This is a genomic window from Mesorhizobium mediterraneum (genome assembly GCF_002284565.1).
GTDB lineage: Bacteria > Pseudomonadota > Alphaproteobacteria > Rhizobiales > Rhizobiaceae > Mesorhizobium > Mesorhizobium mediterraneum.
In genome coordinates, this window is record NZ_NPKI01000020.1 from 1 (window position 1) to 54707 (window position 54707).

60 protein-coding genes, 1 tRNA gene and 1 pseudogene (1 of these 62 running past the window's edge) are annotated in these 54707 nt (G+C 60.5%); 30 read left to right on the forward strand and 32 right to left on the reverse strand.

Features of this window, described 5'->3' with window-relative positions; all coding sequences use genetic code 11:
* Positions 1-333 (reverse strand): VCBS domain-containing protein (locus tag CIT25_RS38470; RefSeq protein WP_425351747.1); only part of this gene is annotated, 333 nt, incomplete at its 3' end.
* A 96-nt stretch (positions 334-429) separates the two neighbouring features.
* Positions 430-2253, reverse strand: a pseudogene (locus tag CIT25_RS38710) (Ig-like domain-containing protein); the annotation flags it as partial.
* Positions 2254-2575: 322 nt separating this feature from the next.
* On the opposite strand from CIT25_RS38710, the gene CIT25_RS17910 reads away from it, so the two are divergent.
* Complete coding sequence (locus CIT25_RS17910) at positions 2576-3529, forward strand: transglutaminase-like cysteine peptidase (protein ID WP_095485884.1); 954 nt, start codon at positions 2576-2578, stop codon at positions 3527-3529.
* 176 nt (positions 3530-3705) lie between these two features.
* Here CIT25_RS17910 and CIT25_RS17915 read toward each other — a convergent pair whose 3' ends face one another.
* From CIT25_RS17915 to CIT25_RS17930, 4 genes are read right to left on the reverse strand one after another with little or no spacing between them, the layout of a single operon-like run.
* On the reverse strand, positions 3706-4344 hold the full coding sequence (locus CIT25_RS17915; protein ID WP_095485885.1) for a ribbon-helix-helix domain-containing protein: 639 nt from the start codon (positions 4342-4344) through the stop codon (positions 3706-3708).
* The gene (locus tag CIT25_RS17920; RefSeq protein WP_095485886.1) at positions 4334-5623 is read right to left on the reverse strand and encodes an HlyD family type I secretion periplasmic adaptor subunit; all 1290 of its coding nucleotides are present in this window, start codon (positions 5621-5623) and stop codon (positions 4334-4336) included. The genes CIT25_RS17915 and CIT25_RS17920 overlap by 11 nt, the downstream gene beginning before the upstream one ends.
* A 48-nt stretch (positions 5624-5671) precedes the next feature.
* A complete protein-coding gene (locus CIT25_RS17925; protein ID WP_095485887.1) occupies positions 5672-7801 on the reverse strand; it encodes a type I secretion system permease/ATPase in 2130 nt (709 codons plus the stop codon).
* A 40-nt stretch (positions 7802-7841) separates the two neighbouring features.
* Positions 7842-9290 carry a TolC family protein gene (locus CIT25_RS17930; RefSeq protein WP_095485888.1) on the reverse strand — a complete coding sequence of 483 codons (1449 nt, stop codon included), beginning with the start codon at positions 9288-9290 and terminating at the stop codon, positions 7842-7844.
* A 297-nt stretch (positions 9291-9587) separates the two neighbouring features.
* Here CIT25_RS17930 and CIT25_RS17935 point away from each other — a divergent pair, with 297 nt between their 5' ends.
* Positions 9588-10127 (forward strand): hypothetical protein, encoded by a 540-nt coding sequence (locus CIT25_RS17935; RefSeq protein WP_095485889.1) that lies wholly within the window; start codon positions 9588-9590, stop codon positions 10125-10127.
* A gap of 454 nt (positions 10128-10581) precedes the next feature.
* On the opposite strand, the gene CIT25_RS17940 is transcribed toward CIT25_RS17935, so the two are convergent.
* From CIT25_RS17940 to CIT25_RS17985, 10 genes are all read right to left on the reverse strand, one after another.
* Complete coding sequence (locus CIT25_RS17940) at positions 10582-11169, reverse strand: hypothetical protein (protein ID WP_095485890.1); 588 nt, start codon at positions 11167-11169, stop codon at positions 10582-10584.
* The gene (locus CIT25_RS17945; protein ID WP_095485891.1) at positions 11166-11756 is read right to left on the reverse strand and encodes a L,D-transpeptidase; all 591 of its coding nucleotides are present in this window, start codon (positions 11754-11756) and stop codon (positions 11166-11168) included. The genes CIT25_RS17940 and CIT25_RS17945 overlap by 4 nt, the downstream gene beginning before the upstream one ends.
* The gene (locus CIT25_RS17950) at positions 11740-12903 is read right to left on the reverse strand and encodes a CpaE/TadZ family protein (protein ID WP_095485892.1); all 1164 of its coding nucleotides are present in this window, start codon (positions 12901-12903) and stop codon (positions 11740-11742) included. The genes CIT25_RS17945 and CIT25_RS17950 overlap by 17 nt, the downstream gene beginning before the upstream one ends.
* Positions 12900-13535, reverse strand: a complete 636-nt coding sequence (locus tag CIT25_RS17955) for a TadE/TadG family type IV pilus assembly protein (protein ID WP_095485893.1) — start codon at positions 13533-13535, stop codon at positions 12900-12902. The genes CIT25_RS17950 and CIT25_RS17955 overlap by 4 nt, the downstream gene beginning before the upstream one ends.
* A gap of 2 nt (positions 13536-13537) precedes the next feature.
* On the reverse strand, positions 13538-14080 hold the full coding sequence (locus CIT25_RS17960; RefSeq protein WP_245329892.1) for a TadE/TadG family type IV pilus assembly protein: 543 nt from the start codon (positions 14078-14080) through the stop codon (positions 13538-13540).
* Positions 14081-14085: 5 nt separating this feature from the next.
* The gene (locus CIT25_RS17965) at positions 14086-15570 is read right to left on the reverse strand and encodes a pilus assembly protein TadG-related protein (RefSeq protein ID WP_095485895.1); all 1485 of its coding nucleotides are present in this window, start codon (positions 15568-15570) and stop codon (positions 14086-14088) included.
* A 64-nt stretch (positions 15571-15634) separates the two neighbouring features.
* Entirely contained in the window at positions 15635-15919 is a 285-nt protein-coding gene (locus CIT25_RS17970; RefSeq protein WP_095485896.1) for a hypothetical protein, read from the reverse strand.
* Positions 15906-17351: a type II and III secretion system protein family protein gene (locus CIT25_RS17975; protein WP_095485897.1), complete on the reverse strand. Its 1446-nt coding sequence runs from the start codon at positions 17349-17351 to the stop codon at positions 15906-15908. Before CIT25_RS17975 ends, CIT25_RS17970 begins: the two co-directional genes overlap by 14 nt.
* 42 nt (positions 17352-17393) lie before the next feature.
* Positions 17394-18434 carry a Flp pilus assembly protein CpaB gene (gene cpaB / locus CIT25_RS17980; protein WP_095485898.1) on the reverse strand — a complete coding sequence of 347 codons (1041 nt, stop codon included), beginning with the start codon at positions 18432-18434 and terminating at the stop codon, positions 17394-17396.
* A gap of 102 nt (positions 18435-18536) precedes the next feature.
* Positions 18537-18725, reverse strand: coding sequence for a Flp family type IVb pilin (locus tag CIT25_RS17985; RefSeq protein WP_095485899.1), 189 nt, complete (start codon positions 18723-18725; stop codon positions 18537-18539).
* A 529-nt stretch (positions 18726-19254) separates the two neighbouring features.
* Here CIT25_RS17985 and CIT25_RS17990 point away from each other — a divergent pair.
* The 6 genes from CIT25_RS17990 (at position 19255) to CIT25_RS18015 (ending at position 24979) form a co-directional block, all read left to right on the forward strand.
* On the forward strand, positions 19255-20643 hold the full coding sequence (locus tag CIT25_RS17990; protein WP_095485900.1) for a TadA family conjugal transfer-associated ATPase: 1389 nt from the start codon (positions 19255-19257) through the stop codon (positions 20641-20643).
* Positions 20643-21614, forward strand: a complete 972-nt coding sequence (locus CIT25_RS17995) for a type II secretion system F family protein (RefSeq protein ID WP_095485901.1) — start codon at positions 20643-20645, stop codon at positions 21612-21614. Before CIT25_RS17990 ends, CIT25_RS17995 begins: the two co-directional genes overlap by 1 nt.
* Before the next feature lie 18 nt (positions 21615-21632).
* Positions 21633-22583: a type II secretion system F family protein gene (locus CIT25_RS18000; RefSeq protein ID WP_095485902.1), complete on the forward strand. Its 951-nt coding sequence runs from the start codon at positions 21633-21635 to the stop codon at positions 22581-22583.
* 55 nt (positions 22584-22638) lie between these two features.
* Complete coding sequence (locus CIT25_RS18005) at positions 22639-23184, forward strand: tetratricopeptide repeat protein (protein WP_167391072.1); 546 nt, start codon at positions 22639-22641, stop codon at positions 23182-23184.
* A 9-nt stretch (positions 23185-23193) separates the two neighbouring features.
* On the forward strand, positions 23194-23718 hold the full coding sequence (locus CIT25_RS18010) for a prepilin peptidase (protein ID WP_095485904.1): 525 nt from the start codon (positions 23194-23196) through the stop codon (positions 23716-23718).
* A gap of 124 nt (positions 23719-23842) precedes the next feature.
* The gene (locus CIT25_RS18015; protein ID WP_095485905.1) at positions 23843-24979 is read left to right on the forward strand and encodes a hypothetical protein; all 1137 of its coding nucleotides are present in this window, start codon (positions 23843-23845) and stop codon (positions 24977-24979) included.
* On the opposite strand, the gene CIT25_RS37145 is transcribed toward CIT25_RS18015, so the two are convergent.
* A complete protein-coding gene (locus tag CIT25_RS37145) occupies positions 24913-25269 on the reverse strand; it encodes a hypothetical protein (RefSeq protein WP_206072957.1) in 357 nt (118 codons plus the stop codon). The genes CIT25_RS18015 and CIT25_RS37145 overlap by 67 nt on opposite strands.
* Before the next feature lie 128 nt (positions 25270-25397).
* Between CIT25_RS37145 and CIT25_RS18020 the strand changes: the two genes are divergently transcribed.
* Positions 25398-26219, forward strand: a complete 822-nt coding sequence (locus CIT25_RS18020; protein WP_095485906.1) for a sterol desaturase family protein — start codon at positions 25398-25400, stop codon at positions 26217-26219.
* A complete protein-coding gene (locus CIT25_RS18025) occupies positions 26203-26868 on the forward strand; it encodes a methyltransferase family protein (protein WP_095485907.1) in 666 nt (221 codons plus the stop codon). The genes CIT25_RS18020 and CIT25_RS18025 overlap by 17 nt, the downstream gene beginning before the upstream one ends.
* 499 nt (positions 26869-27367) lie before the next feature.
* Here the strand turns inward: CIT25_RS18025 and CIT25_RS18040 are convergent, their stop codons facing one another.
* The gene (locus tag CIT25_RS18040; protein WP_095485910.1) at positions 27368-27904 is read right to left on the reverse strand and encodes a DnaJ domain-containing protein; all 537 of its coding nucleotides are present in this window, start codon (positions 27902-27904) and stop codon (positions 27368-27370) included.
* A gap of 325 nt (positions 27905-28229) precedes the next feature.
* Here CIT25_RS18040 and CIT25_RS35860 point away from each other — a divergent pair, with 325 nt between their 5' ends.
* The 3 genes from CIT25_RS35860 to CIT25_RS18055 all read left to right on the forward strand — a co-directional run bounded on the left by CIT25_RS35860 (position 28230) and on the right by CIT25_RS18055 (position 29607).
* Entirely contained in the window at positions 28230-28544 is a 315-nt protein-coding gene (locus CIT25_RS35860; protein ID WP_101954511.1) for a hypothetical protein, read from the forward strand.
* 25 nt (positions 28545-28569) lie between these two features.
* Positions 28570-28800 carry a hypothetical protein gene (locus tag CIT25_RS36310; RefSeq protein ID WP_158302583.1) on the forward strand — a complete coding sequence of 77 codons (231 nt, stop codon included), beginning with the start codon at positions 28570-28572 and terminating at the stop codon, positions 28798-28800.
* 462 nt (positions 28801-29262) lie between these two features.
* Positions 29263-29607, forward strand: a complete 345-nt coding sequence (locus tag CIT25_RS18055) for an HNH endonuclease (protein WP_158302584.1) — start codon at positions 29263-29265, stop codon at positions 29605-29607.
* A 285-nt stretch (positions 29608-29892) separates the two neighbouring features.
* Here the strand turns inward: CIT25_RS18055 and CIT25_RS18060 are convergent, their stop codons facing one another.
* The 4 genes from CIT25_RS18060 to CIT25_RS18075 all read right to left on the reverse strand — a co-directional run bounded on the left by CIT25_RS18060 (position 29893) and on the right by CIT25_RS18075 (position 31967).
* The gene (locus CIT25_RS18060) at positions 29893-30321 is read right to left on the reverse strand and encodes a hypothetical protein (RefSeq protein ID WP_095485913.1); all 429 of its coding nucleotides are present in this window, start codon (positions 30319-30321) and stop codon (positions 29893-29895) included.
* A 43-nt stretch (positions 30322-30364) separates the two neighbouring features.
* Positions 30365-30628 (reverse strand): hypothetical protein, encoded by a 264-nt coding sequence (locus CIT25_RS18065; protein WP_095485914.1) that lies wholly within the window; start codon positions 30626-30628, stop codon positions 30365-30367.
* A gap of 329 nt (positions 30629-30957) precedes the next feature.
* Positions 30958-31674: a hypothetical protein gene (locus CIT25_RS18070; protein ID WP_095485915.1), complete on the reverse strand. Its 717-nt coding sequence runs from the start codon at positions 31672-31674 to the stop codon at positions 30958-30960.
* Positions 31675-31890: 216 nt separating this feature from the next.
* Positions 31891-31967, reverse strand: a tRNA-Arg gene (locus tag CIT25_RS18075).
* Positions 31968-32116: 149 nt separating this feature from the next.
* Between CIT25_RS18075 and CIT25_RS18080 the strand changes: the two genes are divergently transcribed.
* Entirely contained in the window at positions 32117-32416 is a 300-nt protein-coding gene (locus CIT25_RS18080; protein WP_095485916.1) for a DUF768 domain-containing protein, read from the forward strand.
* A 78-nt stretch (positions 32417-32494) separates the two neighbouring features.
* Positions 32495-32641 (forward strand): glycine zipper domain-containing protein, encoded by a 147-nt coding sequence (locus CIT25_RS36875; protein ID WP_164547102.1) that lies wholly within the window; start codon positions 32495-32497, stop codon positions 32639-32641.
* 101 nt (positions 32642-32742) lie between these two features.
* Here CIT25_RS36875 and CIT25_RS18085 read toward each other — a convergent pair whose 3' ends face one another.
* Entirely contained in the window at positions 32743-33906 is a 1164-nt protein-coding gene (locus tag CIT25_RS18085; RefSeq protein ID WP_095485917.1) for a M20 aminoacylase family protein, read from the reverse strand.
* Between the two features lie 230 nt (positions 33907-34136).
* Here CIT25_RS18085 and CIT25_RS18090 point away from each other — a divergent pair, with 230 nt between their 5' ends.
* Both CIT25_RS18090 and CIT25_RS18095 read left to right on the forward strand, forming a co-directional pair.
* Positions 34137-35309, forward strand: coding sequence for a D-alanyl-D-alanine carboxypeptidase family protein (locus CIT25_RS18090; protein ID WP_095485918.1), 1173 nt, complete (start codon positions 34137-34139; stop codon positions 35307-35309).
* A 4-nt stretch (positions 35310-35313) separates the two neighbouring features.
* Positions 35314-36429, forward strand: a complete 1116-nt coding sequence (locus tag CIT25_RS18095; RefSeq protein ID WP_095485919.1) for a CobW family GTP-binding protein — start codon at positions 35314-35316, stop codon at positions 36427-36429.
* Between the two features lie 14 nt (positions 36430-36443).
* On the opposite strand, the gene CIT25_RS18100 is transcribed toward CIT25_RS18095, so the two are convergent.
* From CIT25_RS18100 to CIT25_RS18120, 5 genes are all read right to left on the reverse strand, one after another.
* Positions 36444-36734 carry a sulfurtransferase TusA family protein gene (locus tag CIT25_RS18100; protein ID WP_095485920.1) on the reverse strand — a complete coding sequence of 97 codons (291 nt, stop codon included), beginning with the start codon at positions 36732-36734 and terminating at the stop codon, positions 36444-36446.
* An 11-nt stretch (positions 36735-36745) separates the two neighbouring features.
* Positions 36746-38074: a L,D-transpeptidase family protein gene (locus CIT25_RS18105; protein ID WP_095485921.1), complete on the reverse strand. Its 1329-nt coding sequence runs from the start codon at positions 38072-38074 to the stop codon at positions 36746-36748.
* A 198-nt stretch (positions 38075-38272) separates the two neighbouring features.
* The gene (locus tag CIT25_RS18110) at positions 38273-39223 is read right to left on the reverse strand and encodes an acetyl-CoA carboxylase carboxyltransferase subunit alpha (protein WP_095485922.1); all 951 of its coding nucleotides are present in this window, start codon (positions 39221-39223) and stop codon (positions 38273-38275) included.
* A 99-nt stretch (positions 39224-39322) separates the two neighbouring features.
* Entirely contained in the window at positions 39323-40240 is a 918-nt protein-coding gene (locus tag CIT25_RS18115) for a site-specific tyrosine recombinase XerD (protein WP_095485923.1), read from the reverse strand.
* 24 nt (positions 40241-40264) lie between these two features.
* Entirely contained in the window at positions 40265-40417 is a 153-nt protein-coding gene (locus tag CIT25_RS18120; RefSeq protein ID WP_095485924.1) for a histidine kinase, read from the reverse strand.
* Between the two features lie 147 nt (positions 40418-40564).
* Between CIT25_RS18120 and CIT25_RS18125 the strand changes: the two genes are divergently transcribed.
* The 4 genes from CIT25_RS18125 (at position 40565) to CIT25_RS18140 (ending at position 44123) form a co-directional block, all read left to right on the forward strand.
* Positions 40565-41170 carry a shikimate kinase gene (locus tag CIT25_RS18125; RefSeq protein ID WP_095485925.1) on the forward strand — a complete coding sequence of 202 codons (606 nt, stop codon included), beginning with the start codon at positions 40565-40567 and terminating at the stop codon, positions 41168-41170.
* The gene (gene aroB / locus CIT25_RS18130) at positions 41167-42348 is read left to right on the forward strand and encodes a 3-dehydroquinate synthase (RefSeq protein ID WP_095485926.1); all 1182 of its coding nucleotides are present in this window, start codon (positions 41167-41169) and stop codon (positions 42346-42348) included. The genes CIT25_RS18125 and aroB overlap by 4 nt, the downstream gene beginning before the upstream one ends.
* Positions 42345-43238, forward strand: coding sequence for an HlyC/CorC family transporter (locus CIT25_RS18135; RefSeq protein ID WP_095485927.1), 894 nt, complete (start codon positions 42345-42347; stop codon positions 43236-43238). The genes aroB and CIT25_RS18135 overlap by 4 nt, the downstream gene beginning before the upstream one ends.
* Positions 43239-43319: 81 nt before the next feature.
* The gene (locus CIT25_RS18140; protein ID WP_095486029.1) at positions 43320-44123 is read left to right on the forward strand and encodes an alpha/beta hydrolase; all 804 of its coding nucleotides are present in this window, start codon (positions 43320-43322) and stop codon (positions 44121-44123) included.
* 3 nt (positions 44124-44126) lie between these two features.
* On the opposite strand, the gene CIT25_RS18145 is transcribed toward CIT25_RS18140, so the two are convergent.
* Complete coding sequence (locus tag CIT25_RS18145) at positions 44127-44429, reverse strand: BolA family protein (RefSeq protein WP_095485928.1); 303 nt, start codon at positions 44427-44429, stop codon at positions 44127-44129.
* A 193-nt stretch (positions 44430-44622) separates the two neighbouring features.
* Between CIT25_RS18145 and CIT25_RS18150 the strand changes: the two genes are divergently transcribed.
* The 4 genes from CIT25_RS18150 to CIT25_RS18165 all read left to right on the forward strand — a co-directional run bounded on the left by CIT25_RS18150 (position 44623) and on the right by CIT25_RS18165 (position 49301).
* Positions 44623-45252: a J domain-containing protein gene (locus tag CIT25_RS18150; protein WP_095485929.1), complete on the forward strand. Its 630-nt coding sequence runs from the start codon at positions 44623-44625 to the stop codon at positions 45250-45252.
* A 123-nt stretch (positions 45253-45375) separates the two neighbouring features.
* Positions 45376-46362 (forward strand): cobaltochelatase subunit CobS, encoded by a 987-nt coding sequence (cobS, locus tag CIT25_RS18155; protein ID WP_095485930.1) that lies wholly within the window; start codon positions 45376-45378, stop codon positions 46360-46362.
* Positions 46363-46374: 12 nt separating this feature from the next.
* Positions 46375-48273, forward strand: coding sequence for a cobaltochelatase subunit CobT (gene cobT / locus CIT25_RS18160; RefSeq protein ID WP_095485931.1), 1899 nt, complete (start codon positions 46375-46377; stop codon positions 48271-48273).
* Entirely contained in the window at positions 48270-49301 is a 1032-nt protein-coding gene (locus CIT25_RS18165; protein ID WP_095485932.1) for an esterase-like activity of phytase family protein, read from the forward strand. Before cobT ends, CIT25_RS18165 begins: the two co-directional genes overlap by 4 nt.
* A 41-nt stretch (positions 49302-49342) precedes the next feature.
* Here the strand turns inward: CIT25_RS18165 and CIT25_RS18170 are convergent, their stop codons facing one another.
* The 3 genes from CIT25_RS18170 to rpmB form a co-directional block, all read right to left on the reverse strand.
* Positions 49343-50044: a spermidine synthase gene (locus tag CIT25_RS18170; RefSeq protein WP_095485933.1), complete on the reverse strand. Its 702-nt coding sequence runs from the start codon at positions 50042-50044 to the stop codon at positions 49343-49345.
* Positions 50045-50047: 3 nt separating this feature from the next.
* Positions 50048-50728 carry a queuosine precursor transporter gene (locus CIT25_RS18175; RefSeq protein WP_095485934.1) on the reverse strand — a complete coding sequence of 227 codons (681 nt, stop codon included), beginning with the start codon at positions 50726-50728 and terminating at the stop codon, positions 50048-50050.
* An 81-nt stretch (positions 50729-50809) separates the two neighbouring features.
* The gene (gene rpmB, locus CIT25_RS18180) at positions 50810-51106 is read right to left on the reverse strand and encodes a 50S ribosomal protein L28 (protein ID WP_006328411.1); all 297 of its coding nucleotides are present in this window, start codon (positions 51104-51106) and stop codon (positions 50810-50812) included.
* A 254-nt stretch (positions 51107-51360) separates the two neighbouring features.
* Between rpmB and CIT25_RS18185 the strand changes: the two genes are divergently transcribed.
* The 5 genes from CIT25_RS18185 to CIT25_RS37150 form a co-directional block, all read left to right on the forward strand.
* Complete coding sequence (locus CIT25_RS18185) at positions 51361-52149, forward strand: DUF3108 domain-containing protein (protein WP_095485935.1); 789 nt, start codon at positions 51361-51363, stop codon at positions 52147-52149.
* A 28-nt stretch (positions 52150-52177) separates the two neighbouring features.
* The gene (gene yddG / locus CIT25_RS18190) at positions 52178-53065 is read left to right on the forward strand and encodes an aromatic amino acid exporter YddG (protein ID WP_095485936.1); all 888 of its coding nucleotides are present in this window, start codon (positions 52178-52180) and stop codon (positions 53063-53065) included.
* Positions 53065-53745 (forward strand): lysoplasmalogenase family protein, encoded by a 681-nt coding sequence (locus CIT25_RS18195; protein ID WP_095485937.1) that lies wholly within the window; start codon positions 53065-53067, stop codon positions 53743-53745. The genes yddG and CIT25_RS18195 overlap by 1 nt, the downstream gene beginning before the upstream one ends.
* Positions 53746-53945: 200 nt before the next feature.
* Complete coding sequence (locus tag CIT25_RS18200; RefSeq protein WP_095485938.1) at positions 53946-54638, forward strand: HNH endonuclease; 693 nt, start codon at positions 53946-53948, stop codon at positions 54636-54638.
* A protein-coding gene (locus CIT25_RS37150) for a hypothetical protein (RefSeq protein WP_206072958.1) crosses the window boundary here: on the forward strand, positions 54635-54707 show its start. Its footprint extends 566 nt past the window's final position; 73 of the gene's 639 nt are visible here — the first part of the coding sequence; it begins with the start codon at positions 54635-54637; its stop codon lies off the right edge, out of view. Before CIT25_RS18200 ends, CIT25_RS37150 begins: the two co-directional genes overlap by 4 nt.

Sequence of the window (54707 nt, forward strand, 5' to 3'; positions counted from 1 at the left end):
GGTGTAGACGAAGGTGTCGGTGGCGCCGCCGGCCGGCACGGCGTTGGCAAAGCCGTCATAGCTGTAGCTGCCGTTGGCGTTCAGCGTCAGCGTGCCGTAGGTGCCGGCGATGCCGGCGCCGCCCAGCCCGCCGCTCACCGGGCTGGCGGTGTTGCTGCCGGCGGCCACGCCGACAACGCCGCCACCGGCGGCCGCACCGTCGGCGCCGAACACGTCGTCGGTGGCGTCGCTCAGCACGTTGCCGGTGGCGATGGCGCCCTCGGCGACGCTGTTGGTGTCGGCGTTCGCCGTCGGCACATCGTCGACGACGTCGATGGTGATGGTGCTGGTGATGGTGTTGCCGTTGGCGTCGGTCGCCTGGTAGGTGAAGCTCTCGACGTTGTCGACCGTGTTGGTGCCGTTGTCGGCATCGGCGCCGTCGACCGGTGNAATGGTGAGTGTATCGTTGGCGCTCTGCCCGTCCTGGTCGGTCAGCACCACTGCAAAGTTCTCGAACAGGCTGTTCTCACCGAGGGCGGTGGGATGCGCCTCATTGTCGAGGAGCGTGTAGGTGTAGCTCACCTGACCTGTCGCGGCATCGTAGGCAGTCACAGCCAGCGTGTTGCCCTCCGGCGTCGTGAACGAGCCCGCCGTGAACACGCCGTTGGTGATGAAGGCCTGACCACTGATCGTCAGCGAGGCAATGCCGTCGGGCGAAGAGATGGTGAAGGTGCCCGTACCGGTCTCGGCCGTGCTTGACGGGTTCGACCCAGGCCCGCCCGGCGTACCGACATTTAACGCCTCTTCATTCACCGTCACGTCGCCGCCACGGGCCTCGGGCGTCAGGTCGGTGATCACCGGCGGTGCATCGCCGATCGAGATTGTCAGTGTCGTGTGCGACAGGTCGCCGTCGCCATCCTTGATGGTGTAGGTGAACACGTCGTCGACGCCGCCGGGCGTGCCGGCATCGCGCGCATAGCTGTAGGTGCCGTCGGCGTTCAGCGTCAGCTTGCCGTAAGTCCCCTGGATCTGCACGCCAAGCGTGCCGCCGTCGTCCAGATCGGAATTCGTCGTGCCGCTCGTGACCCCGACCACCGTCGCACCATCGGCGCCCTGCGTGTCGGCCGCCCCATCAGTCAGGTTGACGTCAACGCCGTCTGTCCCGCCAGCAAGCACATTACCCGTCGCGGGGCCGAACTGACCCGCCGTGATGCTGTCCGTGTCGGCAATCGCCGTCGGCGCGTCGTCGACGATGTTGATGGCCAGGTTGCCTGGCGCTGCCGGATCGCCATCGGCGTCCGTCACCGCGACGGGGAGGTTTACGCTGGTGGTGTCGCCGGAGGTGTTGTCGATGAGCGTATAGGAATAGCTGATCGTGCCCAAGCCGGTCGCGGGATCATAGACATAGCTCGCTGTCAGCGAGCCGGTCGCGTCGGTGAAGGTCTGGGGCACGCCGGTCAGCACATGGCCGCCCAGCGAGACTTCCGACACGCCGTCCGGCGAGCTGAAGCCGATCGTGCCAGAGGTCGTCTCCGAGGCCGCAGGCTCATTCGAGCCATGTGACTCGCCGCTGCGTGCCGGCAGGCCAGCCTCATAGACCGTGGTCGAGGCTACAGGATCAATCGAAGGGGTAGAGTCTTTCTCCCTGACGCCAATCGTCAGTTCGCGCGGCTCCAAACGGCCAAACTGCAAGGCCGTCGGCGGCAGCAATGCCGATAGATCGAACCCATTGCCGATCCCACCGACTGGAACCGCGAAGTTTCCGCCGGCGCTGCCCGGCGTCCCGTTTCCCGGCCCCGCCGAGATCGAGCCGTCGGCACCGAAGGCAATGTCGACATGGCTTGCTTCAAGCGCCGCCAGCAAGGCGACGCGCGGCACCTCAATGTCGCCGAGAATAAAGGTCGGCACGTTCAGGGCACCGTCCTTGATGACGACCACCGAGCCGTCTGGTTGTTCGAGCAGAAGGTGGCGGCCGTCGACTCGGATATTGTCGATAGCGACGTTGGCCGGAAATCTCACGGTGTTGCTGGCGTCGGCCACATATTCATGCGGCGCCGCAGCCGCTGGTGCATTGGCCGCTGCCGGCGCTTCCGTTTGCACTGCTGCGCCGTTGCCCACATCCGCCGGCACCGGCTCGGCTGCTGCCGGTTGCTCGGTCGAGGCTGCTTGCGCGACCTGGATACCTGCCGCCGATGCTAGGCCGCTGTGTTCATTGGAAGCAGAATGTTCGTCCGAGGAACCTGAAACACTGTCCAATTCGATAATGGTTGCCATAGCTGAAACCCCTCCGGTATTTCTCTGGAAGAGACAGCGGTAACCTCGGCTTTGCAACAGTCTGGTAATCTATTCCATATATCCTAATATGCATTTGCCACTATTTTTTACGCATGGTAAATCATATTTATATAACCCTATATATGTTGCCGCAGCAGAGCAATTTGCTGGCAATCCTTACGACAATGACGCGGAAAAATAAGTATAAATGTATATAAAAGTTTATACAAAATAGACGTAGCCCTTTGCGATAAAGTTATCCACCTTCCTTTCCAATAATTTGAGACAAGATTGGTAGCGTCCACAGTCAAAGGTGGGCGTTATGAAAAAAGAAAAGGCTGGCCTGGCAACCGGGCTCAAAATGCTCCTGCTAGCGGTCGGCCTTGTCGGCCTGTCGCAGCCAGCACTCGCGAATGCCATTGTGGCGGATGTCGCTGCGGCCGGTGAGCAGCTGGAAAAGGTGCAGGCGCCGCCATGCCTCGGCGGCGTTTCGCTGGCGAGATTTCAGCCTTGGCGGCCTGCTGAAGCTTACCGCACAGATATGTTTCCCGGCAGCTACGGGCTAGCCGTTGCTGATTACGGGGAGGCTCATCCGACGTCGCGAGGCGATGCCGGCATAGATCCTGTGCAGACGGCGGCGATAATCCCCGGTGTGTTCGGATCGGTTGCCTTGTCGATGCGCAACTCTCCCGTCTCGGCGCGCTGGGCACCTGTCTACAGGGCCATCGCCGGCTGCTTCGCGAGCAGTGCGTGCGAGCGCAAGAGCGCTGCTTTTGCCGAGATCGTTAACGCGGTCAAAGACCGGGGGTTCAGCGACAAGCTGTCCTTCGTCAACAGCAGCATAAACCGCGCGATTGCCTACAAGAAAGACAGTGCAGTTTACAGCAGGCTCGACTATTGGGCGAAGCCTTCGGAAATCCTCGAGCGGCGGGCTGGCGACTGTGAGGATTTTGCCATCCTCAAGATGGCGGCTCTGCTGCGGGCCGGTATCCCGGCGCAGAGCATGTCGCTTGTTGTTCTCCAGGATCGCCGCAGAAAATTCTTTCATGCCGTGCTGTCGGTGAGTACGGACAGCGGCACATTCATCCTCGACAGTCTCAACAACACTGTTTTGAAAGACAGCGAACTCCCTGATTATCTGCCGCTGTATTCCTTCAGCACTGACCGGGCGTGGATCCATGGCGCAAAACCAGGGGGCGCGCAAATAGCCGACATCAAGGGCGCTTTCGCAACGGTTGCTCCTGGCGAAGGTTCGGAGCCGGATATGTCCCTGTGAAAATGACGCGAAGCATCGTCAGGATTGAGCTGCACTTGCCCGGAGCGGCAGCTCTAAAGCGCGTTGCATTTGAACGGATTCATACGACGCGCTTTAAGTTCTTGTTTTTATCCATATAGCAAAACTGCTGCGCACCCTCGGGTCAAGCCCGAGGGCAAGCTTTTGCGCGACATGCATTAGCCGTTGACGAACGCCATCAGCAGCTCCGGTTCGGGTACGGGCGCCCGCACTGCATTCAATTGACCCCGATACCGACGTTCGCCGGCGCCGATGACGAAGCCGCTGGCGATCGGAACTTCGCCATTGGCATCGAGTCGGGCAAAAATGTCGGCGACATTGAGATCCAGCGCCAGCTTGAGATCTTGTCGTGCATCGTTGTTCGGTCCGGTCGGCAACTGACGCTTGACCAGTTGCTGGAACGGAGCATTGAAAGTCAGGATCTTCTTCGATGACGCCAAGGCAAAAGCGGGCGAGGGGCAGGCAACCAATATGGCATTGATCGTTCTGATCGATGCAAGCTTTCGCAGGATCAGGTTTTCATCCGCCAGCCCGAGTATGCAGGCCACCCGTATCGCCGACGTCAGATTACCAGTCTTGGTTTGATTTTTGGCGATCTCGTCGATCAGCATGCCGATCGTGCATTTCCTGTTTTCAGCCATCTGCTTCAGCGACATCCAGAAAGCCTTTTCCAGACGAATGCCGCGGCGTATGCCGCCACGCGCGACAACCCGGAACTCCAGCCCGAAATCCTCTCTGGTGATCGGCAGAAGCAACCGATCATGGGTGCTGGGAGGAGAGTTGGCGCTAGCGCTCACTCATCGCCTCCTGACGCACCTTGTTGATCGGCTTCAAAAGGTAACTGAGGATCGTCTTGCGTCCTGTCTTGATGTCGACTGAACAGATCATGCCGGGGATGATCGAATAGGCCTTGCCGTCCCGTTCGAGGGTGGACTTGTCCGTCGCGACACGCACCTGGTAAAAGGGCTCACCCGTTTTCTCGTCGACCAGGCTGTCGGCGGTGATGTTGGAGACCTTGCCTTCGATGCCGCCGAAGATCGAGAAGTCGTAAGCGGTGACTTTTATCAGCGCCTCCTGGTCGGGACGAATGAAAGCGACATCGCGTGGCGAGACGCGCGCTTCGACCAGCAAGGTTTCGGAGGTGGGCACGATGCCTGCCACGACCGAGCCAGGCTGGACGAAGGCGCCAACCGTGTTTAGCTCCAGTGTATTGACGATGCCGTCCACCGGCGAACGGATATCGGTGCGCGCTACCTTGTCAGTGGCCCCACGAATGGTTTCGTCCACGACCGAAAGCTCGGCCAGCGCCTGCGTCAGTTCATCCAGTGCTTCCTGCTGCAGCTGGAGGCCGAGTTCATCAACCTGGAGTTGAGCTTCAGTGATCGTTGACCTGATCTTCTTGACTGTCTCGCCGGACAGGTTCAGCTGACCGTTGAGTTCAGTCTGCTCCCGTTCAACCCGGATTTGCTCTGTCCTGGCCATCAGCCCCTTTTTGACCATTGATCCAACCAGTTTTGCCTCTTGGTCACTAACGGCTAGGTTCCTTGTCAGGCGGTCGGAATTGGCGGCTGCTTCGTCCAGTTCCTTCTCGCGCTGGTCGAGGCGCGATTTGAGAACGGACAATTTATTGTCGAAGTTTTCGCGCCGGGCTGTGAGAAGCTTTTGTTCATTCTCGCAGATTTGCGGAGCGATCGACTGAATGTCAGTCGGGCACAGAAAAGGCCCTGTGAGATTGCCGCTTTGTTCGTATTTGAGCCTTGCGATCCGCACTTCAAGCGCGCGTGACTTGGCCTGCTGCTCGCCAAGGCTGGACGTATTCAGCGTGTTGTCGAGCCGAATGATCAGGTCGTTTTTCCTGACGACCTGCCCAATCTTGACGGCGATTTCCTGGACGACGCCGGCTTCGCTGGCCTGGATGATTTGGGTCTTGGACGCCGGGATGACCTTGCCGTCGCCGCGTGCGATTTCATCGACTTCGGCAAAAGACGCCCAAGCAACAAAAACGACGAAGAGCGCTCCGATAATGAATATGGATGCCGACGCGAAAAGCGGCGGACGGTCTTCTCTGGCAAGCATTTCCCCATGCCCCATTATATTGAACTCGTTCAATATAATCTATTTTGATCAGCCACTTTTCTGCAGTGCCTTTACGACTTGTTCCTTTGGTCCGTCTGCAACTATCCTGCCTTGTTCGACAACGATAAGCCGATCCGCCAGCTCAAGCATGCTGTAGCGGTGGGTTGACACGATCAGCGTCGTGTTTCCATCGAAGGCCACTTTGAGCTGTTTGATCAACTGTCTTTCCGAAGCGAGATCCATTGAGCCTGACGGCTCGTCCAGGAAGACGATTTTCGGCTTGGTCAGCAGCAGGCGCGCAATTGCCACCGTCTGTCGCTGCCCCCCCGAGAGATTGGTACCCCGCTCGCCGACATTCATGTCATAGCCGCGCGGGTGGCGAGAGACGAACTCGTCGACACCGGCGGCCTTTGCGGCGTCGATGATTTCCTCATCGGTCGCTTCGGGGCACGCCATCAGGAGATTTTCCTTGATGGTGCCTGAAAACAGATCGCCGGCCTGGGCGACGATTCCTACCGCAGCGCGAACCTCCGACGGGTGGTATTGGCGGATGTCGATGCCGTCGAGCAAAAGCTCTCCCGAGGTCGGAAGGAAAAGCCTGCCGATCAGGCGACCCATCGTTGTCTTGCCGGACCCTATACGGCCGATGATGCCGATCCGTTCTCCCGGTTTCACCGAAAAATTGAGGCCGGTCAGAACCTCGTTTTCCGATCCGGGATAGACGAACCCGACATTCCTGAACACCATCGCACCGTTGCGGATGGGGCGATTGACGAAGCCCACCGTGTCCGGCCGGTCTTCTGGTTGAGCCATGATCGAATTGATGATTCTCAACGAGAGCATGGCTTGCCGCAGTCTCGAAAGCGTGATGGCGATCTGGCCAAGCGGAGCAACCGCGCGGCTTGCCAGCATGACCGTGCCTATTATTGCTCCCGTAGAAATATGGCCTTCCGAGAAGGCATAGGCACCAGCTACGACCAGGGCGACGGTCACAAGCTGCTGTATGGCCTGGGTGATGTTGCCGGCGGCAGCCGAAAGCTGCTTGATCTTTTCCGACGTGTTGGCAGCGTTCTTGGAGTGCTCGCCCCATCTCCGCAGCAGATACGCTTCGGCCCGCAGCGATTTGATCGTCTCCAGCGTCGAAATGGATTCGACCAGCAAGGCCTGGCGCTGAGAAGCCTCGTTCATCGAGGCGGCGACTCGCTTGCCGATACGTCGCTGCGTGATCAGCCCGACGATGACCGACGCCACGAAGGCCAATGCCGGTATGACCACCAGCCAGCCGCCGATCGCATAGATGACCAGAAGAAAGACGAACACAAAAGCCGTATCGATGAAGACGCTGATGGTGTTGGAGGTGAAGAACTCCCTCACGAATTCGTATTGGGTCACGCGATTTGCATATTCACCGGTCGAGCCTGGGCGCGCTGACAGAGACGAGTTGAGGACTTTTTCGAACAGAAGATATGATATTCGCAGATCTGCTTTGCGTCCGGCATAGTCGATGAGAGACGCCCTGGCGGTCTTCAAAAGCAGATCGAACAAAATGACGGCGCCGATGCCGATTGCCAGAACCCACAGCGTTGAAGTTGCCTTGTTCGGCAGGATTCTGTCGTAGACGTTCATGGTGAAGATCGGCGAGGCGATCGCCAGCAGATTGATGAATATCGCCGACAGGACCACTTTCGAATAGGTGCGCCAGAAGGCGCCCATCGTTCCCGTCAGCCAGTGACGCCTTTCTATCTTCGCCGCGGAACCGACCTTCATTCCTTCGGTGGCATTGGCATAGGTTATCGAAAAGGAAACGCCGCCACTGATGACACTGGCGGCAAGCTCGGATTTGGCGATGATCGTGCGGCCATCTTCCTGCGGGGCGGTCGTATATGCGCCGTCTTGCATCTCCGCCAGCAGGGCAACAGGCAACTGGCTGACGCGAAAGAGAATGGCAGGAAGATCGACACGACCGCGCAGAAAATCCCGGTGGCTGAATTCCTGGACCTCTAGACCGATGCGTTCGGCAAGATGCCTGATGTCATCCACCTCTATTCGCGTCTCTGAAAGCGGAACCCCGGCGAACAGGACCGTTTCGGCGCTCGGCCTGCCGAGATATCCGGCAACAGCCGAAAAGCAGGCCTTGAATGCCTCTTTAGGGGAGAGGATGTTGGGTTGCTGATTCACGATCTGCCCGCAAGGACTCTCGATCGATCCTTAAACCGAGCTATTTCTTCCTGACCGGGGCGAGGATGTCGAAAGGCAGATCATTTTTCTGTTCCGACGGGGTGCGCGCATAGGTTTCGGTGTCAGCAGTCTCTGGCGTTGCAAACTCGCTCCTGGCATAAGCCGTCGCCTGTTTTGCCGGCTGAAGGTTCATCGTTTTCAGCAACTGCCCGGTCGCCGCCAGCAGCCGATACTCGGCGAACAGCGATGCGTAGGAGGCGGTATCCGCCAGCGTTGCTGTATTGAACCGCGTATTTTGCGCATCAAGCACGTCGAGCAGCGAGCGCTGTCCGACCTTGAATTGTTCGCGATAGGAGACGACGAGTTTTGCGCTCTCGGAAGCCTGCAGCCGCAGAGTTTTTGCGAGGTCGGCTTGCCGGAAGCGGCGATCCCACGAGGTGCGGACGGCTTCCTCGATCTCCCGCAAGACCTGATGCAATCCGAGTCGCTGTTCGCTGGTGCGGCGGATCTGTTCTTGTTCGTTGGCCTTGTCGATACCTCCGCGATAGAGGTTCCATCGCAGCACGAGCCGAGCTTGCAGGTCGCTGGCGTCGCCGTCATCGCCATCAACGTCATATCCGGCCCGGGCACGGCCTTCAGCGACGATGGCGGGCCCGAATTTAGCCCGGGCTGCGTCCACCAGTGAAGCAGCAGCGTCGATATCGCTGTTGGCCATGTGAACGCGCGGATTGTTCTCGCGCGCCAGTCCCAGCGCCTCATCAAGCGACCTTGGCAGCGCGCCGCCAACACTCCCTGGCCTTGAGGCGTTCGTCAGCGGCTTGCCGACGGTCTTGAAGAATCGTATTTTGGCCTGTTCCAGCTCTTCGGAAGCTTCCTGCAAGCGTGCCTTGGCTGCTAAAAGCCGCTCCTGGGCTTGTTGGCCGTCGGCATCGTTCAGCGCACCACCCGCGATGCCTTGCCGGATATCGCCGAGAATCCCCTGATGGAAGCCCAGGTTCTTTTTCGCCTCTGAAACGATCGAGGCCTGCAGCATGTATTCAAGATAATCCTGGACGACGGAGAGCCCGATGAATTCAGATCGCTCCAGTACCCTGAAAGAAGCCCCATCGACCCGCGACGCCTGATGGTTCAGTTCGGCCCGTCGTGCTCCACTGTCATAGAGCGTTTGCGATATCACGACACCCGCTTCCGCCGGATAGAGCGCGTCATCCTCTGTGGAGAGCGCTCGTCGGGACGAATTGTCGAGGCGACGGGCTCCCGCAGATGCCTCGAGATCGATGCTGGGAAGATAGAGCCCTTTCGCTTGACGCAGTTCGAATTCGATTGCTTCGCGGTTTTCGATCGCTTGGCCGATCTCCGGATTGGACTCGACGGCTACGGCCATCGCTTCCTTGAGCGTGAGGGCACTAGCGCTCCCGCAAGCCAGCATCGAAAATGTGAAGAGCAGGCCAAGGCGCTTGCCAATGGCCACTTTGATTGTCGTATTCATGGTCTACCCCACCCACGCTTCTTGCCTGGTGCTTTTTGTACGGCCAAGCCTTCTCACCGAAGCTTTGACAAGTTATCCGATAAATTCTTCGAATACGTGAGTGTTTATTGATTTAGCACCGGCTTTAAATAGGGTCTGGGCCATAAAGTTTCGGGGATGTAGCAAAAATGGCACATAAACGGGCGGCTCGCCACGGTTGTGGGCTGCGCCTGCGCCTGTGATCAATGCTGTTCGCCGCCTTCCTTAAGCTTCGCGCAATCTTTGCAGCCTATTCTGCTTATCGATTGGCGAGGGAACATGACGCGCAAGTCGCTACTGCTTTTTGCCTTTCCGGCTCTCATTCTTCTCATTCTGGCAGGGGAGCGGGCAGCGACGTTCCTGCTCGGAAGCTATCCGGCCAGCCCCGCCCTGTGGCGGATCTGGCTTGAACTGCGCCCTTTGGCGACGATGTTCTGGCAGCAGGTCGACCTTTATCTGGGCGGTTCAATGGTCCTTGATGCCGCCATCCTGACCGCCGCATCGATCCTCTGCTGGATGGCTTGCCGGACGCGAAAATCGGCCGCGTTCTTCTTCCTTGCCAACCACGCCGCTTTGCTTTTCGCCGGGTTGATGATGGCTTCCAGCAGCCATTCTGAAACAGCGAGCACGATCGCGGCATTCACCGCGCCGAGCGGCCATCCATTCTCGCTGATGCTCGACTTCACCTGGCAGAACAGCCTGGTGCTGCTTCTGGGCACTGCGGCCTGCGCCTACTGTCATGTTGCGTTTCTCAGCGAAGCGCGACAGCGTTCCCGGGCGGTCGCCGTACGGCTTATTGCTCTGCAGCGGGATTTCTAATGCATGTCGCGCAAAAGTGCGCAGCGGTTTGCGATAACGACATGCATGAGAACAAGAACTTAAAGCGCGTCGCATGAATCCATTCAAACGCGACGCGCTTTAGGACCCGGGACACGCCGTGGTTTTCACGAAATGGGCTTTCACGTAGCCGTCCAGACTCACTGACGGCAACGGATAGTAGGTGACCGGGCACCATTGCCGCTTTCGGTCCGCCCCGGCCGGCCGGCATGGGCCTGTGGCCACGATGATGCCGTTGTGATCGCTAGCGATTGCGCCCGTAGCCTTGGAGAGGTGGCTTGGCTGCGATCGGATATAGAGAACATCCCAAAAGTCGACATTGACTACATGGTAGCAGGTCGTAGCCGTCGCGCTCCCGATCGGCATTGCCAACAAGACGACGGCAGCTCTGCACGCAGCTGAACGCAAAAAACCCGTCTCTCGATGTCTGTCGCTTCTAGTTGATTTTCTTGTAGTGGACCTTGCCGTCAGGCTGCACTATGCGCTGGTAGGACGAGTTTGGGGGAGGGGGCGGCGCCGCGATCCTCTTTTTGGGCGGGCGCGGCGCTTCGACGATACTGGGTTCGGTCGCTTCTTCGAGATCGGTGGCTGCTTCCGCCATGGTGCTGGTCGTGATCACGGAAGGCTCCGCGATGCTCGACATGTTGTCGTCACTGTCCAGGGGCAGCTCCTGTTCAAGCCGGGCAATGCTGCCTTTGACTTCGTTGAAGCTGCCCTGCAGTTGACTGTCCAGTTTTTCAAACCGGCTTTGGAAGCCGTTGTTGACCGTATCGAGCCGGGCCGCGATCCGTTGCTCGAACGATCCGAGCTGTTCCAGCCGCCGTTCGACAAGGCGCAGATCGTTGATGCCGCGGTAGAAATAGACCGCGGCCGCTATGTTCACCGCCGTGATCAGCAAGGCGCCGACGGCGACAACGCCGAGCATCCTTGCATTGCTCGGTTTCCCAACTGCAGCTTGCTCTTCCGTGTGGGTTGCCGGCCCAATGTCGATTGCCGGCATATCCGGGTCGCTGATCATCGTCATTGGACCACCACCTTTGCGCCGACCGAGACGCGCTTGAAGAGATCGATCACATCGGTGTTGGTAAGACGGAAACATCCCGATGTTCCGTCGAAGCCGATGCCCTTGGGATCGTTGGTGCCGTGGATGCGGTAGAGCGTGTCGCGCCCGTCCCGCAGCAGATAGAGTGCCCTGGCGCCGAGTGGATTGTAGGGACCGGCGGGCACCATTTCCGGCAGCTCCGGCTGGCGGGCGCGCATTTCCCTGGGCGGGCGCCATTCCGGCCATTCCGTTTTCGCCCCGACCTTGACGATGCCGGTCCAGCCAAAGCCGTCTCGTCCGACGCTGATCTGGTAGCGCAGCGCGTGGCCCTGCCGGGTGACTAGATAAAGCGCCTTCTCGTCCTTGCGGATGATGATCGTGCCGGCCCGTTCCGCGGTTTGGAGAGCAACCGCCTTGCGCAGGCTGGGGCCCATTGCCGGCAGCGGCGGCCGGTCCGACAGCGCGGATCGGGCATGGGCGAATTCCCAGGCCGGCATCCCCAAGGCCAGGCCGATGATGCAGGCGCCGGCAAGCCTCGGGACGATGCGGTATCTACCGGGCTGGGTCATCGAGCCGCTCTTTGAACATCCGCTTCAGGTCCTTGTTGAAGCGCGCCCGCCCATCCACTTCGGAAGGCAGGATGGCCCGGTTCAGCGCGTCGGTCAGCAGCGCATTGTCCAGGCCGACCGACTTGATGTGCGGCGCCTTGAAGATCTTCTCGAGTTCGCTGCGCGAAAAGTGGTTGCCGAACCATTTGCGCTTATGCTTGTTGGCGACCAGCGTGATGCTCACCGAATTGCCGCGCAGCTCGCGGATCTTCGTGTAGAGCCGTTTGCCCTGCCGCAGCGAGGCGACGTTGAGCTCGAAGACGATGAAGATCTCGTCGCTCGTCGAAAGCACGGAATTCTGCCAGGGGGTTTCGATATTCGGCAGGTCGATGACGATGTCGTCGAACCGGTAGGCGACGAGGTCCAGCAGCCGGAACACGAAATCGCCGCCCTGCGGCTCAAACGGCAGTTGCGGCCTCTCGAAGGAATAGAGTGTCAGGCCGGACGGGCGCGAGAGCTTGATGACGTCCATCAATTCGACGTCGAGCCTTTCCGGCTGGCCGATGATGCCGGCCAGGTCGAACTGGTTGAACAGGTTGAGATAAGCGCCACAATTGGCGCTCTGGAAATCGAGGTCGACGAGGCAGGTCGAAGCCGCGCGTTCGGTGGATTTCGACGCCAGGAACTCTGCCGCCGACAGAGCGAGCGTCGTGGCGCCGGCGCCGCCGCTGGCGCTGATGAAAGTGATGATGCGGCTCTTGGTGCCCTGGTTGCCGGTGTCGTGGAAGGTGACCGCGTTCAGCAGCTCCTTAGCGTCGAGAGGCTTGTGCAGCCAGTCAGAAGCGTTCATGCGAACCAGGATGCGCGTCTTTTCTGAGGTCAATTCGTCGGAGATCGCGATCAGCGGCACGGCCGCCCACAAGGCGCGCGCCGCGACTATTCCAGGCTCGCCGAGCAACTCGCCATTGGCCAGGTCGAGGATGACGATGCCCGGGCGCGTCTCAGCGGGCGGGCCCTTGAGGAAGTCAGCCGTGTCTGAAATCCTGACATCGTAGATCGCCAGCGCGTCGAGCCGCGTCGCCACCTCGCGCTTGAACTGTGGATCCGACGAGAATAGGGCCACTTGCTTTCGTTTGGTCGGCAGAACCTTGGTGTTGATGGCATTCATGACGCGGTACTCTTCAGGTCTTCGCCCGTGACCGTGCTCAGCATGGAGGGCATGGTGATGTTCGCAAACCCCATCAGCCCTTGCAAAAAGAAGAACTGGAAGGTCCGGTTCTGAAGGCTGACGGTGATTGTCGGCACCGGTCCGCCGAACCGAGTCTGGTAGCCCAGGCCGGTGGCGGAATAGGCGATGACGACATTGTCGCGCCGCAGGCCAGGAAAGAAATGACACATACCCGGCCGCTGGTCTGTCGCCAACGCGGGACAGGCGTCGTCATTAGTGACTGCCGTATCGCCGCGGAAGATGCGACTGAAATTGGCAGCATTGAATGTGCCGCCATTGCTGCAAGCCCCTGTGCCGGCGGTATATGCGCAGACGAAGGGTCCATAAGCGGCGGCCACCACCGGCGCGCCCGGTGTCGTCGTCGGTGCGGCTGTAGCTAGCGCGGTGGCAACCGGATCGGAAATAGACGCCAGGCGCGCGCCTAACTGGACGGCCTTGGTGGCGGCGTTCCATTGATAGAAGGCATGGCCGAAATCGACGAAACCGAGAACAAGGGCAAACAGCAGCGTCGCCACGATGGTCATTTCTACCATCGCCGCGCCGTCTTCCGATTTCGCAAAACGCTTGATCATGATCAGAATCGGATCAACCGCTCCTCGTGAGAGCCGGTCAGCGTGATCGGACCGATTCCGATGAACGACAGCATGCCGACGCCGGTATATGGATAGTTGCCGGCCGCTCGGACGATGCAGACTTGTGCCGTGGTGGAGCGATATTGGGTGACGCCATTGACGACGGCGGGGCGACAGGAAGCGGGGGCGGCGATGGTCACCGTCGCATTGGATGTCACACCCGATTTCTCCCAGTCGCTGATGCGTGGAGTGCCTGACCCTGCCGCATTGCCGAACACCGCGATGTTTGCTGCGATATCGGCGCAGTCGATCGCAGTGAACCCAGGGTAGCTAGTATATAGTTGGCTGTTGCAGCGCGCGGCAAAGCGTGCCGCGTCCGACAGGCCGGCCTCCATCAGCAGCTTGTTGTGGATCAGATTGCCGAACTCGAACACGCCCGCCGACAGGATCAGCATCAGCGGCGTGATCAGCGTCATTTCGACGAGCACCGCACCACGGCTGTCGCGTCGAAATCTGTCGAGGTGGCGGCATAGCGTTCCGATCATCGCCATCACCGGTAAAGCTGGACTTCGTCGCGAAGGAAATTGTCGAGCGTGCCCTGGCCGCCGCGTCCGGTGATGTCGACAAGTTCAACCATCACCGACGCATCATCCGATGGTGACGCAACCGGTTCAGTGAGGAAGAAGCTGCCGAAGGCTTCGACCGGCAGATTGGTGCTGTGGCCGGACAGGCCGTTGCCCGCAGCTTCGAGTGCAGCGCAGTTCAGGATCGCGCCATAAAGCAACCGACGATCAACTGAGGTGACGGGCGGTTGGCAAGCTGCCGACGGGGTTCCAATCTCTCCACCTGTCGACGCGGTGCCCACCAACCCGGCCGATATCTCGTAACGGTAGACCTCATAGCGCGTCGGCTTGGTTGTATCCCATGACGATGGATAGGAGGCGGAACCGAAGTTGGTGCTCCAATAGCCGGAAAAATTCCAATCTCCGTCGCCCATCCTGCCGCCCTGATACGGCGTTGTCGCATCGCGCGGAAGGCCCATTGTTCCAGCTTCGGTGAACGAAAGCTGGTTCATGGCGGCGCATTGATTGACGCTACCTGTGGTCTGTATAGCCCCTTTTCGGACATTGGCGGCCGGACCGTATTCAGCACTATCGAAGTGGTTACCGTTGGCTCCAATTCCGAAACGAACGTTGAAGGCGTCCTGCACCGGGCCGGCGTTCTGACCGGTCTTGGTGGTAACGTTCGCGGAGTTGTAACAGCCAATCGGCCTGGATGTCGCGATCGTCTGGGCGAGGGCTTGAGCGCCGTTCCCCACATCAGCTGGGGGCTCGAGGAAGCCGAAATTACCTGGACCAGCAGCAGCCCCATTTCCAACTTTCCGCAGTTCGATCAACCGACGATGGACAGCCGGATTGGAAACAGCCTGCTCAAGTGTGTACCCGCCAGCCGCATTGGTCCCGTTCACCATCTCATAGGGGTTGCACATGAAGACCGGCGTAAAATCGCAGACGCCGGAGGTGAAGCCCGCCACGGCGACTGCCCCGACATTGAAACTGTTGCTGGCGCCGGATGACAGGAAGGAAGCCGGAAAGATCGCGGCAAATCCGACCGGGGTTACCGTGACTTCCACAAAACGGGCAAGCCTGGCGTCGTTCAGTTCGTCGGTGATCACATTGGCCGCCACGATCGGGAGATTGTCGGTGGCCGGCAACGAGCGAAGATAGCGACGCGTTACTCCGCCGGCAGCTAGCGTTTGAGGCGGGCCGGAGGTCGAGAAGGTGTATCGATTGCGTACCAGCGTAGCGATCGCCCTGTCAGCACGGGTGATAGCGCTCGACGTCCCATCCAGTTCAGCCGCGCCTGCTAGGGCAAACGCATCAGCTCCCTTCTGAAGATCATTGTGCAGGTTGTTGACCCGGCTCATGTCAATCGCCAGCAGGGAAAAACCGATGATTGCCGGCAGCATGATGCTGACCAGTATCAGCGCTATTCCTCTCTGATCGTGCCAGAACGCGCGAACAATCCGCAGCATGGCCTTACTCTTAGCTCCCCTGACGCCAGTCGCTTTGCCTGGCGCTGAACCCGCATCCTTTTGTTTAATCCGCGGTGTCGCCGACATTGACCGTTATGGCCGGTGGTGGCGGTGGTGGTGGTGGAAATTTGTAATTCTGGGCAACAGCGGCAGCGCGCGCGCCATCGCCTTCGATCGTCGTGTTCCTGGACGCCGGATTGAGCGGGTCGACCGTCTGCAACAGCGAATTGTATTTCTGCGTGTCGCCGGCAGCCAGTGTCACCGTTTCGTAATTGTTCAGGTAGTCGGCGGCGCAGCCCGTCAGCCCGCCGGCGCACAAAAACAGGATCAAGGCGCTATTTCTTGACATAAATCATCTTGTCCTTGGATTTCAGATCGAGCATGTGGCCATAGGGGCCGACCACGCCTTCGCCGAGTTCATATTTGCGAACCATGTCCTTGGTCACTTCGAGCTGACCGAGAATGAAGAGCTCCGGGTCGTTGGCGGGCCGTGTCTTGTCGAACGGCGTCGCCAGCTGCTCGCCAGGCTTTACCGGCCGCACGATACGCGGCGTCACGATGACGACCAGTTCGGTTTCTTCCTTCTGGTTGCTCGAATTCCGGAACAGCGTCCCGACGATCGGCACCTGGCCGAGCCACGGCACCTGCCTCTGGATCTTGGTGTTCTTGCTGGACAAAAGTCCGCCGACAGCGAAGCTCTGGCCGTCGCGCAGTTCGACAACGGTCGACAGCTTGCGGTTGGTGAAGATCGGGTCGCCGGCGGTGGTGAAACCGGTCAGGTCGCTGACTTCCGGCGCCAGCCTGATGTTGATCTTGTCGTCTTCGAGCACGACCGGCGTGAACAGCAGATTGACGCCGAACTGCTTGTACTCGATGCTGATCTCGCCATCACCGTCGTCGACGCGGATAGGCACTTCGCCGCCGGCATTGAAGCTGGCAACCTCACCGGAAAGAGTGGTGAGATTGGGTTCGGCAAGGGTGCGCACCACGCCCTTGGCCTCGAGAGCCTCGATGATCACGTCGACCTTGATGTTGCTGTCGATGACGCGAGTGATCAGCGCCGCGAACGGGGTGGTGTTCGAAAGAAGGCCGGTAAGCAGATTGCCCGGCCCCAGCACCACATTGTCCTCGTCGACGGCGGCTATACCCGTTCCTGTGCGGGTCGTGCCGCTGCCGTTGGTGCTCCTGATTGAGACGCCAAGATCGCGGCCGGCATTGCGCTTGGCCTCCAGCACGCGCACTTCGAGGTTTACTTGCTGGCTGTCGTCGACCGTCACCGCGTTTATGATCGCGTCGGGGCCATATTGCTGGGCGACCTGCATGATCGCCGCCAGCGTGGCGCCGTCCTTGACATGGCCGCCAAGCCTGATCTTGCCGTTGATCGAGCCGATATCGATGCGCGACCTGGGCGCCACCTGCCGGATCGCCTGCGCCATGTCGCTGACGTCGACGCCGACCTCGATCTGGATCACGCCAAGCGAGCGCTTGTCTTCTGAAAAGAGGTTGACTGTGGTGGTGCCGGCGCTCTTGCCGATGACATAGAGCGTCCGGTCGGTCATTGGCTGGGCGTCGGCGATCTTCTCGTCGCCGACGACGATGTCACCGAGAGTGGCGTTCACCTGGATCGTCACCGACTGCGACATGGGCAGGAAAACACGGTGGACGCTCGGGTTCGATACATCGATCCGGCGGTCGGCCGCCTGAGCAGCAAGGTCGATCGGAAGTAACATGACCGAGCAGGCCAGCGCGGCAGCCGCCAGTGGTCCCCGGAACATACGCATTCAGACTACCCCCTTGCCGATTCGTTCGGCAATACCCTAGCGTTATTTTTGTCGCGGCACGTCGTAAGATTCAAGCTTCACACCCCTGAAGACGCCGATCGTCGCACGCGCCGGCGGCTCTGGCTGCACATATTTGATCACTTCCTTAACCACTTCTTGCACCTGGGGTGCTGAGGCCACTGCAGGAACAGGTTTTGCGTTGCTCAACAGGTCGAGCCTGCTTCCCACCCGTTCCACGGCCTGGGTCAGCCCATTGATCTTGTCGTCCGCGCGCTTGCGCTCGGCTGCGGCCTCAGCCTCGGCTATTGCCTGCTTGGCGAGCTCGGCCTGCCTGGCGGCGACATCGTCCGGCGTATCACCGGTCAAATCTGAAAGCGTAATGCGTTCGGTCGTCTCGCCCTTGCTGGCGGCAGCCTGGCGAAGGGCTAGGGACAGCTGGCCGGCATCGGCAGCCAAGGTAAGCTTCTGGGCGTCTTTGGTGCTGACCTCGAGCGTTACCGCCTTCACGACCGTCGGGTTCTCGGTGCTTTCATCGGCGACCTGGTCGACGGCGAGCACCTTCATGCTCTGTAGAAGCACGTCGACGAAACTCTGGTCCGTCCCCTGGGTGGTGCGCACCTTGCGCGTCAGCAGCACATCGACCCGGTCGCCGGGGAAAACAAACCCGGCGACGCCAAGCACGTCGTTGACCCTGATAGAAACTGCTTTCATGCCTTCGCCGAGCACCGCCGAAAGTGTGGCGCGTTGGCCCGGGCCAGTGATCTTGGTGGCGAGAACAGGCTCGTTGACACCGATCGCCTGCAGCGCCTGCTTGGTGCCTTCGCCGTCCAGCATTTCTTTCGTTGTCTTGAAAGCTCCGGCCGGGACCGCGCCTGAGGGCCAGGCAACTTCGCGGAGTTTGTCAACGGTCAGCGTATCGCCGAACTTTAGAGCTACAGCCGCCACCACGACGGTATTGCGCTCGACTTCATTTGATTGCGCTAGGGCGCTGCGCTGGTTGGCGAGCCAGACATTGGCGAGCACAACAGCCAGCACGCCGAACACGCCGGCAAGAACGATCATGATGACGGTGTTTGCACGCATAACCCCAACCCGCTCAATTGACTGCGTGCCCCCCAAGGGTCGCCGGTCTCTGGCCAAAAAAGAGGTGGCCCAAGCCTTAGAGGCCTGGGCCAGCCTAGCGTGTCAGGGCGCAGGTGCAGCCTGAAGCGCTGTATTAAGCGTGGTCCACCTGCCGCTGACCCAGGTACCGACAAGAATGATGGTGGCGATCACTGCCACCGTGATGATGCCGAGCAGGATGGTATATTCGACCATGGCAGCGCCGTTTTCGTCGTCGCGGAACTGCCGGGTCATCGTCATGAGCTTCTTCATGCCAATTTCTCCCTTTGGAGGTTTGAACCCGACGAGACGAGCCAAGGATGAAATCCATACCCAAGCATCCCCCGTCATCTCGATCTAAGTCCCGACGAAAACCAGAGTCAAACGGGATTAAGGGTTCCTTAACTTTCCTATACATGATTTGGCAAGAATATTGCCGATCTCAGGCGGACCAAAACATTGATTCGGCTTATTTTTCAACCCATCTTAACCATTCGTTCATAATTTGGCCGTGGGTATGGCGGAAATGGGGCGGTATTAGCGATAGTGCATATTCCTTTATATCTAAGGCCTTAGGTGGGCTCCATGACGCCTTTGTGGCAAAAAAAGCACTTGGCATTGAAAGCGAGTCCTCGTGTTCCATTAGGACAGCGCCGCTGACCAAATAAACATCGCGTTTTCTGATCCTTGATCTTAACTATGTCTGAAGTATTAAATCGCATGGTGCGGGGCTGGCGCTTGTGCCATGCGTGGTTAATGTTTAGTTTCGTGGCGACGGATTCTACGGGGAGTATAACGCGATATGCTGGGGCGGTTCACCAAAGGGCCAAGCGAGTTGCGAGTCGAGCCAAAGCTCGAGCCGATGGCGGTTTTGCCCGCTGCCCCGGCCCTTTCTCCCGTAGCTGACTTTGAACCGCATGGTGACGATTTCCTGTCGCTCAAGGTCGAGCTCCACCGCCACCTCATTGACCGCTTCAACCTGACCGCCCTTGAAAACGCGTCCAAGGATGAAATCCTGAATGAGATCCGGCCGATCGTGCGGGAATTTGTCCGCGCTCGCAATGTGCCGCTGAATGCTCGCGAACTCGATCAATTGACCAGCGACACCGCCGACGAGATGCTCGGCCTGGGGCCGATCGAACCGCTGCTGAAAGACGATTCAATTTCCGACATACTGATCAACACGCACAATCGCGTTTTCATCGAGCGGCGCGGCGTGATCGAGGAGACCTCGATCCGTTTCCGCGACGAGGCGCATCTGCTGCGTGTTATCAACAAGATCGTCTCGGCGATCGGCCGACGCGTCGATGAATCGGCGCCGATGGTGGATGCGCGGCTGGAAGATGGGTCGCGCGTCAACATCGCGGTGCGGCCGATTTCGGTGGATGGCCCGCTGGTGTCTATCCGCAAATTCTCCAAAAACCCCTATTCGCTCGAACGTCTGATGGCGTTCAATTCGATCCGCCAGCCAATGATCGACCTGCTGCGCATTGCCGTGCAGGCACGCAAGTCGATCCTGGTTTCAGGCGGCACCGGCAGCGGCAAGACGACCTTGCTCAACGCGCTGTCGAGCTACATTCCAGCCAGGGAGCGCCTGATCACCATCGAAGACGCGGCGGAACTGCAATTGCAGCAGCCGCATGTCGGCCGCCTCGAAACCCGTCCGCCCAATGTCGAGGGCAAGGGCGAGGTCCGCCAGCGCGAGTTGCTCAAGAACGCGTTGCGCATGCGGCCGGACCGCATCATCGTCGGCGAGGTCCGCGGCGAGGAGGCCTTCGATATGCTGCAGGCGATGAACACCGGCCACGAAGGTTCGATGACCACCATCCACGCCAACACGCCGCGCGATGCGATCTCACGGCTCGAGCAAATGGTCGGCATGGCGGGCATGCCGATGAGCCATGATTCAATCCGGGCGCAAATCGCGTCGGCGATCGACATCATCGTGCAGACGCAACGCCTCTCCGACGGGGGAAGGCGGGTCGTTTCGATATCGGAGCTGACCGGCATGGAAGGCAATGTCGTCCAGCTTCAGGAACTTTACCATTTCGTTCGCCGCGATGTGAGTGCGGAGGGTCAGATCGTCGGTGAATTTCGTGCCACCGGCATCCGTCCGCGCTTTGCCCAGGAAGCGGCGACGCTCGGCCACCACTTCGCCAAGGACGCCTTCAATCCGCAGGTTCCGCTTTGATGCCGTCGGGCCAGACATTACTTTACCTCATCTATGTGATGGCGGCGGCGTCGGTCATTCTCGCGGCCGAGGCTCTGTACGTGAGCTACTCCAAACGCCGCTCAACGGTCAGCACGATCAACCGTCGGCTGAAGCGGCTCGCTGACGAGGTGCCGGCCGAACAGACCTTGCAGGGATTGCTGCGAGAACGTGGGCTTACCGGCTCGGGCGATTTTCTTTTCAATGCGGTCGGGCTGAACAGGCTATACACCCAATCCGGCATTACCGGGAATCCGCTGTCGTTTGTCGCAATATTTATTCTCGCTGGGCTGGTACTGGCACTGGTACTTGCGTACCTGCTGCACTTCTCAGCGGTGGTTTCGTGTGTCATCTTTCTTCTCATCGGATTCGCCCTGCCGTTTCTGGTTCTCCGCCGCGCGCGTGCCAAGCGAATCCAGAAATTCGCGAAGCAATTGCCGGATGCACTTGACATGATCGTGCGTTCGCTGCGCGCCGGTCATCCGACCTCCGTAGCGATAGGTCTTGTCGCCCGTGAAATGCCTGATCCACTCGGCACCGAATTCGGCATCGTTTCCGACGAAATCACCTTTGGCCTTAGCCTTGAAAACGCGGTGCGGAAACTCTCGCAACGCGTCGGTTTCGAGGGCCTTCAACTGCTGTCTGTGTCGTTATCGATCCAGGCCAAGACCGGTGGCAATTTGACCGAGATTTTGTCGAACCTCTCATCGGTGTTGCGCGAACGGCAGAAACTGCGGTTGAAAATCAGGGCGCTCTCGGCTGAGGGCCGAATGTCCGCGTGGATCATTTCCCTGTTTCCGCTCTTGATGTTCGGCATCCTCACAGGCCTCGCCCCGAGCTACTACGGTGATGTATGGGACAATCCGCTGATAATGCCTGTGTTCCTGATTTTCGGGCTGTGGGCGCTGCTGGGTGACTTCATCATGTATCGCATGGTCAATTTCGATTTCTGACGGAGGCGAGCCATAAACCTGCTTTCGAATACCCAGGATCTTAGCCTTCTGGTCTCCATTGCCGTCTTCCTGGCGGCCGTAGCGCTATTCCTCTTAGGCGCGCTACTCTTCTTGCCGGCGCTGCAGACGCGGAAACTGGTTTCGCAAAGCCTGATGGCAGAGGGCATTCCCAACCGGCGTTCGCTTGTCGGACAGGAAGAACTGGCAAGGATCTCAGCGCAGCGGCCGGTCGAGGCCTATTTTCGGTCGATCGAAAAAGAGCGGGACGAGCCCAGCGCCCTGGACGCGAAGCTCTTTCGCGCAGGCTTCTACCAGTCAGGTGCGCCGCTCATTTATACTCTGTCGCGGCTCGGCGCAGTCTGCATCGGCTTTGTTGCGACCTATGCACTCCTGTCCCGGATTTTACCGCCCCAACTGCCCAGTCTTGTCGCTTTTGGAGGTTCAGCCTTGCTTGGGCTGGCATGCATTGTCATACCAAGCATCGCGCTCGACCGGTTCGAGAATGGGCAAAAGCAGATCTATCGTCGCGGCTTTCCGGATTTCATGGATATGATGATCACCTGCGCCGACGCGGGCATGAGCCTCGAGGCGGCAGTCGAGCGCGTCAGCAACGAACTGGCCGGCACCCATAAATGGCTTGGCATCCAGCTTTCGATCATGACTCTGCAGTTGCGCGCCGGCAAGCCGCTGCGCGAGGCGCTGCGCGAACTGTCTGACCGTATCGGGCTTGAGGAGGCGCGGGCGCTGGCGGTTCTGTTCCGGCAATCCGAGGAGCTCGGTACAAGTTTGACAGAGGCCTTGCGCGTATACAGCGACGAAATGCGTGGACAGAGAATCCTTCGGGCCGAGGAACGCGCCAATGCCTTGCCGGTGAAGATGATGATTCCATTGGGACTGTGCATCTTTCCGGTGGTGATGATGGTCGTCATGCTGCCTGTTATTATTCGAATGAAGGGCATTTTCTTCTAGGCAGGTATATGCTTGGGTCGAGATGCAGAGTCGGAGAACTCTTTTGGGGGACGATATGACAGGGCCAATGCGCCTCGCGGCCGTAGCCAGTCTGCTGCTCATCGTGCTTTCCGGCTGTCAGACAGCTGATACCAGCGGCGTCGTCCGCACCAACGAGCCCTCAAAAGGTGATGTGACAGCCTTTGGCGATGCCTTCGACGGGCTGAAGACGGTGAGCGACGTCGAATATTATGCCTCGGACCAGGCTGTTGCCGAAGCCAAGAACCAGTTCCGTGCGGAAAACTACGGCAATGCCGGTGCTCTGTTCTACAAGGCGACGCAACTGGCGCCCAATGATGGTGGTGCCTGGATGGGTCTGGCCGCCTCTAGCGATCGCATCCGCCGCTTCGACCTCTCCGACCTGGCCTATCGCCAGGCCTTCCGGCTGGTCGGCGGGACGCCCGAATATTACAACAATGTCGGCTATTCCTATCTGCTGCGCGGCAAGCTGCAGGACGCGCGCAGCAATTTCCTCAAGGCTTATGAACTGGCGCCCAACGATCCGACCGTGGCCAACAATCTGCAGCTCCTGTCGTCCAGCGTGAAGAATCTAGAGCGGTAAGGCGACAGCATGTTGCTCGCCGCATCGGTGCTGCTGAAGGGGCTAGCCATTCCTTTGCTGGCGAGGATCGCCTGGCTCGACTTCACCACCCAAAAGATATCCAACCAGAATGTGCTGCTGCTGCTTTGCCTGGGTTTGGGCTCGCTGCAGCTCCTGTCGGTGCAATCCGGTTCGTGGTGGGACATGGGCCTGAGCGCGCTTGCCGGGCTTTTGCTGTTTGTTGCGCTCTTTCCGTTCTGGGCCTTGCGCAAGGTCGGGGCCGGCGATGTCAAGCTGATGGCGGTGGTGCCGTTTCTGATCGGCGGCAGCGGCCTCCTGGTGTTTTCCGTGCTGCTGCTCCTTTTCGCCCTCGCCACGGCGCTGATCGTGAAAAATCCGTTCATGCTGCCCGCGGGCGCTTTCCGCCTGTACGTCCAGCACCTGGACCGCAAAGGCGTTGTGCCGTTTGGCGTGCCGATCGCAGTCGCGGCGATCTGCACGATAGCATTTCAGGTCTACGTCACCTTGATGTCCCATGCCGGTCCGGCAACCTGACCAGACCGGAATTGTCGCAGCAGCTCGACGAGCAGCTAGGTTCCACAATGAATGACGCCCAGACACCGTTCACGCGAGCTGTTCGAAAATGATGATCTTGGCGAGAGACCAGGTCGGTGGTTAAATGAGTCTTTCAGCAGATGCTCCGGCTCCCGTAGCGGCGGCACCACGAAAGTATCTTTTTGGCCCGTTCACCGACTTTCTCATGCTTGGCGGGAGTGCGCTTCTGATCTTGCCGGTCTTGTTCTTTGTGCCGCTTGAGTACGAAGGTCTTGTGGCGGCGGCAATGCTCTTGCTGGCCAATCTGATAAACCATCCGCACTTTGCCCACTCGTATCAACTTTTCTATCGTAATTTTGGGCGGAAGGTGCGCGGAGACGGATATGATAAGAACCTCCAGGTCCGTTACATCTTCGCGGGCATTGTCGTCCCGCTGATCATGGGCGGTTTTTTTGCTTACGCTTCAACAGCGGGGAATGCCCGCCTGCTCGGATATGCAAGCAATGCGATGGCCTTTTTTGTGGGCTGGCACTATGTCAAGCAAGGCTACGGCATGCTGATGGTGGACGCCGTATTGAAGCGCAAGTTCTTCAACGAGCAAGACAAGAAAGTGCTGCTGTTCAACGGCTATGCTGTATGGCTGTTTGCTTGGCTTCAGACAAACGCGGTGATCACCGAAAGGCAATTCTGGGACTTGGACTACTACACATTTGCCGCCCCCTCATGGGTCACCAATATTGCTGCATTGGCCGCCGTTGCTTCCACGGCGGCCACGGTCGTGATGTTGATCAATCGCTGGCGCAAGCATGGCGGCACGCTACCGTACAACGGCGTTGTCGCTTACGTCGTGTCTCTATACGCTTGGATTCTATTTGTGAGGATAAACCCACTCTGGTTGCTTGTGGTGCCGGCGCTCCATTCGTTGCAGTACCTGGCGGTGGTCTGGCGTTATCAGACCAATGTAGAGCGCGACCGTTCAGATGCTGTTATAGAACCCGAATTCAAGGTCCTGTCCATTATTGGCCCGATGTATAGGCTGCGAGTGCTGGGCTTTATCATCATTGGTAGTATTCTTGGGATTCTCGGTTTCTGGCTAGTCCCGATCGCTTTGTCTGCTTTGGTTCCTTATAATAAAGAGGTGCTCGGCTCGTCGCTGTTCCTCTTCATAGCGTGGATATTTATCAACGTGCACCACTACTTTCTGGATAATGTCATGTGGCGACGAGGCAATCCAGAGGTATCAAAATATCTGTTCCGGTAGTTACTTGCCGCGGCATCTTGTGATGGCCACAAGATGGCCGGCCGGACCGCTCGCCACACGGAGGCCAGCGTCGGAAAACGGTTCGGCCATACCTGCGTGAGCCGCTTGGCCGAATAGCGCAGGTTTTCCTCGACGCTGCGAAAGCCGCCGCTTTCGACAAGCATCTGTGCCATGAAGTGGCAGAGGCGCGAAGTCGTGTTGATCCCGGCGCGATCGAGATCGGCCGCGGCGATCGCCTTCAGCAGCGCCGTGCTGCCGCCCTGAGCAAAGGCTTTTAGCTGAACGAGCATGGCCTTCCGCCCTCGCGGGCAGGTTGCGGATTAAATGCGAGACGACCGTTAACCGTTCGGAAACCATCGGCTTGCCGGGCAGATCGGTTGATGGTTGAATGCAGAGCAGGTGGTGGTGGGCTTCAATAATGTTCGAGATAATCGATCTGAAAGCGATTCTGATCGTTTTTATGATCTTCGTTCCGCTGGAGCATCTGGTGCCGCTGCATGAGGGGCGACGGTACCTGCGACGGGCGTTCGTAACCGACCTCCTTCACCTGCTGGTGACCGGACTGCTGTTCAAGATCGGATTTCTGATCTTTGTCGGCGCCTGCATGATGGCCATCGATTCAGCCGTGCCGAGTATCATCGGGGAGACGGTGCGGGCGCAGCCCATATGGCTCCAGACGATCGAGGTGATCGTTATCTCGGACGTGGGTTTCTACGTCGCCCACAGGACGCTCCACTCTGTGCCGTTCCTTTGGCGTTTTCACGCGATCCACCACAGCATCGAAGAACTGGACGCCCTGGCTGCCCACCGTGTTCATCCCCTCGACCAGCTCTTCGTCAAGGCGACGTCGCTCTTGCCGATCTACGCTCTCGGCTTCTCGGTCTGGCCAATCATCATCGCTGGGCTGATCTACCAATGGCAGGCACTACTGATTCACTCGAACATCAGGATCGGGTTTGGGCCGTTCAAGTGGGTGGTCGCCTCACCGCTATTTCATCATTGGCACCATGCTAACGAGCCAGCGGCCATCGACAAGAATTTCGCCGGCCAGCTTTCTATCATCGATGCGATATTCGGCACGATGTACATGCCCGAAGCGATGCCGACGAAATACGGGACCGACGAGCCGGTGCCAGATGCCTATTTTCGACAACTCGCCTATCCGTTCACCAGGCCTAAAAGGCCGCCCATCGCATCAGACTTGCAAATGGCGGAGCTGAATCATGACCAGTCGAATTGAAGACTTCGCCGGCCGGGCCGCCATCCTGGCTATTTTCTCGGCGCTGATGGTGCTGGAAACAGGTACAATTGGCGGCATATTCAATGCACGCGAGAGTCTCGAAGGATGGTCGCTAATATTGATCTCTCGGATCGCTGCCTTGATCTTCATGGCTATGTCGCTCTTTTTCACGCTGGTGAGGCTACCGGCCAAGGCCAGCGCGCCGGGCCTTGCACCGCGCATAGTCTCGATCGCGGGAACCTTTGTGATGTCCTTGCTGATCGTACTCCCGGTCGGAACCGTTCCAACAGAAGTTCGACTGTTTGGAACCGCGATGATCGTGGTAGGCACGATCCTTTCAGCCTACTGCCTGCTTTGGCTTGGACGGTCATTTTCTGTGATGGCGACAGCTCGAAAGCTCGTGATCGCCGGCCCCTATAGCATCGTCAGACACCCGCTTTATGTTGCGGAGGCGATCACAATGAGCGGTGTTATGATCGCCAACTGGTCGATCTCGTCGGTTGCGGTCGGTGCCTGCTGGTTTATGCTTCAGTTCCGGCGGGCCGTGAACGAAGAGCGCGTGCTGCGCGCCGCGTTCCCCGAATACCAGGAATACGAACGGCGAGTGCCAATGCTGCTACCATTTCGAGTGGTCAAGGCAGCCCGCTGATCGTTTCCGGCGCCACCTAGTCAGGATCGAGATAGAGCATCTTGTCGGGCAACGGCGTCAGGCCAATATGTCGTGCGGAACTTTCAGGCCGCGGCTGGACGCCCTGGGCGGAAGGCACCGGCGAGAGCGCCATCGATAAGATCTGGTGGGCGGCAAGGGTCTTGCACTTTCCCAAGCTGAACGTTTCATGCTGGTTCGACGGTTCCGATCTCGTCGGCATCGAGCACTGGGGATATCGCCAGCCTCAATGGTGTATGCGGAAGAAGCCGGCCGACTGGCAGCCTTTGCTCGACGTCTACCGATTGGCGCGCGAGGAGGAAAAGCTGGCGGCGATAGAGCGATTCCAGGCCGGAGCTCAGGCTAGGGCTTTGCAGCGCCTCATTCAGGCCAGCGAGAAGCGCCGGCGTGCGCGAGGCGCTGAGAGCGGCCAGCCGGAACGCGCGCTGGTGGGGCTCCTAAGGGCTAATCCAAGGGGCACTGGCACGCGAGCTTCCACTCTTCAGCCTGTATGATTCAGTAGTCTGGTGGAGGTGTCACGACGATGTTCGGTATTGGCGCGATCGATGCCTTCTACGGTAATCGCGAACATCCCGTTTTCGACCCTTCCTATCCAGCCTTTTGCTTTTAGATACCAGAGATGAAACTCCAGATGTTCACGCGGACAGCCCGACATGCGTTCGAGTTCTTCATCGCCAATGCCAGGATTGTTGACGTCTTGTCGGCGTTTGACATAAAGTAGCGAGAGCAGTTTGGCTTGAATGACGCCGTCCCGTTCGATTCCTTTAGTGTTGCTGACTTCCTCAATCAACTCGCGGCGAAGTTTCAAATTGTCTTTATACTGAATGTCGTACTGCACGCGCTTGAGAGGTTCTTTGAGAGTATTATGGGCCTCCGCGATTTCACTGAAGCGTGATGCATCGCCGGTATCCTGATTGTCGGGATGGTAGCGCATAGCAAAATAACGAAATACCCGTTCTATCGTTTCCGAGTTGGCGTTCGGGCTGATTTCCAGGAGTTCGTAGTAGTCAATGAACAAAGTGGTGCTCCCACAACATCGCTATTGCGCACACAGTCGAGAGAACGTCGCCGGAGCGTCTTGCAGTCATAGCTAGTCGATGGTGCGCTCGATGATGCCCATCAACACGTTGAAGGCCAGAAATCCGCGCTTGCGGGTCTCTACTCGCTCAATTCGTGGCATTAGTCCCCCTCCCGTTTCGCAGATACTAGCGCGCAAGCTTCGCCCCTGCAAAGGGCTGCCCTCATTCCGGTCATCCGCCGATATACGTCGGCTCGCGTCAGACGCCAGTGTTGAGGTCGATGGACAGTAGGTTCCGTTCAATGACGCCCAAGACCGTTTTCGGGTGCTGGGATTTATCATCATTGGCGGAATTCTGGGGATTCTCGGTTTCTGGCTAGTCCCGATCGCGTTGTCCGTTTTGGTTCCTTACAACAAAGAGGTGTTCGGCTCGTCGCTGTTCCTCCTCATAGCGTGGATATTCGTCAACGCGCATCACACTTTCCAAGGCGATCGGCCCGCGCCTGGCGGCAACGCGGATCTTAGCGTCACCGATCGAAGCGGCTTCATCACAATGAACGGCGACAATCTCAATGAGTCAGGGCATGACCGGGGCATCGGAATTCTACTGGATCGAATAGATGTGTTGGCTGGGAAATAGCACAGTTAGGCGCTCCGCGAAGGTGATGGCTGAGGCTGAGCGCGCCGAACGCGCCGCGAAGACAGCAAGATTGAGGTCGCTTCGTATGGCGACTCAGAGTGACTTAAATGTTTCGTTTCCGGAGGAGCTCGATTGCTCGCTCCTCATCGCGGCACTGATTCAAGGCGAATCATCGGGCCAGCCTTTCAACCGTCTCAATGATGGCTTTGGCAAGGGCTTCGCCTTCGTGGACAGACTCGCGGCCTTAGGGCAGTAGCACGGCTTCCGCGCTCGGCAGCACGCCGGCCGGCAGGTCTGTTCAATAGCCATGCGAACCAGCTTGAGGAGGCCCAGGTGTTGTAGATGTTCTCCTGGGCTTCCATGCTAGTCCGCCATGTCGCGCAAGGGCGTCCTGCGCTTCTGCGGCCGGCATTTCTCCACTCGTACTTGGGGCATGCGCGCCCAAAGTCTGAAAGCCTATGAAATTCGTCGCACTTAATTAGCAAAAAAGTACGGCGATTGGTCGCAAAGTAGTTGAAAACTATGGTGATCCCGACAGGAATCGAACCTGTGACCTACAGATTAGGAAACTTCCTGCAAGCCTTGTAGCGAAAGGCTTTGCTCGGCCCATGTCGCGTCTATGTCGCATTCACTGCAGTGACGATCGTTTCGTACAAGCACCGGCAAATATACGGATTGACGTTCCTTAGTTGCCATGGTCCCTTTTTGCGGGGGGAACATGCCGACGCTGAGAGATCCACAGTACCGAGCTTTTGTGCGACGCGAGCTTGACAGACGTCAGGGCGGGAAATGCTGCTACTGCAGGCGCGATTTCACCAAGACCGGACCAACTCGTATGACCATCGAACACAAGAAGGCCAAGATGAAAGGCGGTACGGACGATCTCAAAAACCTCGCCGCCGCCTGCTACCACTGCAATCAGCATCGCGGGCAGCAAATGAACTCCACCAAACAGCGAAACGCTACAGGGGTCGAGCGCTCGAAAGTGCCGGAGTCTGAATGCGAGACAGCGAGCTTACCGAACGCCCAGGCCGAGGCTGAACTCGATGGGCCGAGGGCGTAGGCGAATACGAGATCGAACGCGTGTGGTGGCAAGCGAAGATCCTGCATTTCGCGAAGCTGAACACCAGCGCTTGGTTCGACGGATCCGAGCTCGTCGGGATCGAGCATTGGGGTTACAGGCCGGCTCAATGGTGCATGAGGAAGGCGCCGGCGGATTGGCAGACTATGCCTCCTGGCTACAGGGCTGCCGCAGAGCGCGCCTGGCTGGAATGGCGGGCTTCGCGAAACCATTCGAACATTGATCGACCTGCGTTGGCCAGCGTGTACGGGAGCCGCAGGATATCGCCTAAGCACTGTCCTTTGCGTAGATTCCGGTGGGGCCGTAGTTCGCTTTGCAGCTTGGACAGACGTAAGGAATACCAGGGAGCGCACGGTTCTGGGCAAGCTTAAGAAAAATGCCTTTCGCCTCGCAGACGGGGCAGTATGGCGGTCCGAATGCCTTGCCGTCTTTCGCTTCGTAGCGGAACCCATTCTGGTCCACGAGGTTCTCCGCCCTGTATTTGACCAGCGCAGTCAGCTTGGTGATCTGAGCGGCTTTCTCATGGAGCAACTGGGCCACATCGACCAGGCCCAGTTTGGCGTCGGCCAGGGCTGACGTCAGTTCGGCAATCTTCAGCTTCAGCGTCGCTTGGTCGATCTGCGTATCGATCGCGCGAATTTCCTTGACGATTGAAAGCGCAGATCCCACCGCTGCAATTGTGCCGGGTATGTCCATCTTTTCCCTCGCGCAGTCAGCCAAAATCGATCGACTCGCACTGTCAACGTGTACGCGCCCGGTGGTCCAACTCGTTTTGCATCAAATCCACAAGACAGTCAGCGAGCGCGCGATGCTGCTTAAACTCGTAGAGCATGGTGCTGAGCGACGCATCGTCGATGTCGGCAATAGGTCTGAAAAGGCTTGGCCCGTACTGGTCAATGAATGCGCCAGGCTTTACCGATGAAACGTCGCCGCCGTCGCCATCGTCGCCGCCGACCTTCCTTCCAGGAAACTGAAAGATGTTGTTAGGGGTGTCTTCGCCCATTATGTGCCCTCCCTGTTTAGCGGCAGCAAATCACCATCGCAGCGCAGGCACAAGCGCGCGCCAGGACGCGGGGCCGCTTCGGCGGCGTAGGACTGCGGCCAGCCGAAACGCGCGCTGGCGGGGCTCTGTTCACTTGTACGCCTTAAGCGCAATCAGACCACAGAGAATGACTATCGCCGTCAGGATCAGTGCCCACGACACGACGTTATACGATAGGCGCCTGCTTCAACAAGATTGCCGGCCGAGCAGCAGGAGCAAGTGTGGAGGGTGGCGCTGGTGCCAACGAGCCCCAGAATGGTGTCATGGCGCCCGCTACCTAGCGCGTCTATTCAAGCTGTCTCCCCGGTTGACCAAATCCGCCCTCTGACATCAGCTTTAATCTGGTCGAGCAATTCCTTACCGCGGGTATCTAGCTTGGTCTGTGCGTCACGAACCCGCAACTCGTGCTCATGGTTCATTTGGCCCTCGACCAGGGCGCGACGCATCAAGCCTTCGATCTCGTCAAACTTTGCATGTAGCTCGGGCTGCAGAAATATTCCTTTCGTTGCCGAATACAGAGAAAATTCCCTTAGCGCTTCGTTCGTCTGATTGTAGCGATGCCAGAATATGTGACTCTGATAGACCTTGTTCTTCTCGTCTGCACGGCGAACCTCCTCCTTTTGCCATTTGAGGAGAGGGCTTTCAGCGAGGAATTCGTCCAGATGCGCCGCATTCATTCTCTGGACGTCTGGGTACGATTGGATAGGTGAAACAAGCACGACCACAAAATTGTGGGCGATAACTAGCAGCTTCCAGAGCTCGGGCACCGCCTCAAATTCGCTCTGATGTAGCTTCGTGGCTCGGTCGAAGAGCCGGCTTATTCGATACCGGAGACGTTCCATCTCGCGCTCTTGCTCGCCCTTGAACGCCTCCAGTTGCCTTGAGAACCTCGCCGCCATCCATTGCTCGCCGAAAAGCTTAAAGAAGCCATAGATGCCACCTGCGACACCAGCGCCGTAGGCCGTTAGCAGTCCAATGAAACCCAGTATGGAATCTGGCAGCGTCATCCTCTCCTCAGCCTCGGACCAGCTCGCCGGCCTGGCATGCCTGCAACTGCTTCACTACGAAGTTTTGACTAATCGGCATTTGGACCCCCCATGTCGCATCCATGTCGCACGGACTTGCCGATAGTCGCACGAAACCCTTGGAAATCAACGGTAGCCAGTTGCAACATGATGCGACATGACCACCAGCAAAATCGATAAGTAAGCACTTGATTTTATTGGTGATCCCGACAGGAATCGAACCTGTGACCTACAGATTAGGAATCTGCCGCTCTATCCTACTGAGCTACGGGACCACGCGGCCCGACACATAACCGCTTCGGACCGTTTCGCCAAGAGGCGGGCTCGATGCAATCGGCCGGTTGCGAGTGGATCGCAAAGATAACCTGGGGATGGCGGAACTTCGGACCACCGCTGCGATTTAGTGTGCCGAAGGAGATACCGCATGAGCGCCACAAAAGAGTTCTTTGAAACCTGGCTCCGGGAGAACGTCGGCGATCTGCCCGCCGAGAGCGAAGTGAGCGTGGCCGTCCTGGTGCAGCAATTCGAGCAAGATGCCGACGCGGCCGGCTATGGTCACGAGGTACGCGAAGACGAGATCGGCGACATCGAAGAGGCCATTGAGAAAGCTCTGCACAAGGCCCGGACAGGCGAACAGCCGCAGGCTACAGACCCAGTCGAAGAGAGTGATCTGGCGCCCGTCATGGAGGCGCTGAAGGTCGACGACTCGAAGAGCGGCCCGTAGTGATCCAGGCAACACCGGTTGGTAGCCGACGGATGGCCTGCGGTTGCGGCTCTCCCCTTCCACTCTACATGACCCGGCATGATAGATGCCAAACACATCACACTCGGTGTTGTGATCGGCGTGGCAATCGGCGTCGCGTTGGACAACATCATTGCAGGCATCGGGATCGGCATTGCGCTAGGCATTGCCTTCGGTCTTGCGCGGAAGCCGTCCGGTCGGAAGTGACGATCGGAGCATCGCCACGTCCTGAGCTCGATGGCCTTGTCGCCATCTCAAAATCGCAGCGCACCCTCAGGTCAAGCCGAGGACGGGCTCAGGCACATTCATCAGGCGGCCAGCGCCGTCTCCGCCAGCTTCACCCAATAGCTCATGCCGTGCGGGATGACCTCGTCGTTGAAGTCGTAGGCCGGGTTGTGCAGACCCGCGGTGTCGCCATTGCCGATGAAGATGAAGGCGCCCGGCCGCGCCTCCAGCATATAAGAGAAATCCTCGCCGCCCATCACCGGCTGGATGGCTCGGTGCACATGGGCGTCGCCGGCGATATCAGCCGCGACGTCACTGGCAAAGACCGTCTCTTCAGCATGGTTGAAGGTGACCGGATAATTGGCTTTGTAATCGACCTCGATCGTTGCGCCGAAGGCCGCGCCTACTCCCTCGCAGATGGCGCGCACGCGCTCTTCCGCCTTCCTGGCGACCTCCTTCTTCAGCGTGCGCACGGTGCCGGCGATCTCGGCGCTCTCGGGAATGATGTTGTAGGCGTCGCCGGCGTGGAATTTCGTTACCGATACCACGACAGCTTCGACCGGATCGGTGCTGCGCGAGGCGATCGTCTGCAGAGCACCGACGAGCTGGCTGGTGATGACGATCGGGTCGATCGTGCCGTGCGGCATCGCCGCATGCCCGCCCCGGCCCTTGACGGTGATGGTGAATTCGGCGGTGGCCGCCATGATCGGGCCCGGCTTGATGGCGAACTGGCCGACCGGTAGGCCCGGCATGTTGTGCATGCCGAACACCTTGGAGATGTCGAAGCGCTCCATCATCCCATCCTTGACCATCTCGTTGCCGCCGCCACCGCCTTCTTCGGCCGGCTGGAAGATCACCGCGACGGAGCCAGCGAAATTGCGCGTCTCGGCAAGATATTTGGCAGCACCCAACAGCATCGCGGTGTGGCCGTCATGGCCGCAGGCGTGCATCTTGCCCGGAACGGTCGAGGCATAGGGTTTTCCGGTGATCTCATTGAGCGGCAGCGCGTCCATGTCGGCGCGCAGGCCGATGGTCGTGCCTTCGCCCAGGCGGCCGCGGATAATGCCGACGACGCCTGTCTTGCCGAGCCCGGTCACCACGTCGTCGCAACCGAAGGCCTTCAGCTTCTCGGTGACGAAAGCGGCGGTCTTGAAGACGTCGAAATTCAGCTCTGGCGTCTGGTGCAGATGGCGGCGCCAGCCGGCGACCTCGTCTTGCATTTCGGCGGCGCGGTTCAGGATCGGCATGATGGTTCCATCTCGCTGTTGGAGCAGACGGGTTCTGCCTGCTGCTTTTGCAATTGTGCCTACTGTTTTACAATTGTCATTCAGGCACTTTGCCATCTTGACGTCACATAGGGTAAATAGCACCGCAAGATCGGGATCCGGATAGAGGGCCGGATCACTATGCTGGCGATCGCGTAACAAATCTTACGGAGCCAGAGGCGACTGCGGCAAGAGGCGATTTCGGATTTCACATGCGGTACAGGCATTTCCCTAGACTATTGCTGGCGGGCGCGGTGGCGCTTCCGCTGCTGGCCGGGCCGGCTCTCGCCAATCCGACGATCGTGTTCGACCTGGAGAATGGCAAGATCCTCCAGCATCAGGAGGCTTTCAAGCGCTGGTATCCTGCCTCGCTGACCAAGCTGATGACCGCCTATGTGGCATTTCGTGCGATTGCCGCGGGCGAGGTCCGGCTCGATTCGCCGATCAAGGTCACGAAGCGTTCCGCTGGCGAGCCGCCAAGCAAGATGGGCTTCAAGCCGGGCTCGGTCATGCGGCTCGACAATGCGCTGAAGATGATGCTGGTCAAATCGGCCAATGACGTCGCCATGGCCGTCGGCGAGAACATCGGCGGTTCGCAAGCCGCTTTTGCCGAACGCATGAACACCGAGGCACGCCGGCTCGGCATGACCGGATCGCATTTCGTCAATCCGAACGGGCTCTTTTCGCCGGACCAGTATACGACGGCGCGCGACCTCGGTTTGCTGGTGATGGCGATCCGCACGGAATTCCCGCAATATGCCCCATGGTTCTCGATCGAGGGCCTCGCCGTCGGCAAGAAGCAGATCTCGAACTACAATCTTCTGATCGGCCGCTATCCGGGCGCCGACGGCATGAAGACGGGCTTCGTCTGCCCCTCGGGCTTCAACATGATTGGCTCGGCAACGCGAAACGGCCGCACGCTGGTCGCCGTCGTGCTTGGCGAACAGTCGACCATCACCCGCGCCGAGACCACGGCGAGACTGCTCGACCAGGGCTTCACGGCGCAAGAGCCGAACTGGGTCACGGTCGCGGCGCTGCCTGCCTATGGCGACACGACATCGGTCAATGACCTGCGTGACGAGCTTTGCAAGAAGAAGCCGGCTAAGGAGCAGTCGGAAGCTGCCGTCCCCGTCGGCGATAAGGATGCGCCAAAATCGCCCTATCGGGAAAAGCTCGACCATGTGCCGACATTGGTCGCCGTCGGCCTTGGCGGCGCCACCGGGCCGAAGCCGAAGGCGATGCTCGATACATCGGGCCGGGAATATGCCGACGTGCCGTTGCCGAGCTGGCGCCCCGACCTGCCGACGCCGCCCGGTGCCGAGCCCACAGTTATCGGTTCCGCCACGGCGGCCAAAGGCGGCCAGCCCGCCAAGGCCTTGAACTAGCCTGATGAGCAGCGGCTTCCCAATCCCTGTCTCGGTGCTGACCGGCTTTCTCGGCGCCGGCAAGACGACGCTGCTCAACCGGCTGCTCAGGGATCCAGCACTCGCCGATACCGCCGTCATCATCAACGAGTTCGGCGAGGTGGCAATCGACCATCTCCTGGTCGAACAGGCCTCCGACGGCATCATCCAGCTCTCCGACGGCTGTCTCTGCTGCACGGTGCGCGGTGAGCTGGTCGACACGCTGGCTGATCTCGTCGACCGGCTGCAGACCGGCCGTATCGCCCGGCTTGCCCGCGTCGTCATCGAAACCACCGGCCTCGCCGATCCGGCGCCGGTGCTGCAGTCGATCATGGCGCATCCGGCGCTGGTCCAGGCCTTTCGGCTCGACGGCGTCATCACGCTGGTCGACGCGGTCAACGCCAATGCGACGCTGGACGCCCATGTCGAGGCGGTGAAGCAGGTGGCCGTCGCCGACCGCATCGTGCTGACGAAAGCCGATCTGGTCACCGATCCGCGCGACGTCGAGACCTTGCGGGCCCGGCTGCGGCAGATCAATCCGGGTGCCGAACTGCTCGAGGCCGGTGACAAAAGGACCGATGTAGCGGCGCTGTTCGATTGCGGCCTCTACAACCCAGCCACCAAGTCCGCCGAGGTGCAACGCTGGCTCGGCGAGGAAGCCGCCCATGATCACCACCATGGCGACCATGACCACGACGACCATGGCCATGACCACGATAGCGACCATCGGCACGATTCCCGCGTGCGCTCCTACTCGCTCGTTCATGACGGGCCGGTGCCGTTTTCGGCGATCGAGATGTTCCTCGACCTGTTGCGATCGGCGCATGGCGAGCGCCTGCTGCGCATGAAGGGCGTCATCGAGTTGCTGGAAGACCCGGCGCGGCCGCTGGTCGTCCACGGCGTGCAGAAGATCCTGCATCCGCCGGCGCGGCTGCCGTCCTGGCCGGACGGCCAACGCGGCACAAGGCTGGTGCTGATCACGCTCGACATGCCGGAGGACTATGTCCGCCGGCTGTTTGCCGCCTTCACCAACCGGCCGTCGATAGACACACCCGACCGCGCAGCGCTGGAAAACAACCCGCTGGCCATCGCCGGGCGTTGATTTTAACCTATTGGTTAACCACGATCTTTTCCGAAAACCGGATTCCACTTTTCGGGATCATGGTCTAGCGACTGCTCGCCGCGCTCGACTAGAAAGCGATGGGCGCCCGAAACCGCTGCCGTTTCGACCAAGCGATGGCCGGCATCGGTGCAGAAAGCAGGAATATCGATGACGGCCAGCGGGTCAGTGGTTTCCAGCCAGAGCCTGCTGCCCGGCCGCATCGCAGCCAGCCGCTTTTTTGCTTTCAGCACAGGCAGGGGGCAGTTCAGGCCCTTGAGGTCATAGACGGAAGTAGGCTTGGCCAAGCGCGAGAACCTCAGCCGCCGAACATGCCGAGCAGTTTGTTCTTCAGCTTTGTCACCCTGCTTTGATCGGCATTGGCCGCCTGCGTTTCGGCCGGGGCGGCAGCTTGGGGCGACGCGATTGTCGCGGTGGCGACAGGCGCTTCGGCCGCGGCCACGGCATCCCCCTCTTCGGCCAGCGAATTAATCTTGGCCGCTTCCGTTTCGGCCAGAGCCTGAGCCTTGGCCGCCTCTTTCTCGGCTTTGGCCGCCTCTATGGCGGCAAGCCTTTGCTCTTCGGCCTTCTGCTTGGCGGCTTTCTCCGCATCCAGCGCGGCCATCTTCCGGCCGGCCGGCGAATCGATGCGGCCCATGCGCGCCGTCTCTGTCACCGAGCCGTCGGCGTTGAACGACGGCGGCTCGATCGGCACGCGTTCGCCACGGGCGCGCTTTTTCGACCACTCGGAAACGATGCTGGCTTCCTTGATGCCGGCGATGGTTGGCTTGGGGGCCGGCACGCTGGCTTTGACCGCGCCGTTGAAAGCCGCTTCGTAGGTGCTCTGGTAGGCATTGAAGGCGCTCTTCAACGAATCCGGCTGCGTCGTCGTGGGGCAGGCGCCGGCCGGATCGAATGTCGCGCCGTCGGCCGCGACCTGGTTGAAGACGTAGCGCTTCTCGCAGACGTCGACCTTCGGCGGCACCTTGGTGATCTCGAAATTGTCGTAGCCGACCTTCAGCATCTTCCAGAATTCGTAGTTCGGATCCTTGCGATAACGCGCCATGTTGGCGGCGGTCATGCGGAACGGAAAGGCCTGGATCTGGAATTCGGTCTGCCCGCCCTGGAACGCATCGCGGCCGAAGGCGTAGATTTGCTCGATCTGCGCGTCGGTCATCGAATAGCAGCCCGACGACGAGCAGGCGCCATGGACCATCAGATGAGAACCGGTGCGGCCATTGGCGCGGTCGTAGGCGTTGGGATAGCCGATGTTGAAGGCAAGGTGGTAGCTCGACCGCGGATTCATCTGCGCCGGACGGACCGTATAGAAGCCTTCCGGCGCCTGGCGGTCGCCTTCGGTGAATTTGGGACCCAGCTTGCCCGACCATTTGCATATGTCGTAGCTGGCGACCAAGTCGTAGCGGCCGTTGGTCTTGGCCTTCCAGATTTCGAGCTTGCCCTCTTCCTTGAAGATGCGGGCCATCACCGGCGAGGTGCGGGTCATGCCCTTGGCCTTCATGCCGGCCAGGATCTTGTCGGGCAGCGGCTTGTTGGCCTGGGGGGCAAAATCCTTCATCGAAGAATCATTGCAGCCGGCGACCCCTATCGCGGCAATCAGAAGTCCGGTGCGGGCGAGCTTGGCAAACATGGGTATGGCTATGTCTTTTCTTTCGGACCGCAGGCATCAGCGCCGCCAGGCCCAACCCTAAGCCCGTTAACCTTGAAAATTCCTTACCGCAAGCGCCGGGCGCATCCCCTTACGGCAATTTGATTGAACCGAATGCCGCGGCATTTTTGTGGCGGACGTGCTCAATCTCGCCACATTGCGGCGCCGAACCTCGTCTTGCTAAAGGTTTCGCCCCATAGCCAGGTATTTCTCGCGGCGCTGCTCACGAAAATCGGTGTTGGCGCCGGAGAATTCCTTCATCGTCTTGGCGATGAGGTCGCCGGTGGCGGCGATGACCGCTTCCGGGCCACGATGGGCGCCGCCCAGCGGTTCGGGAATGATGGCGTCGATGATCTTCAGCTCCAGCAGATCCTGGGCGGTGATCTTCATGTTGGTCGCTGCATCCTTCGAGCGGGTGGTGTCGCGCCACAGGATCGATGCGGCGCCTTCCGGCGAGATCACCGAATAGATGGCGTGCTCGAGCATGTAGACGCGGTTGGCGGTGGCGATCGCGATGGCACCGCCTGAGCCGCCTTCGCCGATGACCACCGAGATCGACGGCACCTTCAGGCCGAGACAGGCCGATGTCGAGCGGGCAATGGCTTCCGCTTGGCCACGCTCCTCGGCGTTGACGCCGGGATAGGCGCCGGCCGTGTCGACCAGCGTCAGCAACGGGATGTTGAAACGGTCGGCGAGTTCCATCAGCCGCACCGCCTTGCGGTAGCCTTCCGGTCGCACCGAGCCGAAATTGTGCTTCAGCCGGCTGGCCGTGTCCGAACCTTTTTCCTGGCCGATGATCGCCACCGGCTCGCCACGAAAGCGGGCAAAGCCGCCGACGATCGCCTGATCCTCGCCGAAATTGCGGTCGCCGGCAAGCGGCGTGAAATCGTTGAACAGGCCTTTGATGTAGTCGATGCAATGCGGCCTGTCCGGATGGCGCGCCACCTGCACCTTCTGCCACGGGGTCAGCGCCTTGTAGGCGTCGCGCAGGGCGTCGCGCGAACGCTTCTCAAGACGGCTGATCTCATCGCCGACATCGACCGCCTCGCCATTCTCGGCGAGTTTCTTCAGCTCGAGGATCTTGCCCTCGAGATCGGCGACCGGCTTTTCGAAATCGAGGTAATTGTACATTCTTGAGCGGACCGATAGACCGGGAGGCAATGACTGGCGGAACCCAGGAAACAGAGGCTCCGGGCGATGGAACGTGGTCCTCACATAGCGATATGACGCCTAGTCGGCAAGCGGATGATGATCGTTGACCAGCCGCACCAGCCGCTCCTCCAGCACATGCGTGTAAATCTGCGTCGTTGAAATATCGGCATGGCCAAGCAACTGCTGCACGGCCCTGAGGTCGGCGCCGTTCTGCAGGAGATGGCTGGCGAAAGCATGGCGCAGCACATGCGGCGATATTTTCGCCGAGGCGATGCCGGCCCGCGCTGCAAGGCCCTTCAGGTCGCGGGCGAAGACCTGCCTGGAGAGATAGCCGCTGTCGCTTGCTGCCGGAAACAGGAACGGGCTATCTGCGAAAGCCGGCACCTTGGTCCGGGCAGAGAGCCAGGTCCGCATCGCCATGCGCGCCTTTGCCGACAGCGGCACCATTCGTTCCTTGTCGCCCTTGCCACGCACCATGAAGAAACGATCGTCGCGCAGCGCCACCGTCACCGGCAGGCCGACCAGTTCGGAAACGCGCAGGCCGGTGGCGTAGAGCACCTCGACCAGTGCATGCAGACGCAGCGCCGCCAGGCTGTCGCCGTCGTTCAGCGAGGCGTCAGCTGCCTCTTGCGCCGCACGGTCGATCAGCCGGCCGGTATCGGCCTCGCTCATCGTCTTCGGCAGCGGCCGGCCTTTCTTCGGGCTGTCCAGGGTTCCGGTCGGGTCGTCGCCGCGCAGGCCTTCAGCGTAAAGGAATTTAAAGAACTGGCGGATCGCCGACAGTTTGCGTGCCTGCGAGGTGGCGGCAAAACCGCGTGCGGCGATATCGTCGAGATAGGCGCGAATATCGGCGGCTGCGGCGCCCGCAAGCCCGCCGCCGATCTCGGCCGAAGCGTCTTCGAGGTCGCGGCGATAGCTGGAAAGCGTGTTTTCGGCTGCGCCCCGCTCGGCGCTCATCATTTCCAGAAAGGCTTCGATGCGGGCCGCGCTGTTCATTTCTTTGGGTCAGTTTTCCTAGGATCAGTTTTTCTTGGGATTGAGCTTTTCCGGAGGAATGCGCACGCTCATTTCGGCCTTTCTCGGCTCGACGAACATCGCCAGAGCGAACATCGCGCCATAGACAATGCCGGCCAGAATCGTGAGCGTCACGACAAAGCGGAACAGTGTCGGCATCAATTTTCGCCCGTCTTCTTGTTCTGCGTTTCCAAACCCTGTGCCCTTATGAGACGCCAATCCGGCCAATTCAAGGACGAAGCTCGGCGCGCGCCACGCTTGACGCAAACAGGCTTTTGATGTCGATACGCCGGCAACGAGGTCCGTATGAGCGCGCTACCAGCAAATCCTCCTGATGAGAGCCATGCCGAGCTGCTCAGCCGGCTGGGCAACCGTTCCATCGTCTTTGTCGGCCTCATGGGCGCCGGCAAGACGGCGATCGGCCGCAAGGTGGCGGGGACCCTGGGACTGCCTTTCATCGACAGCGATCAGGAGATCGAAAGCGTGTCGCGCATGAGTGTCCCGGAATTGTTCGAACGCTATGGCGAGACCGAGTTCCGGGCGCTGGAGCAGCGCGTCATCCTGCGCGTGCTGGAGCACGGCCCGCAGGTGCTGTCGACGGGCGGCGGCGCCTTCATGAGCGCGCAGACGCGGGAGGCGATCGCCGGCCATGGCGTGTCGGTATGGCTGAAGGCTGAGATCGACCTCTTGATGGACCGCGTTTCCAAGAAGCAGAACCGGCCGCTCTTGAAAAGCGCCGATCCCCGCGCCGTGATCGAGCGGTTGATGGCCGAGCGCTATCCGGTCTACGCAGGCGCCGATGTCACCGTGCCGACCCGCGACGATCGCAAGGAGGTCATTGCGGCCGAGGTGGTGAGCGCGCTTTGCGGGTATTTCGGCGTTGCGGCTGCGACAGGCGAGGTGCGGTCGTGAGCGTCAATGCGACAGTCACCGTCGAAGTCGGGCTTGGCGATCGCGCCTATGACATTTTAATCGGCTCCGGCCTGCTTTTGCGCGCGGGCACCGAGATTTCGCGTCGCCTTCCAGGCACGCGCGCCGCGGTGGTCACCGACGACAATGTCGCCGCAGCACACCTCGAAACGTTGAAGGCCGGCCTCGAAAAGGGCGGCATTCAGCCTGCCGTCATCACGTTGCCGGCTGGGGAAAAGACCAAGAGTTTCGCGCATCTCGAGGAGGTGGTGGACGGCGTGCTGGCAGCCAGGCTTGAGCGCGGCGATGTCGTCATCGCGCTCGGCGGCGGTGTCATCGGCGACCTGGCCGGATTTGCCGCCGGCATCGTGCGCCGCGGCATGAATTTCGTGCAGATACCGACTTCGCTGCTCGCGCAGGTCGACTCTTCGGTCGGCGGCAAGACCGGCATCAACAGCGCGCGCGGCAAGAACCTCGTCGGCGTCTTCCATCAGCCGAAACTGGTGCTGGCCGATACCGAAGTGCTTGACACGCTGCCGATCCGGGAATTCAGGGCCGGTTATGCCGAACTCGCCAAATACGGGCTCATCGATCGCCCCGGCTTCTTCGCCTGGCTGGAGGAAAACTGGGGCAAAGTGTTTGCCGGCGGCCCGGAGCGGGCCGAAGCGATCGCCGAAGCCTGCCGCGCCAAGGCCGATGTCGTCGCCCGCGACGAGTTCGAGACCGGCGACCGCGCGCTGCTCAATCTCGGCCACACGTTCGGTCACGCGCTGGAGGCCGCCACCCGCTATGACAGCGCCCGTCTCGTCCACGGTGAGGGGGTCGCCATCGGCATGGCGCTGGCTTGTCGCTTTTCGTCACGTCTCAATCTGGCAAGTCCCGACGACGCGGCGCGCGTCGAGACGCATCTTCGCGCCGTCGGCCTGCCTTGGCGCATGGCCGATATTCCGGGCGAATTGCCTGATGCCGAGGCGCTGCTCGCCTTCATCACCCAGGACAAGAAGGTATCGCGCGGCGCGCTGACCTTCATCCTGACGCGCGGCATCGGCCAGGCCTTCATCGCCAGGGACGTGCCGGCGTCGGAAGTGCTGTCGTTTCTAAGGGAGAACCATCCGGGTCGGCAAAGCCGCCCGGGTCCGCAAAAAAGCAGCCCGGGTCAGCAGAAAAGCCGCCCGGGATGAACGAGACCGGCTGGATTGTCGCTGCTGTCCTGGCCGGGCTCGGCTTGCTCGCTTTCGCCTTTCGCGCGCGCCTGCTCGCCGCCTTCGGCTATGCACTGCAGCGCATCGAGCCGCAGCATTCGAACCATGATGAATCGCGCGGCGCCGTGGATGATGTTCGGCGCAATGGCCAGGCGGTGCGCGAGGATCGCGCCCGCATCGGCCGCCTGTCCGATCTTGACGAGCTCGAAGTGTCCGATGTCATGGTCCACCGCACCAACATGCGCTCGGTCAACGCCGACAATCCGCCGGAAGCGGTGGTGCGCGAGATCCTGCAGAGCCCGCATACCCGCATGCCCTTGTGGAAGGGCTCACTCGACAACATCGTCGGCGTGCTGCATGCCAAGGACCTGCTGCGCGCGCTGAACGATGTCGGCAACGACTTTTCCCAGATTGACGTGATGAAGATCGCGACAAAACCGTGGTTCGTGCCCGACACCACGACGCTGCAGGAACAGCTCAACGCCTTCCTGCGTCGCAAGGCGCATTTCGCCATCGTCGTCGACGAGTATGGCGAGGTCGAGGGGCTGGTGACGCTGGAGGATATCATCGAGGAGATCGTCGGCGAGATCGCCGACGAGCACGATATCGACATTCAGGGCGTAAAGCAGGAAGCCGACGGCTCCGTCGTCGTCGACGGCACTGTGCCGATCCGCGACCTGAACCGGGCGCTCGACTGGGACCTGCCGGACGAGGAAGCCACCACCATTGCCGGTCTCGTCATCCACGAGACGCAATTGATCCCGGACGAGAAGCAGGCTTTCACCTTTCACGGCAAGCGCTTCGTCGTCATGAAGCGCGACAAGAACCGGATCGCAAGGCTGAGGATCAGGCCAGCGGGCGACATTTAGGTTCTGTCCCGGCTAACCAATCCTTGACTGGACGCTCGCCGCGCCCGCGTGCACTTTCGACTGGGCTGTCTGGAGATGACGGTGATCGATCGGCGAACCGTGCTTTTGATGTCGATGGCTTTGCTGCCGGCCAGCGCTTCGGCGGCATCGCGCCGGCGCTCGCCGTCTCCGCAAACCTTCGACTACGGACCGGCCAAGCTCGACATCTACTCGCGCGACGGAGCAAGCGGCCTGCCTGTGGTCATTTTCATCCATGGCGGTGCCTGGCGGGCCGGCAACCGCACCAACGTCGACGTCAAGCCGGGCTTCCTGCTCGACAATGGCTTCTGCTTCGTCTCCATCGACTACCGGATGCTGCCTAAGGCCGATGTCGCCAGCCAGGCCGACGACGTCGAGCAGGCATATCGCTACGTGCGCGCCAACATCGCCAGATATGGCGGCGACCCGAACCGGATAGCGGTCATGGGCCATTCGGCCGGCTGCCATCTCGCTGCGTTGACCGGGCTGCGCGGCGGTCTGCCCGGCGTTGCGGCGCTGGTACTAAACGATACCAGAGCCTATGATTTGGAGGCACTTGCGAGGAGCGGTGGCATGACACGGGCCTATGCCCGGGCCTTTCCCGATCCGGCGCAATGGCGTGCGCTGTCGCCAGCCATCCATGTCGGGAGCCGCAAGCATCCGCCGAGCTTCATCGCCTATTCGCGCGCATCGGGTCGTGCGACAGCCTCACAGGCCTTTGCCGAGCGCCTGCGGGCGACCGGAGCGGAGGTGACGCTGTTCGACGGCAGCGCCTATTCGCACATGTCGATCAATCGCGATTTCGGCGACGAGGGCGACGCATTGACCCGTGCGGTGATGATTTTCCTGAAGGCAGCGCTCGGCTGATGCCTACCACCTGGTCTTTTCGTCCGGCGCGGCCGGCTCGATCGCCAGCGCATGGACACCGGCCTTCAGCTCGTCGGCCAGCAATTCGTTGACCGCGCGGTGGCGCTCGATGCGGCTCATGCCGGCAAAGGTCGAGGAGACGATGCGAACGCGGAAATGCGTCTCGCCGGTGCCGTCATAGGTGCCGTGATGGTCGGAGTCCTGATGGTGATGGCCGGCATGGAGATGGCTTTCGTTGATGATGATCAGCCGCTCCGGCGAGAACGCCTTCTTCAACTTGCCTTCCATCGTTGACTGTATGGACATTCGTACTTCCCTTCACCACATATGGCTGGCGCATGACCCCCGAAAATCGGTGCTCTTTGCGTGTCCAGGAGGACGCGCAATGCCGTCGCCGCGACAAAATTCGCCAATCGCCCGCTTTATGCCGCGATTCAGCGGTTAGGGCGATCATCGCGAAAATGTCAATTCTTGTTTCGCACCGGCGAACAGCCCATAAATGGGTGAGATGAAACCGTACCCCAAATATTTCGAGAAAATCCGCATCCGCCCGGAGAAGGATGCGGAGCTGAAGTCGCGCTCGCCGATCTGCCAGTGGGACGGTTGCAAGGAGGCCGGCACCCATCGCGCGCCGGTCGGGCGCATGAAGGAGGGCGAGTATTTTCAGTTCTGCTTCGATCATGTGCGCGAGTACAACAAAGGCTTCAATTATTTCTCCGGTGTCCCCGACACCGAGATCGCCCGCTTCCAGAAGGAAGCGATGACCGGCCACCGGCCGACATGGAAGATGGGCGTCAACGGCGCCTCGACGCGCTCCTCGCCTGATTTCGCCCAGCAGCGTTCCGGCCGCGCCGGCTACTACAACCGCATGCGCGATCCGTTCGACCTGTTCAAAGGTCCGAAGGATCCGCGCGAGGTGCGCGAGCGCAAGGCCAAGCCGCTTGAGGCCAAGGCGCTGGAAACGCTTGGCCTTGATACAAAGGCGACTGGCAAGGATATCAAGGCGCGCTATAAGGAACTGGTGAAACGCCACCATCCGGATGCGAATGGCGGCGACAGAGGTTCGGAAGACCGGTTCCGCGATGTGCTCCAGGCATATCGCGTGCTCAAGCAGGCAGGATTGTGCTGAGCGACCTTACGGTTCGTGTCGTTTTCCAACTTTCATAAGGTTGGAAAAGGCTCTAAGACCGCCCCCGGACAAAATAGATTGCCGGCGAAATCAGGCGTTTCGCCCGTGGAGACGTTGATAGTGATGAACAAGGTCGATCGCGACATCGCCAACCTGCCCGACACCACGGTGTCGGTGAAGGAGAAATTTGGCTTCGAGTCCAAGATGGTGGTGCCGGCCTACTCGGTGACGAGCGAGCATGTGCCCGACATCGATCCGGACTATCTGTTCGACAAGAACACGACGATGGCGATCCTCGCCGGCTTCGCCTACAACCGCCGCGTCATGGTGTCGGGCTATCACGGCACCGGCAAATCGACGCATATCGAGCAGGTCGCCGCCCGTCTCAACTGGCCGTGTGTGCGCGTCAATCTCGACAGCCATGTCAGCCGTATCGATCTCGTCGGCAAGGATGCGATCGTCGTCAAGGACGGGCTGCAGATCACCGAGTTTCGCGACGGCATCCTGCCCTGGGCCTACCAGCACAATGTCGCGCTGTGCTTCGACGAATACGATGCCGGCCGTCCGGACGTGATGTTCGTCATCCAGCGCGTGCTGGAATCGTCCGGCCGGCTGACGCTGCTCGACCAGAGCCGGGTCATCCGCCCGCATCCGGCGTTCCGGCTGTTTTCCACCGCTAACACGGTCGGCCTCGGCGATACCACCGGCCTCTATCACGGCACCCAGCAGATCAACCAGGCGCAGATGGACCGCTGGTCGATCGTCACCACGCTGAACTATCTGCCGCACGACAATGAGGTGAACATCGTGCTGGCCAAGGCCAAGCACTACCGCGACGGCAAGGGCAAGGAGATCGTCAACAAGATGGTGCGTGTCGCCGACATGACGCGTTCGGCCTTCATCAACGGCGATCTTTCGACTGTCATGAGCCCGCGCACGGTCATCACCTGGGCCGAGAATGCCGAGATCTTCGGCGATATCGGCATGGCGTTCAGGCTGACCTTCCTCAACAAGTGCGACGAGCTGGAACGCTCGCTCGTGGCCGAGTTCTACCAGCGTGCCTTCGGCGAAGATCTGCCGGAATCGGCGGCCAATGTGGTGCTGGGCTAAACAGAGTTCTCGATGGCGGGTCCGGGCGACAACACGCGCAACAAGTCGAAGACGGGGTCTGAAGCCGACAGCTTCAAGCGTGCCGTCACCGTCTGCATGCGCGCGATTGCCGGCGACAAAGAACTCGAGGTCGGTTTCGCCAAGGACCGGCCGGCGCTCGCCGGCAGCCGCGCCCGTCTGCCTGAACTGCCGAAGAAGGCGTCGAAGGCCGATATCGCCATCACCCGCGGTCTCGGCGATTCCATGGCGCTGAAGCGCGCCTGCCACGACGCGCGCATCCACACCAGGCTGGCGCCGGAAGGCAAGCAGGCCCGCGCCATCTACGATGCGGTCGAGCAGGCCCGCGTCGAGGCGATCGGCTCCCGCGCCATGCAAGGTGTGGCCGACAATATCGGCTCGATGCTCGAGGACAAATACGCCAGAGCCAACCTCATCGACGTCAAGGACAAGGCGGATGCTCCGATCGAGGAGGCGTTGGCCCTAATGGTGCGCGAAAAGCTGACCGGCCGCACTGTCCCGAAGAGCGGTGAGCGGCTGGTCGACCTCTGGCGCCCGTGGGTCGAGGAGAAGGCCAGTGCCGATCTCGACGGGCTGTCGGCAAAGCTCGACGACCAGCAGGCCTTCGCCCGTGTCGTGCGCGAGATGCTGGCTTCCATGGAAATGGCCGAGGAGCTCGGCGACGACCAGGAGACCGAAGACTCCGAGGACAATGACGACAACCAGCCGCAAGGCGAGGAGCAGAGCGAGGAGGGCGGCGAGGACGATTCCGGCTCCGAGCAGTCGCAGTCCGACGACACCGAGGCGTCGTCCGACGACGAGCAGTCGGCCGAGACGGAGGCATCCGATGCCACCGCCGACGATCTGTCCGACGATGACGACGCCGATGCCGAGACGCCCGGCGAGGCGCGCCGCAACGACAATCCCTTCGCCAATCTGTCGAAGGAGATTGACTACAAGGTCTTCACCACCGCCTTCGACGAGACGGTGGGTGCGGAAGACCTGTGCGAGGAAGAGGAGCTGGATCGGCTGCGCGCCTTCCTCGACAAGCAGCTCGCCAACCTGTCGGGCGTTGTCGGCCGGCTGGCCAACCGGCTGCAGCGCCGCCTGATGGCGCAGCAGAACCGGTCCTGGGATTTCGATCTCGAAGAGGGTTATCTCGATCCGGCGCGGCTGGTGCGCGTCGTCATCGATCCGATGCAGCCGCTGTCCTTCAAGCAGGAACGGGACACCAAATTCCGCGACACGGTGGTGACGCTGGTGCTCGACAATTCGGGCTCGATGCGCGGCCGGCCGATCACGGTCGCCGCCACCTGCGCCGACATTCTGGCGCGGACGCTGGAGCGCTGCGGCGTCTCGGTCGAGATCCTCGGCTTCACCACCCGCGCCTGGAAGGGCGGTCAGGCACGCGAGAAATGGCTGAAGGAAGGCAAGCCGCCGAATCCCGGGCGGCTCAACGATTTGCGCCACATCATCTACAAATCCGCCGACCATCCGTGGCGGCGGGCACGCCGCAATCTGGGCCTGATGATGCGCGAGGGCCTGCTTAAGGAAAACATCGACGGCGAGGCGTTGCTGTGGGCGCATAACCGCCTGATCGCCCGGCCGGAGCAGCGCAAGATCCTGATGATGATCTCGGACGGCGCGCCGGTCGACGATTCGACACTGTCGGTCAATCCGGGCAACTATCTCGAACGGCATCTGCGCGCCGTCATCGAACTGATCGAGACGCGCTCGCCGGTCGAGCTCTTGGCCATCGGCATCGGCCACGACGTCACCCGCTATTACAGGCGCGCCGTCACCATCGTCGACGCCGAGGAACTGGCCGGCGCCATGACCGAGCAGCTCGCTTCGCTGTTTGGCGAGGAAAGCGCGCGGGACACGCGACGCGGCGGCATGCGGCGTGCCGGATGATTTTTTTGCGGGGCGGCTTTCGGCAGACGCTTTTCGCCGCCACAGCGCTGTTCTTTGCCGGCATCGCCTTGTCGCCTTCCATCGCAGTTGGCCCTGTTTCGGTCGAGCCGATCGAAATCTCGGCACGGCCGATAACCCGGTTTCACATCGGCCGTGACGAAAAGCGGTTCGGTCCGCTCGAATTCGTCGGCGGGCTGGAAATGACTTCGCCGTCACGCGATTTCGGCGCGCTGTCGGCGTTTCGCTTCCTCAAGCCCGGCAGTGATTTCATCGGCGTCGCCGACACCGGTTTCTGGTTCTTCGGCACGGTCACTCATGATGCCGACAAGCGCCCGTCGGGCATCCAGAATTTCCGCATGCAGCAGATGATCGACGCATCAGGCCAGCCGATCGACGAGAAATGGGAGGTCGACGCCGAAGGCCTTGCGGTCAAGGACGGCATTGCCACGGTCGGCTTCGAGCGCAACCACCGTGTCGCCCAGTTCAAATTCGATCCGCACGATATGAAGGCGCCGTTGAAGCAACTGGACTTCCTGATTCCGGCCTGGGAGCTTCGTCGGAATCGCGGCTTTGAGACAGGCACCCATGCCAATCCTCACGGGCAGCATGAGGGCGGGCTGGTCGTGGTGTCGGAAAAGAGCCTCGACAAATCAGGCAACATCTATGCGGCTGTCATCGAAGGGCCGCACAAGGGCGTCTTCACCGTCAAGCGCAACGGTGAATTCGACATCACCGACGGTGCGTTCCTGCCGGACGGCGACCTTCTGCTTTTGGAGCGCAGCTTCTCGATGGCCGGCGGCGTCAAGATGCGGCTGAGGCGCATCTATGGTGAAAGCGTCGAGAAGGGCGCCGTCGCCGACGGGCCGGTGCTGATGGAAGCCGACATGGCCTACCAGATCGACAATATGGAAGGGCTCGACGTCTGGACCCGCGACGATGGCGCGCTGATGGTGTCGCTGATCTCGGACGACAACCACTCGATGCTGCAACGCAACCTCTACCTGGAATTCGTCCTGCACGAGGATTGAGAGGCGGTCGGCGAGGGATGGCCGATAAGCCGAAAAGAAGTCTAAAGCTTCGCGCTGGCTGCCGCAGGCCGGAGTCCGTTGATCGCGACCCAGACGACGTGGCGCGCGCCACGCTTGCCGTTGGCGCGGACCTTGACTTCCTCGACCGCGAAGCCTGCCTGCTTGAGCCTGCGGGTAAAACCGCTGTCGGGTCCCTGTGACCAGACCGCCAGCACGCCGCCGGGCTTGAGCGCTGCTCTCGCGCTGTTCAACCCGGCTAGACTGTAAAGAGCATCGTTGGCCTTGTGGACGATTCCTTCCGGCCCGTTGTCGACGTCGAGCAGGATGGCATCCCAGGCAGCGGCTTCCGATCGCATGAGTTGCCCAACATCCGACTCGCGAACAATCACACGCGGATCGTCGAGACAGCCGCCGAACACCGCGGCCATCGGGCCGCGCGCCCACGCCACGACGGCGGGCACCAACTCGGCGACAACGATACCGGCATCGGCGCCAAGCTCGGCAAGGGCAGCGCGCAGCGTGAAGCCCATGCCCAGCCCGCCGATCAGGATTTTCGGCTGGCTGCGGCCGGCGATCCTTTGGCAAGTCAGGCTGGCCAGCGCTTCCTCGGAGCCGCTGAGGCGGCTGTTCATCAGCTCGTTGGAGCCAAGCATGATCGAGAACTCGGCGCCGCGCCGTTTCAGGCGAAGCTCCTGGCCGCCGTCAGGCGTTTTTGCAGTGTCGAGCTGGACCCATGGGATCACTGCCTATGCCGCCAGTGCCGGCTGGCTCCAGCGGGCGGCAAGCAGCCGATAGGGGATCAGCGCCACTACGGCGATGATCAGCTTCACGCCGAGGTCGCCGAGCGCCCATGACACCCAGCGCATGGTCTCGACCGGCAGCACGCCCATCAGCGGCGCGGTTTCGAGCGCAAAGCCATCGTTCGGGCCAGCGAAGGCGAAGGCCGCCGAAAAGGCGACGGTGAAGAACACGGCGGTGTCGAACACCGAGCCGACCAGCGTGCCGACGATCGGCGCGCGCCACCAGCTCTGCCGGCGCAGCCGGTTGAATACGGTCACGTCGAGCAATTGCGCGATCAGGAACGCGGCGCCGGAAGCCGCCGCAATGCGCACCAGCCGGTCGGCGGCCGTCTCGAATTCGATCAGGCCGTGGTGGAACAGCAAGGGCGGGATGAGGATCGAGCAGATCACCGCCGCCATGAAGCCGACAAAGACGATCCGGCGCGCCACGGCCGGGCCGTAGCGGCGATTGGCAAGGTCGGTGACCAGGAACGAGAAGGGGTAGGTGAAGGCGCCCCAGGTCAGAATGTCGGCCAGCGACAGGCCGCCGATCGCACCTTGCACCGGGAACTGCACGAGGATGTTCGACGCCACCACGACAAGCGCCATGGCCGCAACAAAGGGCAGATATCGGGAGAAGAAACTCATTTTTTTATCCTGGGTAATGGAACCAGCGGGGTGTCATGCCGAGTTCGGACGACACTCCTTGGAAGGCGGCCGCCTGAAAAATTAAGCGGCCGGCTGTTCGGCCAGCTTCTTGGCGATCTGCTTCTTCAGCAGACGGGCGCGCTGCGACAACTCCTTGGCGTCGGCCTTGGCCAGGAACGCATCAAGGCCGCCGCGATGCTCGACCGAACGCAGCGCGTTCGCCGAAATGCGCAGGCGCACATTCTGGTTCAGCGCTTCCGAGATCAGCGTCACATTGACGAGATTCGGCAGGAAGCGACGCTTGGTCTTATTGTTGGCGTGGCTCACATTGTTGCCGGACATGACTGCCTTGGCAGTGAGTTCGCAGGTGCGGGACATGGTTCTAAACCTTCAGTTCTCGGTCTGGCCAAACCTTTGAGCCCGCGCCGGGTGGCGCGCGGTTTCGGTCAGGCGGCCTTATGGAAAAGTTGGCGTTCCTTAGTTGCATTTCGCCGATGCGTCAAGCTCCGGCTTGCGCATGGTGTGACGGCGCCTTTCACATAAAGGCCGGAATTCAGCCTATAAGCGGTCGCACAGGGACATGCCAGGCCGGAGTTGCCATCTCCGGTCAAAAATCGAGGACCGATCCCGCCATGCTTCGTTCGTCTCATGCTCTTGCTGCCTTGCTTGCAGTTGCGGCGCCGGCGGCAACGTCCGCCGCCACGCCGCAATCCTTCAAGGGCGAGTATACGGTGTCGATCCTCGGCCTCTCTGTGGCGAAGGCAACCTTTTCCAGCAGTTACCAAGGCGACACCTATTCGATCGACGGCAGCGTCTCCAGCGCCGGCCTCGCCACAATGTTCGACGACACGCGTGGCACGATCTCGTCAAAGGGCAAGATTTTGGGCAAGCGATTGCAGCCGCAGGCGTTCCGCGCCGACTACAAGTCGGGCGAGAAGGCGTCGATGATCGATATACAGTTCGCCAATGGCACTGTTACCGCGACAAAGGTCGTGCCGGCGCCGAAGAAGCGCAATCCGAAGAATTGGATACCGCTGGGCGCCAGCGATCTCGCCTCGGTGCTCGATCCGATGGCCGCCACCGTGATCCATGCCGATAGTCTCGACGAGGTCTGCGGGCGCACGGTGAAACTCTACGACGGCGAGATGCGCGCCGATCTGACGCTGACCTACGATTCGAAGGGCTCGACCTCGGTGCGCGGCTACAAGGGCGATACCGTCACTTGCAGGATGGGTTTTGAGCCGGTGGCGGGTTATCGCAAGAACCGCAAGGCATTGAATTACTTGAAGAAGCGCAGCCGCATCATGGTGACGTTTGCGCCGCTTGGCCAAACCGGCGTATATGCGCCGATCCACGCCACGGTCACGACGAAAATCGGCACTCTCACCGTCAGCGCGGAGCGGTTCGAAGCAACAGAATAGGCGCGATCGCGCGCCGCCGGAGACGGACATGGGGCGCGCAACACTGATCGGCTTCTCGGCGGTCGCCATGTGGGCGCTGCTGGCGCTGCTTACGGACGCTTCCGGCGCGGTGCCGCCGTTCCTGCTCTCGGCGATCACCTTCACGATCGGCACCGGCGTCGGGCTCGTCGCGCGGCTGTTCATGCCGGCCGCCGACAGGTGCGAGAAGATACCGCGCCGAGTGTGGATGATCGGCATTGCCGGCCTGTTCGGCTATCATTTCTTCTACTTCACCGCGCTGCGCAACGCGCCGGCGGTGGAGGCGAGCCTCATCGCCTATCTATGGCCGCTGCTGATAGTGCTCGGATCGGCGCTGATGCCGGGCGAGCGGCTGGCCTGGAACCACGTCGTCGGCGCGCTGCTCGGCCTTGCCGGCACTTTCCTGATCGTCACCAAGGGCGGCGGGCTTGCCTTCGACGCACATTATGCCTTCGGCTATGCGATGGCCGGCATCTGCGCCGTGCTGTGGTCGTCCTATTCGCTGTTGTCGCGGCGCTTCCCGTCGGTGCCTACAAGCATCGTCACCTGGTTCTGTGCGGCTACCGCAGCGCTTTCGCTTATCTGCCATCTCATGCTGGAAGAGACGGTGCTGCCCGTCGGCGCCGGCCAGTGGCTGGCCGTGCTCGGCCTCGGGCTGATGCCGGTGGGCGCGGCCTTCTACGCCTGGGATATCGGCGTCAAGCGCGGCAACATCCAGGTGCTGGGCGCGGCGAGCTATGCCGCGCCGCTGCTGTCGACGCTGGTGCTGATATCAGCCGGTTTCGCCGAGCCGTCCTTGCGCATCCTCGCTGCCTGCGTACTGATCACCGGCGGGGCAGCCCTTGCGGCGAAATCGCTGTTCTTACGCAAGCAGACAACGAGCGAGGCCGGGGCGTGATGCCGTTTCCCGGCGGCATCGACGCCAACGCCAATGCGACGCTGCTGTTTTCGCTGGTGGCGGCCGTGATCTACGCCTTCACCATCGACATGTCACCAACGCTGGCGCGCTCGGCGGCAAAGACGCTGGCCGTGGCGATGCTTGCCGTGCTGGCATCGCTGCAGGGCGGTCCCTGGCTGCTCGTCGCGGCGCTGGCGCTCAGCGCCACCGGCGATGCATTCCTGTCGCGCGACGCTGAAAAGGCTTTTCTCGGCGGGTTGGCCAGTTTTCTCGTTGCGCATGGGCTTTACATCGCGCTGTTCCTGCGTTCCGGCGGTGGGATCGGCCTGCTCTCGGCCGAGCCGTGGCGTGCGGCGATTGCCGTGGCAATGATCGTGTTCGCGCTCGCCATGCTTTTTGCGCTCTGGCGCCGCGTCGGTCCCGCCTTGCGCCTTCCCGTCAGCGTCTATATCGCGGCAATCCTCGCCATGGGGATTTCAGCACTCACCCTGAGCAATGTCTGGGTTATCGGCGGCGCCGTGCTGTTCATGGCGTCCGACGCGCTGCTCGCCTCGGAAAAGTTCCTGCTGTCCGCCATCTCGCCGCACCGCGTCTGGATGCGCTACGCGGTCTGGGCGCTATATTACGCCGCCCAACTGGGGATCACGATGGGCTTCCTGCTGAAGCACGGCTCAGCCTAGGGTCAAAATTCACTCGGCTGGCTGCCATCAATGGCCGGGATGGGTGGTTTGCGGACTGGCAGCTTGTGGTTCGCCGATGGACTAAGCTGCCATCGGACGCAAAGGGCACGCTTGCCGACCGTCCAGCCAAGGACGCTGGACTACTTACGAGCAAACCGCCAATCGTGTATTGCCTGCGAGCAACATGGTGGAGTTTCTTGATGGCGGAAAGAAAGGCAATAGCGGCAGCAACACGACTACGGCTGTTCTCTGACTCGGCGGGTCATTGTCAGAAACCGGACTGTCTCGACCCTCTGTTCCCGGTCGAGTTGGGTGGGGACAAGCATATTGCCGAAATGGCGCATGTCATCCCGCATGGCGAGGCCGGACCGCGTCGTCAAGATCGGCCAACTGGCGACTTCGACCCGGACACCTTTGAGAACCTAATCTTGCTATGCCCGACGTGCCACACGAAGATTGATAAGGATCCCGAGAGCTTTCCTCGCCACATCCTTCTGGAATGGAAGCAGAACCACGTTGCCAACTTGGCGGCGAAGCAAGGGATCAGGAGTTATGAAGACCGTGCCCAGGCAAGAGCAGCGGTCGCCGGCATCATGGCCGAAAACAAGGCAATCTGGGACAAATTCGCTCCTGAGCATGGCTCCGACTTTGAGTATGATCCGGAATCGGAGTCCGCGCAGTCATGGACGCAGCGGATGAGGAGCGTCATCTTGCCCAATCACTATCGCGCTCAAGCCATCATCAAGGCGAATTTAGGACTCGCTACTGACGACGAGCGCCGAGCTTTTGCGGAGTATCAGGAGCATGTGCGTGGTCTTTCGGAGCGCCACGTCTGCGGTGTCGCCGGTCGCGCAATCCGTTTCCCTCAAGCGATGGAAGGCATTTTCACTTGAACTGGCAAGTCAGTTACGCACTCGCCAATTTGCCAAGGCAGACGCGCTCAACCGCGGAGCATGTGGAGG

Excerpts from the sequence above, each read along its gene's own strand:
- CIT25_RS17910 (WP_095485884.1), top strand. The coding sequence starts at position 2,576 with ATGAAAAAAGAAAAGGCTGGCCTGGCAACCGGGCTCAAAATGCTCCTG.
- CIT25_RS17920 (WP_095485886.1), bottom strand. The coding sequence starts at position 5,623 with ATGCTTGCCAGAGAAGACCGTCCGCCGCTTTTCGCGTCGGCATCCATA.
- CIT25_RS17930 (WP_095485888.1), bottom strand. The coding sequence starts at position 9,290 with ATGAATACGACAATCAAAGTGGCCATTGGCAAGCGCCTTGGCCTGCTC.
- CIT25_RS17935 (WP_095485889.1), top strand. The coding sequence starts at position 9,588 with ATGACGCGCAAGTCGCTACTGCTTTTTGCCTTTCCGGCTCTCATTCTT.
- CIT25_RS17940 (WP_095485890.1), bottom strand. The coding sequence starts at position 11,169 with ATGACGATGATCAGCGACCCGGATATGCCGGCAATCGACATTGGGCCG.
- CIT25_RS17945 (WP_095485891.1), bottom strand. The coding sequence starts at position 11,756 with ATGACCCAGCCCGGTAGATACCGCATCGTCCCGAGGCTTGCCGGCGCC.
- CIT25_RS17950 (WP_095485892.1), bottom strand. The coding sequence starts at position 12,903 with ATGAATGCCATCAACACCAAGGTTCTGCCGACCAAACGAAAGCAAGTG.
- CIT25_RS17955 (WP_095485893.1), bottom strand. The coding sequence starts at position 13,535 with ATGATCAAGCGTTTTGCGAAATCGGAAGACGGCGCGGCGATGGTAGAA.
- CIT25_RS17960 (WP_245329892.1), bottom strand. The coding sequence starts at position 14,080 with ATGATCGGAACGCTATGCCGCCACCTCGACAGATTTCGACGCGACAGC.
- CIT25_RS17965 (WP_095485895.1), bottom strand. The coding sequence starts at position 15,570 with ATGCTGCGGATTGTTCGCGCGTTCTGGCACGATCAGAGAGGAATAGCG.
- CIT25_RS17970 (WP_095485896.1), bottom strand. The coding sequence starts at position 15,919 with ATGTCAAGAAATAGCGCCTTGATCCTGTTTTTGTGCGCCGGCGGGCTG.
- CIT25_RS17975 (WP_095485897.1), bottom strand. The coding sequence starts at position 17,351 with ATGCGTATGTTCCGGGGACCACTGGCGGCTGCCGCGCTGGCCTGCTCG.
- cpaB (WP_095485898.1), bottom strand. The coding sequence starts at position 18,434 with ATGCGTGCAAACACCGTCATCATGATCGTTCTTGCCGGCGTGTTCGGC.
- CIT25_RS17985 (WP_095485899.1), bottom strand. The coding sequence starts at position 18,725 with ATGAAGAAGCTCATGACGATGACCCGGCAGTTCCGCGACGACGAAAAC.
- CIT25_RS17990 (WP_095485900.1), top strand. The coding sequence starts at position 19,255 with ATGCTGGGGCGGTTCACCAAAGGGCCAAGCGAGTTGCGAGTCGAGCCA.
- CIT25_RS17995 (WP_095485901.1), top strand. The coding sequence starts at position 20,643 with ATGCCGTCGGGCCAGACATTACTTTACCTCATCTATGTGATGGCGGCG.
- CIT25_RS18005 (WP_167391072.1), top strand. The coding sequence starts at position 22,639 with ATGACAGGGCCAATGCGCCTCGCGGCCGTAGCCAGTCTGCTGCTCATC.
- CIT25_RS18010 (WP_095485904.1), top strand. The coding sequence starts at position 23,194 with ATGTTGCTCGCCGCATCGGTGCTGCTGAAGGGGCTAGCCATTCCTTTG.
- CIT25_RS18015 (WP_095485905.1), top strand. The coding sequence starts at position 23,843 with ATGAGTCTTTCAGCAGATGCTCCGGCTCCCGTAGCGGCGGCACCACGA.
- CIT25_RS37145 (WP_206072957.1), bottom strand. The coding sequence starts at position 25,269 with ATGCTCGTTCAGCTAAAAGCCTTTGCTCAGGGCGGCAGCACGGCGCTG.
- CIT25_RS18020 (WP_095485906.1), top strand. The coding sequence starts at position 25,398 with ATGTTCGAGATAATCGATCTGAAAGCGATTCTGATCGTTTTTATGATC.
- CIT25_RS18025 (WP_095485907.1), top strand. The coding sequence starts at position 26,203 with ATGACCAGTCGAATTGAAGACTTCGCCGGCCGGGCCGCCATCCTGGCT.
- CIT25_RS36310 (WP_158302583.1), top strand. The coding sequence starts at position 28,570 with ATGGCTGAGGCTGAGCGCGCCGAACGCGCCGCGAAGACAGCAAGATTG.
- CIT25_RS18055 (WP_158302584.1), top strand. The coding sequence starts at position 29,263 with ATGCCGACGCTGAGAGATCCACAGTACCGAGCTTTTGTGCGACGCGAG.
- CIT25_RS18060 (WP_095485913.1), bottom strand. The coding sequence starts at position 30,321 with ATGGACATACCCGGCACAATTGCAGCGGTGGGATCTGCGCTTTCAATC.
- CIT25_RS18065 (WP_095485914.1), bottom strand. The coding sequence starts at position 30,628 with ATGGGCGAAGACACCCCTAACAACATCTTTCAGTTTCCTGGAAGGAAG.
- CIT25_RS18070 (WP_095485915.1), bottom strand. The coding sequence starts at position 31,674 with ATGACGCTGCCAGATTCCATACTGGGTTTCATTGGACTGCTAACGGCC.
- CIT25_RS18080 (WP_095485916.1), top strand. The coding sequence starts at position 32,117 with ATGAGCGCCACAAAAGAGTTCTTTGAAACCTGGCTCCGGGAGAACGTC.
- CIT25_RS36875 (WP_164547102.1), top strand. The coding sequence starts at position 32,495 with ATGATAGATGCCAAACACATCACACTCGGTGTTGTGATCGGCGTGGCA.
- CIT25_RS18085 (WP_095485917.1), bottom strand. The coding sequence starts at position 33,906 with ATGCCGATCCTGAACCGCGCCGCCGAAATGCAAGACGAGGTCGCCGGC.
- CIT25_RS18090 (WP_095485918.1), top strand. The coding sequence starts at position 34,137 with ATGCGGTACAGGCATTTCCCTAGACTATTGCTGGCGGGCGCGGTGGCG.
- CIT25_RS18095 (WP_095485919.1), top strand. The coding sequence starts at position 35,314 with ATGAGCAGCGGCTTCCCAATCCCTGTCTCGGTGCTGACCGGCTTTCTC.
- CIT25_RS18105 (WP_095485921.1), bottom strand. The coding sequence starts at position 38,074 with ATGTTTGCCAAGCTCGCCCGCACCGGACTTCTGATTGCCGCGATAGGG.
- CIT25_RS18110 (WP_095485922.1), bottom strand. The coding sequence starts at position 39,223 with ATGTACAATTACCTCGATTTCGAAAAGCCGGTCGCCGATCTCGAGGGC.
- CIT25_RS18115 (WP_095485923.1), bottom strand. The coding sequence starts at position 40,240 with ATGAACAGCGCGGCCCGCATCGAAGCCTTTCTGGAAATGATGAGCGCC.
- CIT25_RS18120 (WP_095485924.1), bottom strand. The coding sequence starts at position 40,417 with ATGCCGACACTGTTCCGCTTTGTCGTGACGCTCACGATTCTGGCCGGC.
- CIT25_RS18125 (WP_095485925.1), top strand. The coding sequence starts at position 40,565 with ATGAGCGCGCTACCAGCAAATCCTCCTGATGAGAGCCATGCCGAGCTG.
- CIT25_RS18135 (WP_095485927.1), top strand. The coding sequence starts at position 42,345 with ATGAACGAGACCGGCTGGATTGTCGCTGCTGTCCTGGCCGGGCTCGGC.
- CIT25_RS18145 (WP_095485928.1), bottom strand. The coding sequence starts at position 44,429 with ATGTCCATACAGTCAACGATGGAAGGCAAGTTGAAGAAGGCGTTCTCG.
- CIT25_RS18150 (WP_095485929.1), top strand. The coding sequence starts at position 44,623 with ATGGGTGAGATGAAACCGTACCCCAAATATTTCGAGAAAATCCGCATC.
- cobS (WP_095485930.1), top strand. The coding sequence starts at position 45,376 with ATGAACAAGGTCGATCGCGACATCGCCAACCTGCCCGACACCACGGTG.
- cobT (WP_095485931.1), top strand. The coding sequence starts at position 46,375 with ATGGCGGGTCCGGGCGACAACACGCGCAACAAGTCGAAGACGGGGTCT.
- CIT25_RS18165 (WP_095485932.1), top strand. The coding sequence starts at position 48,270 with ATGATTTTTTTGCGGGGCGGCTTTCGGCAGACGCTTTTCGCCGCCACA.
- CIT25_RS18175 (WP_095485934.1), bottom strand. The coding sequence starts at position 50,728 with ATGAGTTTCTTCTCCCGATATCTGCCCTTTGTTGCGGCCATGGCGCTT.
- rpmB (WP_006328411.1), bottom strand. The coding sequence starts at position 51,106 with ATGTCCCGCACCTGCGAACTCACTGCCAAGGCAGTCATGTCCGGCAAC.
- CIT25_RS18185 (WP_095485935.1), top strand. The coding sequence starts at position 51,361 with ATGCTTCGTTCGTCTCATGCTCTTGCTGCCTTGCTTGCAGTTGCGGCG.
- yddG (WP_095485936.1), top strand. The coding sequence starts at position 52,178 with ATGGGGCGCGCAACACTGATCGGCTTCTCGGCGGTCGCCATGTGGGCG.
- CIT25_RS18195 (WP_095485937.1), top strand. The coding sequence starts at position 53,065 with ATGCCGTTTCCCGGCGGCATCGACGCCAACGCCAATGCGACGCTGCTG.
- CIT25_RS18200 (WP_095485938.1), top strand. The coding sequence starts at position 53,946 with ATGGCGGAAAGAAAGGCAATAGCGGCAGCAACACGACTACGGCTGTTC.